Source organism: Maricaulis maris (assembly GCF_003634045.1).
Classification (GTDB): domain Bacteria; phylum Pseudomonadota; class Alphaproteobacteria; order Caulobacterales; family Maricaulaceae; genus Maricaulis; species Maricaulis maris.
In genome coordinates this window covers 397,797-453,425 of the sequence record NZ_RBIM01000001.1, presented here as the reverse complement: position 1 = coordinate 453,425, position 55,629 = coordinate 397,797, and the positions used below count along the sequence as shown (strand labels likewise).

Here is a 55,629-nt window from a genome sequence, read left to right as displayed (position 1 = left end):
ATGTCACGCCGGACGGGGCCACCATCATTGATCTCTCCGATGAGTATGTGATGCCCGGCTTCATCGACAGCCATGTCCATCTGCAATCGGAACTCGGCCCGGGCCGTCGCTTCAACGCCTTCACAATGTCGGCCCCCGATCTCGCCTTTGACGGGGCGGTCAATGCCCGCACCACACTGATGGCCGGCTTCACCACCGTGCAGGATGTGGGCGGCAATTTTGAAGCGTCTCTGGCCCTGCGCGACGCCATCGCGGCCGGTGATGTTCCCGGCCCGCGCATGCGCGTGGCTGGCTCGGCCGTCACACCGACCGGCGGCCATGCCGATATCAACGGCTTCTCGCTCGACGTGCTGCACATGTTCGCCAGCGAGAGCGCCTGCAATGGCGTGGCGCAATGCCGCGAAGCGGTGCGCACGCTGATCCGTGGCGGCGCCGACGTGATCAAGATCACCGCGACCGGCGGCGTGTTGTCCGACACCGCGGCCGGCGTCGAGCAACAATTCTTCGATGACGAACTCGCTGCCATTGTCGAGGCCGCCCACATGATGGGCCGCCGCGTCACCGCTCACGCCCACGGCGTGACCGGCATCAATTCCTTTCTCGAAGCGGGCGGCAACTCGATCGAACACGGCACCTATCTCGACCGCGAAAGCATCCGCCTGATGCGCCGCAATGGCGCTTATCTGGTGCCGACCGTGCTGGCCGGTATCACCGTCGCCGAACTGGCCGAGACAGCGGATTTCATGACCGACAATCAGCGCGCCAAGTCGCGCGAGGTCGGTCCGGTCATGCTGGAGATGGCCCGCCGGGCCCATGAGGGCGGCGTCACGATCGCCTTCGGCACCGATAGCGGCGTCTCCCGCCACGGTCTCAATGCCCGCGAATTCGAGCTCCTCGTCGAAGCTGGCCTGACCCCGATGGAAGCCATTGTCACCGCCACCATCAACGCCTCGCGCCATCTGCAGATGGACCAGGATATCGGCACCATCCAGGCGGGTCGTTTCGCCGACATCATCGCCGTCGACGGCAATCCGCTGGAGAACATTTCCGAACTCCGCGAGATGGGTTTCGTGATGAAGGGCGGCGAGGTTTACCGGGACTGATGAGCGAGATCGACGACAGTTTTTCCGGCACCAAGCCGGTTGTGGACGCGCTGGCCTTTGACGAGGCCGCGCTGGCGGCGTGGATGACGCGCCATGTCAGCGGCTTTGAGGGTCCGCTGACGGTGAGCCAGTTCAAGGGCGGCCAGTCCAACCCGACCTACAAGCTGGTGACGCCGGGCAAGGCCTATGTCCTGCGCCGCAAGCCGCCGGGCAAGCTGTTGCCATCGGCCCATGCCGTCGACCGCGAATTCCGCGTGATGAAGGCGCTGGGCGGCCAGGGGTTTCCGGCCCCGGTCATGCACGGGCTGTGCATGGATCGGGAGGTCGTCGGCACCGAATTCTACATCATGGATTTCGTCGAGGGCCGGATTTTCTGGGATCCGCTCCTGCCCGATCTCGACACATCCGAACGCGGCGCCATTTACGATGCCTCGAACGCCACGCTGGCCCATCTGCACGGCATTGATGTCGAGGCCGCAGGGCTGGGTGACTACGGCAAGCCGGGCAATTATTTCGAGCGCCAGATCGGCCGCTGGACCAAGCAATACCGCGCCGCCGAGACCACGACCGTTCCCGCGATGGGCCGGCTGATCGACTGGCTGCCGACCGCCGCGCCCGAACAGGAGCGCACCAGCGTCGTGCATGGCGATTATCGCCTCGACAACATGGTCTTCCATCCCACCGAGCCGCGCGTCATCGCTGTCCTGGACTGGGAACTCTCAACGCTTGGCGACCCGCTGGCCGACTTCACCTATCAGCTGATGGGCTGGGTCATGCCGCCGGAGATCCGCAACGGCCTCCTGGGCGTCGACATCACCGCGCTCGGCATCCCGACGATCGAGCAATACACCCAGGCCTATTGCGAGCGCACCAACCGCTCGGGCATCCCGGCGCTGGATTTCTACTTCGCCTACAACATTTTCCGCCTGACCTCGATCATACAGGGCGTCTATGCCCGCTCCCTGCAGGGCAATGCGTCCAACGCCACCGCGTCACAGATGGGCGCGGCTGTCGAACCAATGGCCGAGGCGGCGTGGGGGTTCGCGAAACAGGCGGGGGCTTGAGGGGGCAGGGAAACTATCTGCTGGTGCAGGGAGCGCCGGGCGGTTGGATGAACACGCCCCGAAAGCACTCAATCGTTACGCTCTCGGTCCCGTTTGCGACGCGCTTCCTCTGCCGTCGCCGCGAGGGTCACGACAAAAACCATCAAACCCAAAAAGGCCCATGCAGGCCAGAGCGCAATTTCTATTTCACCGATCATGACCGGCTCTCCAATCGGCCCAAGTAGAACGCACAAATCCAGCTTATCACAACCAAGGCGGCACCGGCAGCAAAACTACCGGGCCGGACAACTCCGTCACCGGTAAACAGCGACAATCCGAGCAACCCCAACCCGACCGCACGACTGGACTGTTCCCAGCTACGCCACAGCGCCTGATTGGCGGTCAAACCCGCCGGTTGCCATCGGGCCAGCCTGGCCAGCATCACGCTCAATATGAGCCGCAACTTTCCAATCCATCCAAGCAAGACCCCATTATACAAGTTCTGGTTATGTTCCACAAGCCATACACCCGCCTGCACCCGGCACTCGCCCTCGCCTCAGCCCGCGATATAGTCGCCCGATGATCGCTGCCTTCATCCTTCTCGCGACCTTCATCACCGCCTTTATTTCCGGTGTGTTCGGCATGGCGGGCGGGTTGATCCTGATGGGCGCGCTGGCGCTGGTCCTGCCGGTGGCCTCGGCCATGGTCGTGCACGGCGTGATCCAGAGCGTGTCCAATGGCTGGCGGGCCATATTGCACCTCAAATGGATCGACTGGCGCATACTGGCGATCTATCTCGCCGGCTCGGCCGGCGCCGCCGGCCTGCTCGCCTTTGCCAGTTTCGAGCTGTCCAAGCCCTGGCTGTTCATCATCCTGGGACTGGTGCCAGCGGTGATCTGGCTGCCCAAACACATCCTGCATCTCGATGCGGCCAAGCCGCACCACGCGGTGGCCTGCGGCTTTGTGGTGACCGGGTTGAATGTCGTCGCCGGCGTGTCCGGCCCGCTGCTGGACGTCTTCTTCGCCGACACGCAGAGCGACCGGCGCAGCATCGTGGCAACCAAGGCGGCGACCCAGGTCGTCAGCCATGGCGTCAAGATCGCCTATTACATCCTGCCTGCGCTCACCGCTGCCAGCCTGCCACAGGCGCAATGGCTGCTGGTCGCCGCCCCGCTCGCCATTCTCGGCACGACCGCCGGCGCACGCTTCCTGGCGCTGATGAGTGATGTGCAATTCCGCAAATGGACGAAATGGATCGTCTCGGTCATCGGCGCAATCTATGTGCTGCGCGGCGCCCTGTTGCTCATCGGAGGATCGGCATGATCATCACGCCACAGGTTCGCGAGAATGCGATTGTCCGCCTGGAACCGCTCACCGACGATCATCGCGAGGAACTCCGCCCGCTCGCCGCCGAGACAGAGCTCTGGGCGCTGACCTCGCTGCGCGGCGATGGCGAGCATTTCAACGCCTGGTTCGACCTGATGCTGTCGGGCACCAAGGCCGGCACGCAGATCTCCCACCTCATCCGCCGGCAAGAGGACGGTGTGGCGGTGGGCCATTCGGCCTATCTGACCCTCGCCCCCGAGCATAAACGCCTCGAAATCGGCTGGACCTGGTATGGCGCCATGGCACGCGGCACCAAGATCAATCCGGCCGCCAAACGCCTGCTGCTCGGCGGCGCCTTCGAGGCCGGGGCGGAACGGGTCGAGCTCAAGACCCATCATCTCAATACCCGCTCGCAAGCCGCCATGACCAAGATGGGCGCAACCCGCGAAGGCACGCTGCGCCGCCATCTCCTGTGCTGGACAGGCGAATGGCGCGATACGGTGTTCTTCTCGGTGCTGAAAGACGAATGGCCGACGGTCAAAGCCGGACTGGATGCGCGCCTGGCCTAGCCGGCGACGCAGCTATCGGTGAGACCGGCGATACGGCCACCGCGAATTTCGAGCTCGACCTGGCCGGCCAGATGTTCGTCCGTGGCATAGACGAGAAGGTCGGCTGGCGATCCGGCTGACAGGACTGCTGCCGTGCGACGGCTGGCGGCGGTCGAGGTGCGAATGAAGATCGCGCCGGCGCTCGCCGTCGGCTGCACGCCGGGGCGGACGATGGCGCCGGGCCGGCCGAGTTCGATGATGGCCTGACCGGTTTCCAGCTCGATTTCCGAACCGATGGCCGAGATACGGCCGGCCTCGATCAAGATATCCTGGTCGTCCCATTCCCCGGACGCATCGATAATGGTGACATCGCGCAGCAGGATCGGCGCATCGGCGCAAATGGCGGCCTCGGCCATGGCGGCACCAGAGCCGGCAAGCGCCAGGGCGGAAACGAGGAAAGTTTTGATCAGTGCACGACGCATCGGAGCGCTCCGCTTGGATGGCTCCTCTTCGTCCGGCGACCGATTCAACTCAAGACAAGGTTTTATGACAAGTTGGCGTTAACGCGAATTGCCGAAATAACGTAACTACTTGACGGGCAGGGTGGTGACGAAGTCGGTGGTCATTTTCGCCCAGGCCGACAGCGCCTCATCATCGAGGTCGGACGGCCCGTCCACCGTCACCCATCCCGTCATGACACGGCCGGTCAGATCCATTTCGCGGGCACCGGGTTTGGCCAGTGCGGCGACATATTGGTCAGGGCCGACGCGGACATGAAGCTCATCCCGGGACGTCCCGAAACTCATGTTTCCACCGATCATCAGGGCGATACCACCGAACATGCGGCGACGTTCCGGGCGTTGGCCCAGTGCCACCAGGGCGGCCTCCATGCGGTCGACAAGATCAGGATCATAAGCCATCGCGACGCTCCACTGCCTTCGCCTTGCGCCGGGCGCGGAAGAAATCCTTGAGCAGGGCCGCACCTTCATCGGCGAGAATGCCGGACACGACATCGGGACGCCAGTGGCAGGTCGGCTGTTCGAAAAAGCGCGTGCCGCTGATCACCGCCCCGCCCTTTTCGTCGCTGGCACCAAACACCAGCCGGCCGATGCGGGCATGGCTGATGGCGCCGGCACACATGGCGCACGGCTCGAGCGTGACATAGAGTTCCAGACCGGTGAGCCGGTAATTGCCCAGCGTCTCGGCCGCCGCGCGCAAGGCCAGTATCTCGGCATGGGCGGTCGGATCATGGCCGGCGATCGGACGGTTATGGGCCTGCGCGACAATGCTGTCCGTGGCCGGATCGACGATCAGTGCACCGATCGGTGCCTCGCCAGCCTCAGCTGCCGCTTGCGCCAGGCGTAGCGCCGCCTGCATAAAACGTGTATCGCGCGGGTTCGTCATACTGCGCGCGATAGAGCGCCGCATCGAAAGGGTCAAGCGTGACCGGAACTGCCGACACCTCAGAACGTATTGCCAAATTCCTCGCCCGCGCCGGCGTGGCCTCACGCCGCGAGGTCGAGCGCATGATCGAGGGCGGCCGCGTCAAGGTCGATGGCAAGACGCTCGACACGCCGGCCTTCAAGGTCACCGGCACGGAAATGATCGAGGTGGACGGCAAACGCGTCGAGCCGCCAGCCGCGACCAAGTTGTGGCGCTATCACAAGCCGGACGGTCTGGTGACGACCCATGCCGACCCGGAAGGGCGCGAAACCGTGTTCGACGCCATCCCCAAGGATATCGGCCGGGTGATCTCGATCGGCCGTCTCGACCTGACGTCGGAAGGCTTGCTGCTTTTGACCAATGACGGCGCCCTCGCCCGCGCCCTGGAACTGCCCTCGACCGGCTGGACGCGCCGCTATCGCGCCCGTGCCTTTGGTTCGATTTCCGAGTCAGCGCTGAAAATCCTGCGCGCCGGGGTGACGGTGGAAGGGATCAAATACGGCCCGATGGAAGTCGAGGTCGAGCGTGAGACCGGGTCGAATATCTGGCTGGAAATCGGCATTCGAGAAGGCAAGAACCGTGAAGTCCGCAAGGCGCTCGACGCGGTCGGCCTGCGCGTCAACCGCTTGATCCGCATCGCCTATGGCCCCTTCCAGCTCGGCCAGCTGGAAAAGGGCGAGATCAAGTCCGTGCCCTCGCGCGTGCTGCACGACCAGTGCGGCCATCTGATCGAGATGGGTGAGACACCGACCGGACAGGCCATCGCCAAGCCGCGCGCGCCCAGCCGCCCGCCGCGCAAGCCCGGCCAGAAGCCGGGGCAACGGCCTGCAGGGCGTGCCATGGGCGGACCGGGCCAGCCGGGTCGCCCCAAGCGCGAAATCGATGACAGCCTGCTCGAGCCAACCCAGAAAGGTCGCCCGCTCGACGCCAAGTCCACCCGCGCCCGCCGCGACAAGGATGGCAAGCCGACGGCCAAGCCGGCACCGCGTCCGAGCGGCCCCAAGGGCAGCGCCCCGAAAGGCAGCCGCAATGACGGTCCACGCGGCGGCAGCGGTCGTCCGGGTGGTCCGCGCAAGCCGGGCGGCCGGAGCTAGTCCGGCATGCGCATCGTCGGCGGAAAGTTCCGCAATCGCGCCCTCGTGGCACCGAAGGGCAAATCGACCCGGCCGACCTCGGACCGGGCGCGCGAGAACATGTTCAATGTGATCGAGCATGCCGACTGGTGCCCGCCCCTCGACGGCGCCCGTGTCGCCGACATCTATGCCGGCTCCGGCGCGCTCGGCCTGGAAGCCCTGTCGCGCGGCGCCGCCTTTTGCCTTTTCATCGAGATGGCCGCCGAGGCCCGTGGCGCCATCCGCGACAATATCGATGCGCTGCAACTGTTCGGCATCACCCGCATCCACCGCCGCGACGCCACCGCGCTGGGCGAAAAACCCTCCAATCTGGGTGAGCCCTTCACCCTCATCTTCCTCGACCCACCCTATGGTTTCGGTCTCGGCACCAAGACGCTGGAAAAACTGATCGAGGGAAACTGGGTCAGCGAGGATGCGGTCGCCGTGCTGGAAGTCGGCGCCGAGGAAGAGCCAGCGACGCCGGGGTGGGTGTGTCAGGTGGAGAAGGTCTATGGCGCCGCAAAAGTGCTGTTTCTGACGCGGGGCTAGGCCCCCTCATCCCCCCTGCGGGGACCTTCTCCCGCGAGGGGAGAAGGCGTATGAGCCGGCCTTCATCAAGAACGCCCTCTCCCCTTGCGGGTTGAGGAGCCAAAGGACAGTCCTGTGGACTGTCTGACACGACGAAAGGTGGCCCGAAGGGCCGGGTGAGGGGTCACCGCCGCCCGAACAGCCGCTCGATATCGCTCAGCTTGAGCTCGACATAGGTCGGCCGACCGTGATTGCACTGGCCTGAGTGCGGCGTGGCTTCCATTTCGCGCAGGAGGGCGTTCATTTCTTCGCCGGTGAGGCGGCGGCCTGAGCGGACACTGCCGTGGCAGGCCATGGTGCCGACGACGTCTTCCAGCTTTTCCTTCAAGGAGAGCGCCTGGTCGTACTCGGCGAGATCGTCGGCGAGGTCACGGATCAAGCCCTGGACGTCGAGTTTTTTCAGAAGCGTGGGCGTCTCGCGCACGGCGATGGCGCCCTGGCCGAAGGCTTCGATGACCAGGCCGAGTTCTTCCAGTTCCTCGGCCCGCTCGAGCAGTCGACGCGCTTCGGCTTCGTCGAGGTTGACGATTTCCGGGACCAGCAGACGCTGACGCTGGACACCGGTCTCGGCGATCATCTTTTTCATGCGCTCATAGACGAGGCGTTCATGGGCGGCGTGCTGGTCGACGATGACGATGCCGTCACCGGTCTGGGCGACGACATAGGTCTCGTGCAATTGCGCCCGGGCGACACCCAGGGGCCAGTCCGGCGGCGGGCTGGCAGGCTGTTGGGCGGTATCGAAACCCTCCGGCGCCCCCTCGCCCATGCCGGTGCCATAGCCTGATGGATCCGGTTCAACGCGCGCCGACATGCCAGGATCAAAGACCCGGTCCTGGACCGGTTCCGACGGCGGCCGCGGCGCGCCCCAGGCGGCCAGGCTGGCGGTGTGCGACTGATACCCACCCGGCGGCGGTTGCGGCGGCTGATACCCCTCGGGACGGACCCGCCCCAGCGCATAGCCGGCGACCGTGGTCGAGGCGCGGTGACCGGCCGCGGCCAGGGCATGGCGCAGGGAGCCGACAATCAGGCCGCGCACAAGCCCGGCATCGCGGAAGCGGACCTCGGCCTTGGCCGGGTGGACATTGACGTCAACCAAACCGGTCGGCAGTTCGACATTCAGCGCCACGACCGGATGGCGATCGCGGGCGAGGAAATCCTGGTAGGCGCCGCGCACAGCGCCGCCCAGCAGCTTGTCGCGGACGGGACGACCATTGACGAAGAGATATTGGTGCATCGCATTGCCGCGCGAATAGGTTGGCAGGCTGGCAAAGCCGAAAATGCGCACCTCATCGCGGGCCTGGTCGACCTCGAGGGCATTCTCGCCGAAATCGGCCCCGAGAATGGCTGACATGCGGGCGATACGCGCCTCACCCCCCTCACCGCGCTCGGCGGCGACCGATAGGCGTTTGCGACCGTCCAGGGTCAGAAAAAAGCCGACATCGGGCCGTGACATGGCCATGCGCTTGACGACATCGGTGATGCCGAGATTTTCCGAGCGTTCCGATTTGAGGAATTTCAGGCGCGCCGGCGTGGCGTAGAAAAGGTCGCGCACTTCGATCCGCGTACCGCCGCGTCCCAGTGGAGCCGCGGGAGCGATGCCATTGGTCTTGCCACCTTCCACCAGGATCGCCCAGGCGTCACCGGCGCCTTTGGCCTGGCTGGTGATCGAGAGGCGGGCGATGGAGCCGATCGACGGCAAGGCCTCGCCGCGAAACCCCATGGTGGAAATATTGAGCAGGTCATCCTGCCCGTTATCACCGACCGGCAGTTTGGACGTGGCATGGCGCTCGATGCACAGTTCCAGCTCGGCCGGGCTCATGCCCTTGCCGTCATCCTCGATCAGCAAACGGGCCAGACCACCGCCCTCGGCCGTGATGTCGATCCGCCGGGCGCCGGCATCGAGGGCGTTTTCGGCCAGTTCCTTGACGACAGAGGCCGGCCGCTCGACGACTTCGCCGGCAGCAATACGGTTCACCGTTTCCGGTGGCAGGCGTCGGATGATGGGTTGGGTCATGGCCAAAGACATGAGGCCAGCCTCTTGGCTGGCCCCGAGTCGGTCAAGTGTGTGTGCCTGCCCTCATGGACAGGACGGCCTCAAAGGCCCGGCAATTTGGGCAGCAGGCGGCGATCGCGCTCGATTTCCACATCGCCACCACCGGTGACATTCTGGATGCGCTCCTGGGCCAGGGCTTCGGCTTCGGCGTCGAGCGGGGTGGCATCACCACGCGGACGATATTCACCATCGCGCCAGAACAGGACCATGTCGGCAAAACCGCGATTCTTGCGAACAACGCTGGCCATCTCGCCGTCAATGATCGAGCGGATGAAGGGATCAGCACCACCGCCACCGGCACGCGCGACCAAAAGGGCCTCGGCGTCGGAGCCTTCAAACTCACCTTGCGAGCCGAGCAGGGCAGCACGCGCCTGCTGGTCGGGATAGATCTCGTCCGGGCGAGGCTCACCGGGACGCGGCGGGCGCAGATTATATTCCGGCGGAACCGTCAGCGGTGCGATGGTCACGGTGCGGAACTCATCCGGTGTCGAGCGCTCGGCGCCGAGCGCGCGCGAGACATTGCTGCAGCCGGAAAGGGCGATGGCCGCGGTGGTCGCGGCGAAAATAGCAGTACGCAAACGCATCTCTGTGAGACTCCGAATTTTTGTCTGCCGCAGCTTAACCCAAAGCCGGGGCATCACTCCACCCCGCATTCCACACTAGGTGTCGGATGCGGGTTTGCGGTCATTGAAGAAGACGTCGAGCAGGATGGCAGCGACGCCGAGATTGATGCCGACATCAGCGATATTGAAGACGTAAGGAAAGTAAACATCTGAGAAGTTGAGGAAATCGACGACAGCGCCATAAAGCCCGCGATCAATGGCATTGCCCAACGCACCGCCGATGATGAACCCGAAAGCGATGCCTTGCAGTCGGCGGGTCGCCCGGATCGGCCCGGCATTGAGCAGTCCCGCGATCAGGCCGGCGGCGACCAGCACGGAAAAGGCGATCAATATGGTCCGGCCGATCGGCCCGTCGGCGCCCAGAAGGCCGAAACTGACACCCTTGTTCCACACCATGGTGAGGTCGAAGACCGGCGACACTTCGATATGACCGCAGGTATTGGCCAGGGTGAGCCGCTCGGCCCCCTCGGCGCGTTGATAGTCCAGACAACCGGCCGGCGAGAAATTGAGGCCGGACAACACCCACCATTTCGAGAGCTGGTCGAGCACCAGGATCACGGCGGCAATGCCCAGACCCAGGCGCGGGACCGGCGACGCGGCAAAGCGCCGCCGGATCTCGATCGCCCACTCAGGCATGGGTGGCGTCCCACCAGGCGACCGCATCCGCATCGCGCGGGCTCAGGTCGGGATAGCGTGTGTCGGCGCCGATCTCAGTCGAATATTTCCACGAGCGAGCGCATTTGGCGCCTTCGGCCCGGCCCGGCACCACAGCGACGTCCGCGACATCGTCGAGGCGGAAGGCTTCGCCGCTCGCGTCACCATCAACCAGATAAGCCTGGCTGGTGATGCCGATCTCGGCCAGGAAGTCATCGACATCCCCGTTGGTCTCGGCAGCCAGGGCAGCCCGATAGGCCGCATCGGTCACATGAACGCGCGGCGCGGCCTCAAGGCTCGACCCGATGCGCTTCTCGCGGCGCTCGACTTCCAGGGCGCCATTCACGACGCGGCGCAAACGGCGAATGGTGCGCCAGTTCTCCGCCAAGCTACCATCCTGCCAGTCGCCCGGCGTCTTCGGGAAAGTGCGCAGATGCACGCTGTCATCCTCGGACGGGAAGCGCGACAACCAGGCTTCTTCCATGGTGAAGGGCATGATCGGCGCCAGCCAGGCGGTCAGGCGCATGAAAATCTCGTGCATCACCGAGCGGCAGGCTTTGCGGCGATCATCATCGGGCCGGTCACAATACAGGCTGTCCTTGCGGATATCGAGATAGAAGGCCGACAGATCGACGACACAGAAATTGAACAGCGCCGAATAGACCTTCTTGAAGTCATAGGCGGCATAGCCATCGCGCACGACACCATCGAGCTCATGCAGGCGATGCAGCATGAAGCGCTCGAGAGACGGCATGCGGTCATGCGGCACGTGCTCGACGGTTTCGTCAAACCCGTGCAGCGCGCCCAACAGGTAGCGCAGCGTGTTGCGCATCTTGCGATAGGCATCGACCGAGGTCTGCAGGATCTCCTCGGAGATGCGCAGATCATCGGTGAAGTCCTGGGCCGCGGCCCACAGGCGCAGGATTTCGATGCCGTATTTCTTGCCGATCTCGATCGGGGCCAGCGTATTGCCCAGCGATTTCGACATTTTCCGGCCATCGCCAGCCATCACGAAACCATGGGTCAGAACGGCGTCATAAGGCGCCCGGCCGCGGGTGCCGGCGCTTTCGAGCAGCGAGGACTGGAACCAGCCGCGATGCTGGTCCGACCCTTCCAGATAGAGGTCGGCCGGCCATTTCTGATCGGCCCGCGGCTCCAGCGCGAAAGCGTGGGTACAGCCACTGTCAAACCAGACATCGAGAATGTCGGTGACCTTCTCATAGGCGTCGGCGTCATACTCGCTGCCAAGGAAGTCGGCGGCCGGACGCTCGAACCAGGCGTCAGCACCATCGGCGACAACCGCATCGATGATGCGTTCATTGACCTTTGGGTCGTTGAGCACACGGGTGGTGCCCTTTTCCACGAACATGGTCAGCGGCACGCCCCAGGCACGCTGGCGCGAGATCAACCAGTCCGGCCGCTGCTCGACCATGGAGCGGATGCGGTTCTCGGCGATCTTCGGCGTGAAGCTGGTCTCCGAGATGCCCTTCAGGGCCTTCTCGCGCAGCGTGCCGCCGGACTTCATCGGCCGATCGATGGCGACAAACCATTGCGGTGTATTGCGGAAAATGACCGGCGCCTTGGAACGCCAGGAATGCGGATAGGAGTGCTCGAGACGGCCGCGTGCGAGCAGTTTGCCCTGCACGATCAGCTCGTCCATCACCGCCTTGTTGGCCGGCCCGTCCTGGCCCTGCTTCTTGCCGTCAAGGCGGATGATGTTCAGCCCGGCAAAGACCGGCACATGCGGATAATAGGCACCGTTCTCGTCGACCATGTGCGGGACCGGCGCGTCCTTGTCATGCCATTCCGGCGCCGACATCCAGGCCACATAGTCCTCGGCACCATGGCTGGGCGCGGTGTGCACAAAACCGGTGCCGGCCTCGTCAGTGACATGATCGCCGGCCAGCAGCGGCACCGGATAGGACCAGAAACGGTCGAGTTCGGAGAGTGGGTGCGAACACACGAAGCCGGTCGGATCGATGGAGTCAACGCGTTCCCAATTGCCGATCATCGCGGCCTTGGCCGTCTCTTCCCACAGCGCATCGGCTGCGATCAGAAGGTCGCCCGGCATGGCCCAGGGCGTGAAATCGCCGCCATCAACGCCGGTCACCTTGTAGAGGCCATAGCTGATCTCGGGCGAATAGCAGATCGCGCGATTGCCCGGGATGGTCCAGGGCGTCGTCGTCCAGATGACGACATGCGCACCGATGCAGGATTTCGGGATGGCGCTGCCGTCCTTGCGCACGCCGCGCACGGGGAAACGCACGAAAATCGTCGAGGAAACCTTGTCCTGATACTCGACCTCGGCTTCGGCCAGGGCGGTCTTTTCGACCGGCGACCACATCACCGGGGCTGAACCGCAATAGACCAGGCCCTGATCGACGAAGCTGAGGAATTCGCGCACGATCGCGGCTTCGGCCTCGAACGCCATGGTGGTGTAGGGATCATCCCACTCACCGCTGACACCCAGGCGCTGGAATTCCGACGACTGGACGCCGACCCACTCGCTGGCATAGGTCCGGCATTCGGCGCGAAATTCCTGGACCGGGATATCGTCCTTGTTGCGCCCCTTGGCACGAAAATTCTGTTCGACCTTCCACTCGATCGGCAAGCCGTGACAGTCCCAGCCCGGCCGGTAGGGCGCATCAAAGCCGGCCATCTGCTTGGAGCGGACGACCATATCCTTGAGGATCTTGTTCATGCCGGTGCCGATATGGATATGGCCGTTGGCATAGGGCGGCCCGTCATGCAGCACCCAGCGCTGCCGGCCGGCGCTTTCGGCCCGCAGGCGCTTGTACAGGTCAAGCTTGGCCCAGCGTTCCAGCCATTCCGGCTCGCGCTGCGGCAAGCCGGCGCGCATCGGGAATTCCGTGGTCGGCAGGAAAAGCGTGTTTTTGTAATCACGGGAGGTGGCGGCGGTATCTGTCGCGCCAGTCGTCGAGGGCGTGTCCGTCATCGGATCGGATCCTTGCGGTCTTTTATGGTCATGGGTTCAAGGCAGGACATGTCCCGGAACCGCCCACATCACATGCGGCGGCCCGGGCCGGTAATTCGCCCGATGGCGAGGGCAGCAGCGGGCGCTGCCGGGCGGATGAACAGGGACATTGAGACCATGCCTCGCGTGTAACAGAGCCGCTCAGGCCGGTCCAGACAGGCCGCTCAGCACCTTGCGGGCGGCGATGGCGTCCTCGGCAATCTGGGCCTTCAGCGCCTCCAGCCCGTCGAACCGCTTTTCCGAGCGCAGATGATCGAAGAACTCGACCTCCAGCTTGCGACCGTAAAGGTCACCGGACCAGTCGAGCAAATGAATTTCGAGCAGTTCCGTGACGCCATCAACCGTCGGCCGTTTGCCGATATTGGCAACGGCAGCGATGGACGGGCTGTCACCATCGACACCCACCCGGACGGCATAGACGCCATAATCGGGGCGCACATAGTCGCCCAGCGTCAGATTGGCGGTCGGAAAGCCGATGGTGCGGCCACGCTGATCGCCGCGCTGAACGATGCCCTCAACGGCCCAGGGCGTGCCCAACAGCGTCTCGGCGGCACGCATGTCGCCATCATGGATGGCCTTGCGGATACGCGTCGAGGAGACCTTGTCGGCGCCATTGCCGTGCAGTTCGGCAAAGGCCGTTGCGATGCCGTGATCCGCGCACAGGCGGGCGAGATCGTCGGTGGCGCCCGCCCGACCGGCCCCGAAACGGAAATCCTCACCGGTCACAATACCGGCAATGCCCAGCCCGTCGGCGAGCACATCGCCGACGAATTCGGCCGGAGTCATCCTTGCCATATCCATGGAGAAAGGCAGGATGTGCAATTGTTCGACGCCCAGGCTTTCCAGGATGCGGTTACGCCGGGTTTCGCTCATCAGCCGGAAGGTCGGCGCGTCCGGCGCGAAGAAACGACGCGGATGCGGGTCGAACAGGGCGGCCCCGAGCGGCGCCTTCAATGAGCCGGCCAGACCACCCGCCAGCGCAATGACGTGACGATGCCCCATATGGACACCGTCAAAATTACCCAGGGCAATGACAGCGCCACGACTATCACCCGGCAATTGATTATGACCTCGCAGGATTCTCATCCGCGATCAGTCTGTCGAGGCACGGCGTTGCTTGCGAACCATGACCTCGGCCTCCGCCTGCATGGTCAGTTTCTCGCCGACATAACAGGTACAGTCCATGACCGCCTTGCGGGATTTGAGATCGACCGATTTCACTTCAACACGGGTGCGCACCTCGTCGCCGATCCGGGTCGGATGGAAGAAGCGCATGTTGAGGCCAAGGAAGATGGCGCCCGGTCCGGGCAGCTGATTTCCGAGCACGCCGGAAATATAGGATGCGACCAGCGCGCCATGTGCAATCCGGCCGCGAAAAGGCGTCTTGCGGGCGAATTCCTCGTCCATATGCACCGGGTTATAGTCCCCGGACACCTTCGCGAACATATCCAAATCATCTTCAGTGACAGTTCTAACTGCCTCTGCGGAAAGACCAATTTCCATTTCTTCAAGGGCGATGCCGCGCACTTCCGACATGTGTGACTCCATCTTTGTATCCGCTTTAACCGATTTTTATCCGCGAATGTCTAGGGTCCTCGCTGAAGACAGCGGAACAAGCTGTCCTTGTGTAAACGCGCCGAGTGGATGGAGACTAAGCATGGCTGTCGATATGACGATGCCGATCCTGGTCGTGGATGACTACAAAACCATGATCCGCATTATTCGCAACCTGCTCAAGCAGATCGGGTTCGAAAATGTGGACGAGGCCGCCGATGGCCAGGAAGCCTACGCGAAAATGCAGGAAAACAAGTACGGTCTGGTGATCTCAGACTGGAACATGGAGCCCATGACGGGCTACGAGCTCCTGCAGAAAGTTCGTGCGGATGAAAGCATGAAGGCAACGCCCTTCATCATGGTAACCGCAGAATCCAAGACCGAAAACGTGGTCGCGGCGAAGCGGGCTGGTGTAAACAATTACATCGTGAAGCCCTTCAACGCCGGAACCCTCAAATCGAAGATGTCGGCTGTTCTCGGCGACTTCTAGTCGCTTGATGAACCGCCTCACCCTCGTTTGAGTCTGCAAAGGAAGGAGGGCCCCATGCCCGCCGCCAATGTTGCCGCGCAAGTCCGCACGTCTCTTGCTTCTTTGAAAGCGAGTGATCTGCAGGACGCCCAGATCATGGAAGTCCTGAAGCTGGCGCACCAGCTGACGGATACGATGAAGCTGTTCTTCAGCTCCCTCGACCAGTCGATCTGCCAGGAATTCAACTATATCGCGGACTATATCTCACGCACTCGCGACGAGATTGCTGCCCTGCGACCGAACGATATCAAGACGTCGCGTATCCCGTCAGCCGGTCAGGAACTTGAGGCCGTCGTCGGGGATACCGAACGGGCGACCGAGACCATCATGAGCGAGGCGGAAGCCGTGCTCTGTGACGATGAAGCCGACTATGACGCCTACCGCGCCAATGTCGAAGCCCGCATGATGACCATCATCGAGGCGTGCAGCTTCCAGGATCTCGCCGGCCAACGGGTGTCCAAAGTCGTGACATCGCTGCGCCACGTGGAAAACCGCGTGTCCCGCTTTGCCGAAGTCATGGGCGTTCGCGATGCCGACCAGGTTGTCGAGGAAACCGCCGAAGACAAGCGCAACCGTGAGCAATTGCTCAATGGCCCTGCCATCGGCGGTCCGGAAACCAGCCAGGACGACATCGACGCGATGTTCGCCGACGCGGCCCCGGCCTCGGATCTCGACCAAGGTTCGATCGACTCCCTGTTCGATTGACCGGCCACACAGCTACCAGGTGAGACGGTCCGCGACATAGCGGGACGACACACCATAATCCTTCAGCGCTGCGGCGGCTGTCTCGACATCGAGGCGGCCGCCGTTCAGCGTTTCGCCGAGAATTCCGTCGGCGATGAAGAGGCAATCGACCCCGGCCCGGCTGGCCCCTTCGACATCGGTCTCCGGACCGTCGCCAATCGCCAGCACGCGATCCAGGTCGACCTCGAAACCCTTTGCTTCCAGCGCCCGCTTCGCCAGTCGGTAGATCGGCCGGTGCGGCTTGCCCGCGACAATGCTGGCCCCGCCCAATTCGCGGTAATACCGGGCGATCGCACCGGCGCAGAAGACCAGGCGATTCCCCGATTGCACGACAATGTCCGGATTGGCGCAGACCAGGTCCAGCCCACGCTCCAGCGCCCGTCGCAACACCGCGTCGTAATCCTCCGGACGACCGTTGAAATAGTCGTCGGGGCCAGTGCAGGAAATGAAGTCTGCCTGCTCGATATCAGTGAATTCCAGATCGAGTCCGGCATACAGGCTGCCATCCCGCTCCGGTCCGATATTGAAGGCCTTGCCTGGCGTCCGCTTGACCAGCTGGCGATGGATCGCATCGCCGGAGGTCACGACCGCATCGGTTGCGGCATCCGGCAGGCCCATATCTGCGAGGAAATGCACCAGCGACGAACTGCGTCGCGGCGAGTTCGAGACCAGACAGACCCGACCGCCGCTGGCCCTGAAACGCATCAATGCATCAACGGCCGGCGGGAGAAGATCACTGCCATCACGGATAACACCCCAGACATCGCAATAGAGCGTGTCATAGCGGTCGCGGAGCGGGCCGAGTGTGGCGAATTCAGGTAACATGCCGCGCTTGAAGCAGGCGCAAGGCAAGCGGTCAATGCGGCGCGTTGGTCAAGCCGTCATCTGGATGACATTGCTGTCGGCGTCGCGCCCCGTGCCCTTGCCGCTGTCGCGGGCAGTCTCCAGCACGTCATCACGAACCGGGCGAGGTTCGCCGAACAGGTGGCCCTGACCATAGGCGACGTCCATTTCCAGCACTTCAACCACCGTCGCCTCATCCTCGATCTTGTCGACGATGAGTTCGATCCCGTGGCGACCGAACAGGCCCGCCATGTCTTCGGTGGCGATGGCACCGGCCTCATAGCCGGCAATCGACTCGTAATTATCGATCGCATCGAGCAGGCGACGGCCGCCGATCTTGGCGAAGCGGACACCGGCCCGTTCCATCTCGGTCAGGTCAAGCTCGACATGGTGGATCTGGTCAATCGAGAAGCGGAAGCCGAAATCGGCCATGCGGGCCATGTTGCGGGCCGCAATGGCGTCACGCTCTTCAAAGGCCTGCTGCGAAATCTCGAAGATCAGTGACCCGGACAGATCCTTGTTCTGGCGGATAAAGTCGAGGAATTCCGGGAAGAAGGTCTCGTCGGCCAAGGAGTTGAGCGAGACATTGCAGAAAATCGCGACCTTGCGGTCCTGACCGGTCAGGCGGCGCACGATCTGGACGCAACGGAACAAGAGGAGATTGTCGACCTCGGTCATCAGCCCGGCCTCTTCGGCGGCGGCCATGAAGGCGCCCGGCGCGAGGATGCGGCCGGTCGCATCGCGCAGGCGGGTATAGCTTTCATAAAAGGCCGTGCGGCGCTGCGGCAGGGTGACGACCGGCTGCAGGTAGAGATCGACGCGGTTGGCAGCGAGCGCTTCGCGAACCGTGTCGATGTCAGTGCGCGAGGCGGATGCGGCAGCCGTCGGCATGTCGGCCCGCGCTTGCGCGTCGGCCGGACCAACCCGGCGGACCAGGTCTTCGAGCACTTTCACTTCATGCACCAAGGCATTGTCGCGCTCGACCGATTCCGCGCGCAATTCGTCGGCGATCTCGTCAATGCGCGACTGGGCCGCCTCGAATTCCTCGGCAAGCGCCAGATTGGCCGCCTTGAGTTCATGGATCTCGGATTCCAGCGCCCGACGCTCCTGGCCACGGGCGGCGGCCGAATGGGCCATGCCGGCCACGACGAAGACGATCGCCCCCATCATCCAGGCATTGAGCGTCGGCATCAGACCGAAGAACTCGAAGCCGATCGCGGCAACGGCCGCAATAGTGATGTAGGTCAGCAGGATCAAAATGTCGGATGCGCGGGGCATGTCGGGCCTTCGAATCAGCGAAACGTCAGGTGTGCTTGAAGGTTAAACTGTGTTGGCGCGGGTTGTCGTTTGGTTAACGAAGGTAAACCCTGATCGGGTATTCACCATCTAACATATTGATCTATAATGACATGCATAAATTAAAGCGGCCCACCTTGGAGGCGGGCCGCTGGTCGTTTCCTGTGGAGAATCAGTTTGCCTACGAGGCGGCGTGCGGCCGGATCAGGATTTCAACGCGACGATTGCGCTGACGCCCGTCCGCCGTGTCATTCGAGGCGATCGGTGAACGCTCGCCCATGCCGGCGATGTAGAAACGGTCCCGCAACACGCCTTGGGCGATGAGATAATTGCCGACCGACAGGGCCCGACGCTCGGAGAGCTGCTGGTTGTAGTCCGCGGCGCCAACCGAGTCGGCATGACCAACAACATCGACATAGGTGGCCGGGTAACGGTTCAGCACCGTCGAGACATCACTGAGGATGCTATAGAACTGGCCCTGAATGTCAGCGGAGTTGGTCGCGAAGGTGACATCGCCCGGCATGATCAGGCGCAGATCATTGCCCTCGCGGCGGACACCAACGCCGGTGTCGGACAGGGCTTCGCGCATGGCCGTTTCCTGGCGGTCCATGTAATTGCCGATGGCCCCACCGGCGAGCGCGCCGATGCCGGCACCGATCAGGGCGTTGGTCCGGCCCTCTTCGCTGTCATTGGTGTTGGTGAGATAACCCAGCGCCGCACCGGCAGCTGCGCCCAGGAGAATGCCGCGCCCCGTATTGTTGGCCCGGGTCTCGCCGGTATAGGGGTCGGTCGTCGTGCAGGCTGCCATGGACAGCGCAGCGACGGTCAGAATGGTCGTGCGGAGAATGGTTGGGCGGAGTTTCATCGTGTATCCCTCTCGGTGACGCAACTAGATGCCTATCATATCGATTTATATGACAGCTATGGCAATGGCGGATTTATCTTTCCGGATATGAACGCAAGCTGACCGGCGATCCGTCGAACTCAAGCGACACAAATTGCACCGGATCTCCCTTGACGGACGAGCGGCGACAACCTATCTCCGCCGCTGTTAGCAGTCGACTGGGGTGAGTGCCAACAACCCCCACCGACCGCGATGAACCTTCAGTCCTCTGTTTGGAGAAAACCCAAGATGACTTTTCGTCCTCTGCACGACCGCGTGCTGGTGAAGCGCGTTGAAGAAGAGTCCACGTCCAAAGGCGGGATCATCATCCCCGACACGGCCAAGGAAAAGCCCCAGGAAGGCGAAGTTGTCGCCATCGGTGGCGGCGCCATCAAGGATGACGGCACTGTGCGCCCGCTCGACGTCAAGGCCGGTGATCGCATCCTGTTCGGCAAATGGTCCGGCACCGAAGTCACCGTTGACGGTGTCGAGCTGCTGATCATGAAAGAGTCCGACATTCTCGGCGTGATGGCGTAAGCCGCACACCTGATCAGAACACCCCTCTCAAGCTAGAAGAACGGAAATATTCCAATGGCTGCCAAAGACGTACTTTTCGGCTCCGACGCGCGTGAACGCATGCTGCGCGGCGTCGATATCCTCGCCAATGCTGTCAAGGTCACACTCGGTCCCAAGGGCCGCAATGTGGTCATCGAAAAATCCTTCGGCGCACCGCGCACCACCAAGGACGGCGTCTCCGTCGCGAAGGAAATCGAACTGACGGACAAGTTCGAGAACATGGGCGCACAAATGCTGCGCGAAGTGGCCTCGAAGACCAATGATGTCGCCGGCGACGGCACCACGACCGCCACGGTCCTGGCCCAGTCCATCGTCCGTGAAGGCATGAAGTCGGTTGCTGCCGGCATGAACCCGATGGACCTCAAGCGCGGCATCGACAAGGCCGTCGCCATCGTCATGGAAGACATCAAGGCGAGCTCCACCCCGGTGAAGGACTCCGCTGAAGTCGCCCAGGTCGGCACCATCTCCGCCAATGGCGCGAGCGATATCGGCGAAATGATCGCCAAGGCCATGGACAAGGTCGGCAAAGAGGGTGTCATCACCGTCGAGGAAGCCAAGTCCCTGGAAACCGAGCTGGACGTCGTCGAAGGCATGCAGTTCGACCGCGGCTACCTGTCGCCTTACTTCATCACCGACGCCGACAAGATGCAGGCCGAGCTGGAAGAGCCCTATATCCTGCTCTTCGAAAAGAAGCTGACCTCGCTGCAGCCGATGCTGCCGATCCTGGAAGCCGTGGTTCAGTCCTCGCGTCCGCTGCTGATCATTGCTGAAGACGTTGAAGGCGAAGCCCTGGCCACCCTCGTGGTCAACAAGCTGCGTGGCGGCCTGAAGATCGCCGCCGTCAAGGCGCCGGGCTTTGGTGATCGCCGCAAGGCGATGCTGGAAGACCTCGCCATCCTGACCGGTGGCCAGGTGATCTCTGAAGATCTCGGCATCAAGCTGGAAACCGTCACCCTCGACATGCTCGGCTCGGCCAAGCGCGTCACCATCACCAAGGACGACACCACGGTCGTCGACGGCGTTGGCGACAAGGCCCAGATCGAAGCCCGCGTCAGCCAGATCCGTCGCCAGTCCGAGGAAACCACCTCTGATTACGACCGTGAGAAGCTGCAGGAACGTCTGGCCAAGCTGGCCGGCGGCGTCGCGGTGATCAAGGTCGGCGGTGCCACCGAGATCGAAGTGAAAGAGAAGAAGGACCGCGTCGACGACGCCCTCAATGCCACCCGCGCTGCGGTTGAAGAAGGCATTGTCCCGGGCGGCGGCGTTGCCCTGCTGAAGGCCTCCGCCAAGCTGGCCGGCCTGAAGGGTGACAATCCGGACCAGACCCAGGGTATCGCCATCGTGGCCCGCGCCCTGCAGTCCCCGATCCGCCAAATCGCCACCAATTCAGGTGTCGAAGGCTCGATCGTGGTCGGCAAGGTCATGGAAAACGCTTCCGCGACCTTCGGCTTCAACGCCCAGACCGAAGAGTATGGCGACATGCTCGCCTTCGGTGTGATCGACCCGGCCAAGGTTGTCCGCACAGCCCTTCAGGACGCGGCCTCCGTCGCCTCCCTGCTGATCACCACGGAAGCTGCCGTGGCTGATACGCCGAAGGAAGAAGGCGCCGGTGGCGGCATGCCTGACATGGGCGGCATGGGCGGAATGGGTGGCATGGGCGGCATGATGTAATCATGCCGGTCACCTGACCGACTAAAAGAGAGGCCCGCTCCGATGGAGCGGGCCTTTTCTTTTGCCATGCCCCCATGAGTCCGCCCATCGATCAAAAGTGAGCCGTCCGGCAAGCCGGACGGCGGCGGCGGAATGGGTGGCATGGGCGGCATGATGTAACAAACATCATAAAGCCGCCCATCATCGAAAGGTGAGCAGACCGGCAAGCCGGTCTGCGGGGGCGGCATGATGTAATCATGCCGGTCACCTGACCGAACAAAGGAAAGGGCCGTCCCGATGGGGCGGCCCTTTTCTTTTGTTCTCTCGGCGCGCTTCCCTCTCCCTCGGGAGAGGGTCAAGGTGAGGGGCAAATCGCGGTGCCAACCACCCAATCCCCTCATCCGCCCCCTTTGGGGCACCTTCTCCCAAGGGAGAAGGAAGACGCGCGAAGGACTTATTCCATTTGCCTTGCGACATGGCCCCCTCTCCGCGTTATGGTCGCGCCAGCAATTTTCGAGGGGTTCGCCATGAAATACCTGATTTCCGCTTCCAGCCTGGCGCTGGCCGGCCTGCTGGCCGCCTGCCAGCCGGCCGGGACCGGCACCGAAACCGAGATCGCCGAGGCGCCCGCTGCGGCCGCTGAGGCCGTTGCCCGCTACGATGCGGCCACCTTCCACCAGACCACCAGCTTCGGCCTCGCCTCATCAGCCGGTTTTGCCTGGTCGGCAGATGACAGCCGGATCCTGATCTCCTCGGACGAGACCGGCGTGTTCAATGCCTATGCCGTCGATCCGCAAACGGGTGAGCGCGAGGCGCTGACGACATCCGACACCAATGCCACCTTCGCCCTGTCCTGGTTCCCGACCGATGACCGCGCCGTGGTGACCGCCGACAGCGGCGGCAATGAAATCTCCCACATCTTCGTGCGCGAGCTCGATGGCCGTCTCAATGACATCACCCCCGGCGAAGAAGTGCGAGCGCAATTCCTCGGCTGGTCGCCGGATGGCAATGACATGTGGCTGATGACCAATGAGCGCGACCAGAGCGCCATGGACATCTATGCCTATGACACGCTGAGCTATGAGAGCGGCTTCGTCTTCCAGAATGATGATGCGCTGGAGATCGGCGATGTCAGCCCGGACGGGCGTTGGGTCGCCCTGGTGCGCAACCGCACCTCGGCCGACAGCGACATCCTGCTGCTCGACCTGGCCTCCGGCGAGACCGAGCCCAGCGTGATCACGGCCCACGAAGGCAATATCGCGCATGGCGTCTACACTTTCACGCCAGACAGTTCGCAGCTTGTCTATGCCACGGACGAGCATGGCGAATTCAACCAGGCCTGGACCTATGACCTGTCCGACGGCACCACAGCGCCGTTGATCGAGGCCGAATGGGACGTCCAGTTCGTCATCTATTCCGACACGGGCCGATACCGCGTCTCCGGCATCAATGCCGATGCCCGCACCGAGGTGACCATTCTCGACACCATGAGTGGCGAGACCCTGACCCTGCCCGAACTGCCGGCCGGTGATATTGGCTCGGTCCGTTTCTCCCGCGACGAGGGCCGCATCGCCTTCCTGATCAATTCGGCGACCTCGCCGTCCAATCTCCATGTCGTGGACCTGGCCAGCCAGAACCATGCCCAACTGACCAATGCCCTCAATCCGGCCATCTCGGAAGACGAGATGGTGGACGCGCAGGTCGTCCGCTTTGAAAGCTTCGACGGGCTGGAAATCCCGGGCATTCTCTATCGCCCGCATGAGGCCAGCGCCGACAATCCGGTGCCGGCGCTGGTCTGGGTGCATGGCGGCCCGGGCGGGCAAAGCCGGATCGGCTATTCCGCTACCATCCAGCACCTCGTCAATCACGGCTATGCTGTCTATGCCGCCAATAACCGCGGCTCGTCAGGCTATGGGAAGACCTTCTTCCACATGGATGACCGCCGTCATGGCGAGGAAGACCTGCGCGATATTGTCGCCGCCGGTGACTGGCTGCGGTCACAGGACTGGGTCTCGGCAGACGAGGTCGGGGTGATCGGCGGATCCTATGGCGGCTTCATGACCGCCGCCGCCCTCACCTTCCACCCGGAAGCCTTCGAGGTCGGCATCAATATTTTCGGCGTCACCAATTGGGAGCGCACCCTGGCCTCGATCCCGCCCTGGTGGGAGAGCTTCCGCGAAGCGCTCTATGACGAGATGGGCGATCCGGCGACCGACGGCGAGCGTCACCACGCCATCTCCCCGCTCTTCCACGCCGAGAATGTGATCCGTCCGATGCTGGTCATCCAGGGCGCCAATGACCCGCGCGTGCTGCAGGTCGAAAGTGATGAGCTGGTCGAGGCTGTCCGCGCCAATGGCGTGCCGGTGGAATACGTGCTCTTCCCCGATGAGGGCCACGGCTTCCGCCGCCGCGAGAACCGCATCACGGCGTCGGAGGCCTATGTGAGCTTCCTGGATGAGTATCTGCGTGAGCAGGACGACGTTCCGGCCGAGTAAGTCGACGGAAGTCAAAGCCGGGACAGATGCCTTGCGCATATGTCCCGGTGACCTAGCCGGTCAGCTGGCGCAACAGATCCTGCTGGAAGCCCTGACCGGCCGAGCCGACTAAAGCCCGACTCGCGCCTTCAGCACAGCCAGTCGGGCCACCGACTGGTTGATGCGCGCCTCGGTCAGGCGGCCGTCCGAGATGGCCGCCACCACCCAGTCAACAATGCGTTGCGGGAGTTCGGGGTCCGGCGCGGCGGAGTTGGACAGCATGATCATGTCATTGCCGGCCTCGATGGCGCTGATCACGGCCTCGCGCTGATCGTAGTTGTCGCGGATGGCGCCCATGTCGAGATCATCGGTCATCACCACGCCATCAAAACCGAGCTGACCGCGCAGCAAGTCCTCAAGCACGGGTGCCGAGAAGGTCACCGGCACGCCGCTGGGGTCGAGCTGGCGATTGGTCAGGTGTCCGCCCATCATGAGGTGCGCCTTGCCGTCATTGATGAGTTCGCGGAAGGGGGCCAGCTCGGCCTCGCTCCAGCTCTCGGAGATGTCGACAAAACCGTCATGACTATCGCCGCGTGAGCGCCCATGTCCGGGGAAATGCTTGATCGCACAGGCCACGCCTGACGCTTCAAACGCATCGATGAACGCCCCGGCATAAGCGGCGATGGTCTCGCCATCCGTGCCATAGGCCCGGCCATGACGACCGATCACGGCATTCTCCGCATCATGCACGTCGGCGACGGGTGCCAGATTCATGTTGAAGCCGGCGGCCTTGAGCTCGCGGCCACCGATCGCGTAAAGCTCGCGGGCACCACTCAGCCCGCGTTCCTCGACCACCTGCATGGCGCGGGGGATCCACGTATAGCCCATGTCACGCGACAGGCGCTGGACCAGCCCGCCTTCCTGGTCGATCGCCATCCAGGCGTCCGGCCGGGTCGCGCGGAAACGGGCGGCTGATCCTTCGGCGCCCTCGCGGGTGCGGGCATTGTGGCGCAGGAAGAGCACGCCGCCGATCCGCTTTTCGGACAGATGGGCGTCGATGATGTCGGCGCCTTCCGTTTGAGCATGCGAACCGATGAATCCCAGCAACAACATCTCGCCGACCCGCTCGGCCAGCGAGCGTTCTGCCACAGCGTCCAGCAGGCTCGCGCGGGCCGCCGGCCCGGCTGCCGCCATCAGCGTGGCCGCGAGCCCCGATTGCAGTACGCGTCGTCGATCCATTGTCCTGTCCGTCACCAACTTGCCCTGTTGTGACCATGCGGACCGGTCCGCCCGCTGGCAAGCCTGCTCGCCCCTCAGGCGCAGTCACGCGCTATAGCTTGTCGATAAAGTCCAGGCGGAGCAGGTTGGGTTCGTGACAAATTATTTAGCCGCGCACAGGGGCGCCGTAAGACTGGACTGTGCAGGTTGAGCGGACATCGAAGAGGGATATGAGCGATGAGAAAATTCTTGCTGGCAGGCGCTGCGCTTGCCGTGACCGGGGCCGCCGCCTTTGCTTTGGACGATGACGACGCCCGCCAGATGCGTGTGCATGTCAGCACCGACCACCACGCCACCTTTGTCGGCGATGATGGCCAGATCGTCGAGATCCGCGGCGCCAATGGCGACCGGACCATCCACATCGACCGTGACGGCGAGCGCTCGGTGATCCGCATCGACGGCCAGGAAATCGAGATCGACGACAACATCGTGCACGTCGATGGCAACCGCGTCGAAGTCGGGCCTCGCAGCGTCATCATCATCGACGGTGACGACGTCCGCGTCGTGGAAGATGAGCACGTCCGGATGGGACGCGAACTCGACATCCACATGGCCGAGCGCGCCGAACACCTTGCCGACATGGAACATAATCTCGCCCGCATCGCGATCGATCTCGATGGCTTTGACGGCGAAAGCTTGGAGGCCACGGTGATGCACTCGCTCGAGATGGCCCTGGCCGGGCTCGACGAGGATCGCGTCGTCAGTTCGCGCGACTGGGAAGAGCTCAGCGACGAGGAAAAGGCCGAAGTTCGCGCCGAACTCCGGGAAGCGCGCCAGGAAATGCGCGAAGCCATGGAAGAGGCGCGCCGTGAGTTGCGCGAGGCCGGCATCGAGATGGAGGCCGAACGCCGTCATGCGCGGATCGAGGTCGAGCGCGCCGTCCGTGACATGGCCCGCGCCGAACGCGACATCGCCCGCGCCCGTGTGGAGGTCCTGCGCGCCGACGACGAGATGCGCCGGGCCCGGGTCGAAGTCCTGCGGGCGGATGACTCCCGACGCGCCGACATCGAACGTCTGCATCAAGTGATGGGCCGCGATGATGTCAACGACATCCGGATCGAAGAGACCGATGGCCGCCAGCGTGTCTGGATCGACGGCGAAGAACAGACCGGCGATGATCTGGTCGATTGGCTCAATCGCCTGGAAGTCGATCGCCTGGCCGGCGCCGACCGTGAGGGTCGCCGTGAAAGCCGCGACGCCCGCCGCCAAATGCGGATCGAACGCGTCCAGCGGGCCGATAATCGCCGCGTTATCGAGCTGGATGGCGGCGATCGCGTCGTCATCATGGAAATCGAGACCGGCGAGGATGACGAGGAGTAACCGCGCGCCAACGCCGGTCATGAAACGGGGCGGACCAGCACGGGCGGGTCCGCCCTTTTTCTGGCCGGATACGGACAAAAAAAGGGGCTGGCAAAGGCCAGCCCCGAGATAACGGTTGGTCGATAAAGGGCGTCTCCTCCCCGAAACGCCAAAGGACAGAGCGGTCAGGCCCAGTCCGATATCGACGTTGACGTAGCGCATTCACTACGTCAACCCCAATATTCCCGGCACATGGGGATAAGCCTCACCGCTCATTCGACTTTTTGCCACTATTTGTTGCGTTGCACGACCGCTGCGACGGCACTGATCCAGGTCTCGCGGGATACAGTCTCCTGCGCCGGCTGTTCCTCGCGCCATTGCTTGTTGTCGCTGATATCTGCCGCCAGGCGGGCGCCGAGCTTGAGGTCCTTGATCGTGACCAGGCCCTGCTCCCTTTCGTCGGAACCGATGATGACCGCCGCCACCGCACCGCGGCGATCGGCATATTTCATCTGCTTGCCCATATTCCCCGAGCCCACAAAGGCCTCGGCCCGGAAACCGGCGGCCCGCAGCTCGCGCGCCATGGCGAGATAGTCGGCCGAACGATCCTTCTCGCTGGCAACGACCAGCACCAGGGGTTTCTCCTCGACCGCACCGGTCAGGCCCAGCGCCGACAGGGCCGCGGCAAAGCGGCTGACGCCGAAGGAAAAACCGGTCGCCGGCACCGCTTGGCCCGTGAAACGTGACACCAGGTCATCATAACGACCACCGCCGCCGACCGAGCCGAACTGGATCGGCGCCCCGTCGTCATAAGTGGCCTGGGCCAGCAATTCGGCCTCGAAAACCGGACCGGTGTAATAGCCCAGCCCGCGCACGACGGACGGGTCGAACAGGGCCCGGTCGACATCAACGCCGATGGCGGTGAGGACGGCATCGATCTCGGCCAGGGCAGCAAGGCCGGCCTTGCCGGTTTGCGACGTGCCGATCAATGGCTCGAGACGGGCGATGACATCGCCGCGGCTGCCACCGCCGGCATCAAGGAAACCCAGCACGGTATCGATCCCGGCGGCATCCAGCTTGGCGCCTTCGGTAAAGTCGCCGGACTCATCCTTGCGGCCCTCGCCGAGCAGCAAGGCGACACCCTCGCGACCCAGTCGGTCGAGCTTGTCGGCCGCGCGCAGCACACGCATGCGCCGCTCCGGATCTGCCGCGCCAATGGTTTCCAGCACGCCATCAAGAATGCGCCGGTCATTGACCCGCACCACGTAATCGCCGTCGGCCAGGCCGACCGCGCGCATGACATCGGCGGCCAGGGCGATCATCTCAGCATCGGCGGACGGGCTGCTGGCCCCGACCGTATCGGCATCGCACTGGACGAATTGGCGGAAACGGCCCGGCCCCGGCTTTTCATTGCGCCAGACATCGCCCGCCTGATAGCGCCGGTAGGGCTTGTTCAGATCCTGATAATTCTCGGCCACGAAACGCGCCAGCGGCGCGGTGTGGTCATAGCGCAGCGACAACCATTGCCCGTCATCATCCTCGAGCGCAAACACGCCCTCATTGGGACGCTCCTCATCGGGCAGGAATTTGCCGAGCGCGTCGGCATATTCAAAGGCCGAGGTCTGCAGCGGCTCGAAGCCCCAATCATCATAGATGCGGCTGGCGGTTTCGACGAGATGGCGCTCGACCCGGAGGACAGACCCGCTGCGGTCTTCAAAGCCGCGCGGACGGCGGGCCTTGGGTCGGAAGGGTTTCTTGGCGCTCATCACGATCTCCGGTTTGCCGGTCGCCCTGCCCTGCATGGCAACCTTTATCAGGCGGTGTTTTCCACGAGCCGGCACGCGCTGTGAACCCACGTGCGCAGACTGACAGGGGAGATGCCGGTCGATTCACCGGAAATCAAGGCGTTACTGCTAGGACAATCTGAGACATCACGGGAGACAGAGATGAAAACCGCGCTCCATGCCGCCCTCGCCGCGCTCATTCTGACCGGCAGCGCTGCTCCGGCCGGACCGGGCAGCGATTTCGCCGCCTTCGCCGCCGCGATCGGCGCGACGGCGCGTGAGCGCGCCCGTGAAGCCGCCGCTCGCCCCGCAGCACCGGCCTTGCCGTTGGACATCGAGGATCCGCTTTCCTTCGAGCTGGAGCAGTTTTCCGTCGAGGCCCTGCTGATGAGCCGCCGCATCGACGAAGCCGGTGGCCCGATCGACCTGCGCTGCATCTTCCGCGGCATGTCAGCCGATGCAACGGCCCGGCTCGACGCGCTCAATGCCGCCGAGACCGCCGCCCAGCAAGCGCATATCTACACGGATCTGGCGGCCCTGATGGCCGATGCCAGCGAGATCGCGCCCGCGGTCGATGACGAAGCCGCGCTGGACGGCGTCGAACTGCCGGCCAGCTGTCCGGCCCTGTCCGGCGGTCAGAACTGACGCCTTAGCTATTGGCAGCCCATTCCAGGGCGTCGACAAATCCGCCCGTTGTCAGAACCGTCGGCAGCACGCGCGGTTCCCCGCCGGATGCCGGATAGAGCAGGTAGAGCGGAACGCCCGCCTGGCCGTGCTCGGCGATCAGGTTGGCAATGGTCTCGTTGCGATTGGTCCAGTCAGCCCGCAGGCTGACCACACCCAGCGTGTCGAACGCATCTTCCACTGCCGCGCTGTCGAGCACGGTCAGCTTGTTGATCTGGCAGGTCACGCACCAGGCCGCGGTGACATCGACAAAGACCGGCTGTCCCATCGCCTGCAACTCGGCAACGCGCTCACGCGACCACGCCTCTTCGCGCGCCGACAGGGTCTGTGTGCTGGTCGAGGCCGGCAGGCGGGCGATGGCGACAAGACTGGTCACACCCAGCAGCAGCGCGAAAACGGCCGTGACGGACCAGATGCGATGACCCAGCCCGTGCGCCCAGACTGCGAAGGCGAGTGCCAGCATCGCGGCGCCCAGCAAGAGCAGGCCGGTCGGGCCGGACTGGATCGCCAATACCCAGCCAAGCCAGACGACCGAGGCGAACATCGGGAAGGCGAGGAATTGCCGGAAGGTCACCATCCACGCGCCCGGCTTGGGCAGGAAACGCAACAGGCCGGGTGATTGCGAGAAGACCACGAACGGCGCTGCCAGGCCGAGTCCCATCGCCGCAGCAACCAGCAACACCACAGGCGCAGGCTGGGTCAGTGCCAGTCCCAGCGCACCCGCTGCGAGCGGGCCGACACAGGGCGCCGCGACCACAACGGCCAGAACGCCGGTGAAGAAGGCGCCCTTCCAGCCAGGCCGGTCAGCCAAGCCGGCGCCGAGCCCCATCAGCCGCGTTCCGACCTCAAATGCGCCCAGCAGATTGAGGCCAATGGCAAACAGCAACAGTGCCAGCACCGCGACCACGATCGGCATTTGCAGCTGGAAGCCCCAGCCGACCGGCAGGCCGACCTCGCGCAGGACCACCAGCACCGCAGCCAGCCCGACAAAACTCAGCAACACGCCGGCCAGGAAAAAACCGCCCTGGCGCCGCACCGCGCCGGTATTGGCATGGGCGGCTTGCACGAATTTGAGCACCTTGATCGAGAGGACCGGGAAGACGCACGGCATCAGGTTGAGGATGAGACCGCCACCAAAGGCCAGCAGGACCAGTCCGAACAGGCCGACAGGCGCGCTCCCGGCCGCCTCCGTCGCAGCGCGGCGCGGCGCCAGGCCATAACCGCCCGGTCCCGGCTCCGCCGAGATCACGACGGCATGCTCGCCATCGGCATCACGCCAGGTCACGACGCCATCCTGAGCCTCGCGGATCGCCGACTGAACCGCATAGCCCGGCTCCATCGCCACCAGCGTGCTACCCTCACCGGCCGACAGGACTTGCTCGCCGGCATTGCGGATGACGCCGGTCTCGTAGGGGAAGAAGCGCAGCGCCCGGATGGCGGCAGCATCGGCGAAAGCCGGCCCGTCCAGTTCGAGAATGACCTGCCCCCCTTCTACCGCCAGACGGGCGGAGATGGCGGGGTCGGCTTGCGGCTCGCTGTCGAGCGCGCCCTGGATATACCAATACCCTGCCTCGTCGCGCTCGCTTGTCGCGCCAACCGGCAGGGTCAATGACAGCGTTCGCTCTTCTGGCACACAGATATCATCGCAGACCAGCCAGGTCGCATCGGCGCGCAATTCGATGGCAGTGCCGGCATAGGACGGGTCGACCGTGACCGGCATCGGCAGGACGAGCTCGCCCTTGTAGCCATAGTCCATGATCACATCGGTCAGCGGCAATTCGATCGGGGTCGGCCAGACGATCTCGCCGATCTCGACACCGGCCGGCAGGGTCCAGTCGATCTCGACCGGCAGGCCGTTGTCGCCCGGATTGCGCCAATAAGTGTGCCAACCCTCCGGCATGATCTGGTGCAGGCCGATATGAAACGCCTCGCCCGGTGCGACGACCGCCCTGTCAGAGACCAGTTGTGCCTCGATGATTTCCTGACCACTTGACCAACCGGATTGGGCGCGTCCCGGCGCGGACATGACAAGACCGGGCAGGCCGGCCAGCAGGATCAGGGATATCAGTCCTCTCAGGACACGCATTCAACTACCTCTCGGAGCCACGGGTTCGACGCATGTGCGGAGGATATAGTCGCTTTTTCGCGCGGGTCGAACCGACTTCGCGCAACCGTGATCACAAATGCAAACGGCCGCACCCAAGGGCACGGCCGTTCACGGATCGGATCAGTCAGGCAATCAGGCCTGAGCCGGTGCCTGGGTGTTGGCGACGTTCGATGTGCGGCGCAGGATACGTTCCCAGCGCTGCAGCGAGATCATGTGCGAAATGATCGCAACGAGGTCGCCATTGCTGTTCATTTCTTTCAGCTTTTCAGCCGGCAGGGCGTTGAACTTTTCGGCCGACACGCCGAAATACTCGGCCACGGTGACCGGGTTTTCCGGGTCCTGCGGGTTGGAAACCTTGACGTCTTTTTTCTCGAGCAGGTCAAGCGCGATCAAACGCTCGACGAAGGCTTCCGTGGTTCGCGCATCATTCTCGAAGGCGGACACGAAGTCGATGGCCTGACGGGTGTAATCGGTCGGCTCGCCGTCGGCGTCGAAGAAGGGACGCTCCGGATTTTCGGTGACGACAAACTCGGCATCCAGATCAACACAGACCGTCGACGGCTGGTCGTTCGGGTTGGCGGCGCTCACGAAGGGGTAGCGACGGACATAGGCCGGAATGTAGTGCTCGCTGTCGAACTGGCCTTCCTCGGTCACGAAGACGTTGGAACCCTGACGCAGCCCCATCACCAGGATCGGCATCTTCTTCTCACCGAGGAAGATGATCGGAAAGCTGCCGCAAGCGAAAGAGAATTCCGCGCTGATGGCCGGCACGAAATGCCAATCCTTCAGGAAGTTGAACGGCTGCGACACCGTGTTCACACCGTATTTGGCATGCTTTTGACGATTGAGCGGCTCCACATTCTTGTAGAGCGGAACAGTCCCGGTAAGGCGCGGCTCGGTTGCGGCAGCGTCGACCATGATAGAAACCCCTTTAAGTTCTTTGCGCACTGGATAGCGGATATGCCCTGCCCCGGCAACGGACCGGCGCAGGGCTGTGCAGTGTGTCCACGCAAGAAAAATGCCGCGTTTGCCGGGACGCTGAAAGGGACTTGATTTCAAACCTGAATTGCCCTCCGCCGGAACGGCGCGCGGAGCGGTTTCAGCGCCGCTCCGCGCCGGGCAGTCCTAGAAGTCGAGCACCAAGGCGGCGCGGAAGTTGCGGCCCGGCAGCGGCACCTGATCCTTCAGAAAAGACGTGTGCAGGCGCGCTTCGGCGTCAGTCAGGTTGCGCGCTTCCAGGATCACCCGCATGTCGCGGCTTTCGACCGGCTCGAAGGACCAGCGGGCGTTGAAAAGCACGTAAGACTGGCTCTTGAGTTCGAACGGCGCCGTATTGTCCTGGACGTCGGCCCATTCCGCTTCCAGGTGCAGGTCATGCCCCGCCCGCGACGCGGAAACGCCGGCGGTGACGGAGAGCGGCGGCAGGCGCGGCAGATCGCCACCGGCATCAAGGCTCGCCTCGACATACTCACCGGTCAGCTCGCCATCAAAATCCCATCCGCCCCAGGCACCGAGCGGCCCTTCCAGGCGCCCCTCGAAGCCGGACAGGACGACATCATCCTGGCTGTAGGCATAGACCGGAAAGCCGTGATCTTCCGCGCCGGTGGCATAGGCGGCGATGAAGCCGTCATAATCGGCCCGGAAAACCGACGCTTCCAGCGCCCAATCGGCGAAGCGGGTCCGCGCCGTCAGCTCGGCAGACACCGCGCGTTCGACGCCCAGGTCCGGATCACCCAGCTCGAATGTGCTGCTGGCGACATGCGGCCCGTCGGCAAACAGCTCGACATCAGTCGGTGCGCGTTCGCTGGATGACAGGGTGAAGGCGAGGAAGGTATCTCGCGCCGGCCGCACAAAGACCGAGCCGGAGATACTGGCCGTGTCGAAACTCCGGCTGTCGGTGGCGGTATCAAGGTCGCGGCTTTCAAAACGGAGCCCGCCTTCCAGGCCCCAGCTTTCAGCGTCCCAGCGCTCCACAAAGAAGACACCCCAATCGGCCGTTTCCGACGGCGGGACATAGGCTTCTTCACCGATCGCAGCAAAGTCGCGATTGAAGGCCTGGATGCCGGCGGCGCCTTCCCAGCTGCCACCCCACAGGGCGATCGGCGTGTGCCGGGCCTCGACCCGGCCTTCCCAGCCATCATTGGTGAACAGGGTACCGATCTCGTCGCCTTCCAGTTCGACATGCTCATAGCTGCCGGTCCCGAAGGAAAATTTCACGCGTTCGATATGCGCGCCCAGATTCCGCCACTCACCACGCAGGTCGAAACGGGTCTGTTCCAGATCGATGCGGACGCTCTCATCATGCCCATGTTCCTCATCGTGGTCTTCGTGGTCATCATCATGGTCGTCGTCGTGATCTTCATCGTGATCTTCGTCGTGCTCTTCTTCACCATGCGCATGGCCACCCGGGATCCCATAGAGCGCGTTCGACTGTTTGATCGCCACCCCGATGAAGCCGTTTGAGCCGACCCAGGAAATGCCCGCCGAGGCCGAGCGGAAATCGAGGCCCGAATTTTCGACCGAGCCATACGGATGCTCGTCCTCATGCTCGTCCTCATGGTCTTCGTCGTGATCATCGTCGTCGTGATGCTCTTCCTCGGCCTCTTCGAACAGGCGGAAGGCCTCCGACTCGGCATAGCCGGGAATGTCATAGGGCTGCGCGGTCCGCATCAGACCTTCCAGGCTGACGACAAATTGCCCGGCGTTGAAGCGGACACGGCCGGCGGCGGTCTCGCCGTCGTCGACCGAGGTCATCGAGCCGTAGAAGCGGCCTTCCAGCCCGTCCTCGACACGGGCTTCAGGAATGCGTCCGTCAATGACATTGACCACGCCGCCAATGGCCCCGCCACCATAGGCGATCGCCGCCGGGCCGCGCAGGATTTCGACGCTCTCGGCCTCGAGTGCTTCCGAGGCAACGGCGTGGTCAGGGGAATTCGTGGAGGCGTCGATCAGGCCGACACCATTGACCAGGACGCGGACCCGGTCGGCGCCGAGGCCGCGGATCACCGGACGGCTGGCGGCCGGACCAAAATAGGTCGTGGACACGCCGGGCTCGTGGGCAATCGTGTCGGCCAGCGAGCCGGACAGATTGTCCTCGAGGTGGCGCCGGTCGACGATTTCGACCGCACCGGCGACCTCATCCGCACCGACTCCCAGTGCCGAGGAGGTGACGAGGATCACGTCCTCGTCCCGGTCCGTTTCCTGGGCGGAAACGGTGCCGCCCAAGCCGGCTCCGGCGAGCAGGGCAATACAGGCAGTGGAGGTGGTCAGACGCGCGAACATGGCTTCCCCGATATGTAATAACAATACAGACTTTGAGGCGTGATATTATAACATTCGGATTATCGCAATGCCGAAGCACTGGGAAATGCGGCAAAGCGTGATTAAATATCGGCAAGATGACCACTGATTCCCTGACCAAGGCGCTGGACGCCGCAGAAGCCCATTGCGTGGAACGGGGGGAGAAACTCACCCCGGTGCGCAAGCGCGTGCTTGAACTCGTGCTCGAAGCCGACGGGCCGGTGAAAGCCTATGACTTGCTCGAAGCGCTCAAACCCGGCCCCGGCTCGGCCAAGCCGCCCACCGTTTATCGCGCCCTCGATTTCCTGATGACCGCCGGCCTGGTGCACAAGGTCGAGGCGCTCAACGCCTTTGTTGGCTGCAGTCACACCCATGACCATGACGAGCATGGCGGCGGCGCCGAGCTGTTCATCTGCTCGGATTGCGGCGCGGTCGAGGAACGCCATGGCGCGCCCCTGCCCATGAATGCGCCGGCCGGCTTCACGATCCAGCGCTCGGTCGTCGAGCATTTCGGCCAGTGCGCCAATTGCCATCCGGGCTGATGGAGTGAGGCCATGATCGAGCTCTGGCGCGGCTGTGTGAATGCCTGGGAATGTGACGAGCTCGGCCATTACAATGTCCGCTTCTACCTCGCCCGGGCCAGCGAGGCCTTGGCCAACCTGGCCGAAGCCGCCGGTCTCAACCCGATCCAGCGCGCCGATGCGCTCGCCACCCTGATCCCGCAGACCCTGCACATCCGCTTCCTGGCCGAGGCCCGTCCCGGTGCACCGCTTTACATCGAGGGCGGCATTGTCGGCTTTGCCACCGCCACCGCCGACATCGTGCTGGTCATGCGCCATTCCGGAACCGGCAAGCCGGCGGCCAGCTTCAGTATGCGCGTCGGCCATGCCGCCCCCGCCAGTGCCGAAGCTTTCCCCTGGCCGAAACGTTTCGCGACGACCGTCGAGGCCCTGACTGTCGACAAGCCGGACTTCGCGGCACCGCGCGGCCTGGCCACCGGGACGGGCGGCCGACGCGCCTCGATGAGCGCCGCCGACGCGCTCGACCTGCCGGTGATCGGGCGCGGCCGTTTCGGCCCGCACGAGATGGATGCTTTCGGCTGGATGCGGGCGGAGTTCCTGCTCGGCCGCGTGTCCGACAGCGTCACCAATTTCGCCGCCGCCTTCCCCGAAGAATGGGACATGCATGCCGGCGAACCGTCAGCCCGCATCGGCTCGGCACTGCTGGAATGCTGCATCCATGTCCACCGCTGGCCGCGCGCCGGCGAGGGGTTCGTCATCCGCTCCGGTCTCAAATCCGCCGGCCCCAAGGTCCGCAATATCGTCCATTGGGTGCTCGAGCCGGCCAGCGGCAAACCCTGGTGGACCATGGAAGGCGTCGCCGCGCCGATGGACCTCGACCAGCGCAAGCTGGCGGCGATCGATCCGGAGACGCAGGCAAAACTGGACGCGGCAGCGGTGCCGGGGATCGAGGCTTAGGATGCGGGCATGCGCCCTAGCCTGCCTGCTCATTGCCCTGGCGCCAGGACTCGCGACCAGTCAGCTCAACGCCTATCCAAGGCCAGAGGACCCGGTCCGGCAGGACGCTGATCCCGGCCTGCCCTTTGTCGTGCGTTTGGGGTCGCTTGGATGTGATGGACTGTGCCCGATCTACGACATCATGGTGCGCATCGACGGCGCCTACTGGATCAGCGACACATTCCCCGGTGCTTATCTGGATTATCCGCGGGATGTGCACAGACCGGCGCCCCATCCGACACGACGGACATCGCCGACCGCACGCGATCGCGGGACAATGATGGCCGGACTCGCCAATCAACTGACCTTCGATCGAGTCAGTGCCGCGATGCGTCCCTTCGAGGAAGGCCGGTGTACCGAATTGCTGAGCGCGCAGAACCACGCCTTCGTGCGGATCGAATACCCGGACGGCACCCGGTTCAGCTTTTATCATTCGCCGGGGTGGGATGAGTGTTCCGACCTGGATTCCATCACAACCGCGATCCAATCGGCATTCCAAACGCTCATTGGCTCGCGCACAGCGGGCGCCGGGCCCACATCTGTGCGTTACTATTCATCAGGCTGTTACGGGCCCTGCCCGCAGTTCGATTTCGAATTGCGGGACAGTGGCGAGTTCTGGCTGGCACCCCGCTTTCCCCGACCGCGATTTGGCGGACCATCCGGCCGAATTGGGTCTGAGGTATTTTCCGGTGTCGCAACTCACGTCGAGCGCCGGCGCGTAGAATCAGCAATCCTCGCAGGATCCGGCCAGCAATGTGTTGAGACAACCGGCGACGGGATGCGGGTCGGTGTGATGATCACCTATTCCGATTCAACATCGCTTTCCTTCGATGTCTCACCTCAATGGCGCAACTGCCGAGCTTTGCAAGACGTTGCCGAAGACGTCGACGACGCGATGACCCCACTGATGCGCGCCATATCGCGAGAAATCGCCGACTGAGCCTTTCAGCACCCAATGCCCAGATTTGAGACTTGAAAAGATCCTCGCCCGGACGAGGCGTGGGGATGCCGGAATGTTGGCGCGTCTGACCGGCCCGCCGCGCCGCACGCGAAAATTTAAGTGTTTCCCGTCAGGCTTGGCCGTCCAACAGATCAGACCCGGGGGACGGACCATGATGAAAACGGTAATTGGTACAATCGCGGCCATCATGATGGCCGGCGCTCCGGCGCTGGCGATCCAGGATGATGTCACAACACCGACTGGGCGGACTTATTCCGTGGCCGGCGGAGGGCTCGCTGGCAGCGCCACCATCCGCTTTTCCGACGAAGGCGAATTCCGTCCCGATGGCGCGGGTGGCCGGGATGCCTCCGGCAGCGGCTATTACAGCCTCGATGAGACCTTCTGCACGGCCCATGTCGAGATAAGCTGGCGGATCCATGTCAACAGTGACGGCACGGCGATGACCACGCTGGAAACCTCCGAAAATGCCTGCGCGCGCGCGCAGGGCATGGAGGAAGTCCTGCGATTTGGATACGGGGCGTGTGAGCATGGCTGGGACGATTTGCAGCCGGGGGAAACCGGTTCGGTCTGCTGGGCCGGTGTTGAGGTGACACGGGAGAATTAGGCCCCGGACCGGCTGCCGCACCCGCCGCTGCTTATCGCCGCTTCCGGCCCTTCCACACTGTCGCTAGTGTGCCGGTGCAGGCGGATGGAGAGCGCGGCGCCATGATCATCCAGGCGACATCGGGTCGGGCGGAGTTTCCGCGCCGTGGCGAGCGGGCCCTGTGGCTGGCCGGCCTGCTTGTCTACATCATCGGCCAGGTCCTGCTGCGGCAGGGCCAGGACTTTGTCGAGGCGCAGCGGCCGATCGATTTTGCCCATTGGGCCCTGCTGGTGGGCGGGGTGATGCTTCTGCCCTTTGCCGGTCGCCTTCCCTGGCGGAATATCCACTGGCTGACCATCCCGCTGCTCTATGCCGGCATCACCGCGCTGATCGGCATGTGCGTTCTGGATTTCGTGTTCTGGGCCCTGCCCAATGGCGAGATGGAGAATACGGTCGCACGCCAGCTGATCGCCACACCGGCCGTCTGGTCGCCCTTTATCACCTTCGGCCCCAATTATGTCTTCGTCACAGCCGTCGTGCTGCCCTGCCTGTCCTACCTGTCGGTGTCACGCATCGGCGCGGCGGTGGTTGTGACCGGCTCGCTGGTCATGTTGTTCGGCACGCAATGGTACAATGTTGCCGGCTGGGTGATGATCCTGATCGGTTATGCCCTGTGTTTCGACGGGCTGCGGAGCCGGCGGCTGCCCGGCTAGGCCAGTTCGTACCGGCAGGCCCGGGACCAGGCCGGTCACGGTCCCGCTGGTCCGCCCTGAGCGGCCAGACGAAGATGCGGGCCTTTCAGTCGGAGTCCCGCCATGTCTGCCATCCTTGCCGCCCTCATCCTAGTCGCCCAACCGGCCAGTGACGCCACGCTGCATGACACCATCTCGGCACTCGATGCTGCCATGTTCGAGGCCTTCAACAGCTGTGACGGCGAAGAATTCGGTACCTTTATCGCCGAGGACATCGAATTCTATCACGACCTGGACGGCCTCAATCGGGATCGCGACAGCCTGATCCAGGCCGTGAATACCTCGATCTGCGGCAATTTCCGGCGCCAGCTGACGCCCGGTTCGATCGAAGTCTGGCCGCTGCCCGGCTATGGCGCCATCGAGAGCGGTTGGCATGCCTTCATCAATTATGGCGCCGACGAGCCGCACGGCCAGGGCCGCTTCCTGCACATCTGGCGGCAGGACGAGGATGGCTGGAAGATCACCCGCATCGTCAGCTATGACCACGGCCCGTTTGATGGCGCGGGGCGCTAGCCGGCGCGGCCCCGCCTCGATCGTCTCGATGGACGCCTGGAGTGAACGCCCGGCCTGCCGCAGCGGGCCGGACTATCCGGTTGGCGCGAATATCGAGTCCGTTGGCGGCGACTGCGAAGCGACGGGCCTGTGCCGGCTCGGCCCGGACGGTGGCCAGCTCGACTGGGAGATAACGCGCATCGAATAGGGGCTCGGATGAGGTCAGGGCCAATCGCCTGACCGTGTGAGCGGTGACAGCGGGGGCGGCCTGTTGCGACGCCCGTCCACCGCGCCCTTGCAGGCGCGGTGCGGCGTGTCGCTATTTGCGGCGGCGGTCGAGCACGCCATTCACGCTGCCCGGGGCGACAGCGGGGGCCGGGGCCTTCTTTTCGGCCTTGGGTTTCTTGGTTTCCTTGTTGGAACGTTTCTGGCCTTTGGCCATGGTGTGCTCCTTCGCACGGGGGCCGCATCCGGCGGATGCGCGCGCCCTATCCTACGCTGCACCGCGACAGCAGGATACGGGATTGGCAGCACCCCATCCGACGAGCCGTGCGGGAAGCGCAACCCACGAAATCTTAAGCTTGATTGGCTAGAACCGCGCCGTTCACAGGCCGATCTGCGGTCGCTGCCAGCAGAAGACTTTCGATGCGCAACCCGATCCCCGCCATTCTTGCCAGTATTTTTGTTGTCGCAACGACGGCGACCGGCCCGGCGTTTGCCGACCTGCCGCAAGCTTATCAGGCCCTGCTCAACGAAGCCGCGGACCGGCAGGACGATGATGCCCGCTTCCTCGAGACGGCCGACATGGTCGCCGTCCTCGTCGAGGGCGGCCGGGGCGAGGTGCATGCCTATATCAATACGCATTTGCCGCAGCGGTCCGGCGCCGTGGCCGATTGGCCTCTGCCCGCGCCGGCACCGGATACCGCGCCGGCGGCCACACCGGAGCACACGCCCGCACCGACCCCGGCCGAGCACCCGGAACACCGCAGCCTTGGCGGCGCACCGATTGACCTCACAGAAGCGCCCGACGGGTCCGGTGGCTGGCTGGCCGGTTCGATCCGTGCCCTGGCCGATGACAGTTGGGCCGGGCATATCCGCGCCGGCGTCCAGCTCGAGCGTGGCAATTCCGAGTTGACCGATTTCACCTTCGCCTTCGAGCTCGACCGGGAGCTGGAGCACGGCTGGCGCATCGACAGCCAGTTCGAATATTTCCTGTCCGAAAGCGCGACCCGCACGACACGCGACAACTGGCTGGTTGAGTTGCGCACCACGCGCGAGCTCGACAGCGGCATCGGCTATTACGCCGGCGGCTCTTATGAGCGTGACCTGATCGGGATCTACGCACGCTCAGCCTTCCTCACCGCAGGCGGAATCTGGCATGCGGTGGAAAATCCCAAGGCCGATTGGGTGCTTCGAGCCGGTGTCGGCCAGCGCTTGCGGGAGGACGGCCTGACCGGCGACACCCTGACGGACTGGGTTGCCGAGGCGGGGTCGAGTTTCCACTACCAGATTTCCGACACCGCCAGCTTCGGATCGGAAACCACAGGCTTTGCCGGTGGCGGTTCACGGATTGACCAGCGCTTCACGCTCACCAACCGCCTGTTCGGGGACTGGGCCGTACAGACCGGTCTGCGCATCGAGCACGAGTTCGAGGACCGGCCCGGTTTCGACCCGACCGATATCCGCCTCGACGTGTCGCTGCTGTACGCCTTCGACTGACCGCAATTTTTTCCGCCACGACGGAACCGGTTTCACAATCGCGCGTTATCCCCGCAAGACAGACCAGTGGGGAGACGTCATGCGGTCGCGTATCAAACTGTATTTTTACCTCGCCGCCTTCTTGAGCGGTTCCCTGGTTTTGTTGTTCGGCGGGCCTTCGGCCACGCTGTAACCGGATCGGGAGGCGGGTGTCCCGGTGCCCCCCAACGTCCCCAAGCGCCACTTGGTTCGTCCGCCTCCCGATACCCCACACAACCCGCCGCCCCCCCCGGGCCCTGCGCGCGACCATTGCACGCTTTGTTAAGGCGTGATCGGTCAAGCTTGACGCCTGATACCGCAGGGAGGTGTCGTCATGGGCAAGATCATTGCGTCCAGCTATCGCCGGGTTTCGGATCATTTCGAGCCCGACCTGGTCGAGGACCCGGCCGAACAGCGCAAGCGGCGCGGCCATCTCGAGCAGATTGATTACACGGTGTTCGCGGCCAATCAGGCGGTGATCGCCAAGACCATCCATCATGTCGGCATTGAGGATTTCCAGAATCTCGCCCTGTCGGCCTCCAAAGCCCGCTCGGCCTGGGTGGATGCGGCGATGTCGGCCGCCCGTTCGCGCTCGCCGCTCTCGGCCGAGGAAGTCTCCCGCCTGCAATTGCTTCGCACCGCCTATGAGGAACTCTCCGAGGCGTATGAAGCCATGCGGCGCATGGTCGAACGCGGCTATCTGCAATTCCACAAGGGCGCGGAAAAACCCGGTCCGGGTTAGAGCGGCGGATACCAGGCGAGGAGTTCAGCGCGGTCGCCGGCGGACAAGCCGGTGGGGGCCGGAATTTTCTTGTCTTTCCAGTCCGCCGGCGCGGCAATCAACCCAGGCGCCACGCCATAGTGCATGATCGACTCCGGGTCCCAGGGATGGGGACTCTTGCGGGCCATGTCGTGGCGGTGGATCACATTGCGCCGGGTGTAATCGGCGGACCATCCGGACATCGACTTGTAGTGCGCAATCACCGCGTCCTCGCGCCAACGCAGCGGCGTGTCCGGTGTCTGGTGTTCATGGCGAAAGCCGAACATGTGCCCGACCTCGTGCAGTGCGGCGAGCAGGCCGTCCGTGCTGTCGAGATGGGAGTCGAAATTCATGGTCGGCTCCTTGCTGTTGGTGATATCCAGCGCCTCGGCGCCCAGCATCGACCATCGCCCGCGTGCATGATTGAACATGACCCGGATTTCGGCCTTGTCCGGGTCGGCCTCTTCGATCAGCCGCAGTCCGCAGCCGCCGCTCGTCCACAGGCCGAGGACCTCATCAAATATCGTCCGGTCACGGGCATTCGCTGCGCGCGATGATGGCCGTTTGTAGAGATGGTAGCGCAAGGTCGATCCGTTCGCCCACTTGACGCTGTGGGCGCCGTCCAGTCCACAAGCCCGGGCCTTCGTCATGGTGCGACCATCCCCGCGCTCAGCCCGAGGCCAGGGCCTGGCACTGGCCGAGGCGGGCCAGTGCTGCCGGATAGCGTGTCTGGTCGAGGAAGGTCCGCGCCTGGGAGATCATGTCGGAAATCTCCCGCTGGATGATGGCGGCCGTCCGGTTTGACGGGGCAGACACAGCGTTCGGCGGTGGCGCCGCGCCACTGCTCGACCCGCCGCCACTGCCTGTCGGATTGGCCAGCGCCTGCGCCGCTTCGACAAGGGAGGCGATGTTGGGCGCTTGGTTGCGCAAGCGGACGAGCGTCGCATCGTCCGCATCGCGCCAGCTGCGGCCGAGCGCGCCCGGGAACCGGTTCAGCGCCGCGCGACTGGCCCGCAGATCGGTGATGACGGTACTGGCGGTCGCCATGGCCTGCCGAAGCGCCGATTTGGCCTCGTCGGAATCGGGAGCGGCCGCTTGATTTTCGAGCCGACCATGCCCTTGCCCGACCAAGCCTGAGAGATCGTTGATATAGGCTTCCAGCTCAGTATCGTGGTCGAGCCGCAGTCCGCGATAGACCTGCTGGCCCGGGGCCGCGTAACAGCCCATGGCACTCGCGCCGTCGGCATAGGCGTCCATCAATTCGGACTGGTTGAGACCATTGCGCAGGACGGTCAGGCCGCCCAGCGACAGGGCTGCTGCACTGACATTGTCGTCATGCGCATCAAAGGCTGCGAAGCCAGCGCCGAGCAAGGCTGAGCCGATACTGCCGAAATTGATCGCGCGTTGTTCACCGGCGATGGCCAAATAGCGCTGATTGTAGAGCGTTTGCCGGGCCAGGACTTCGCTGAGCTGGCAGTCAAGATCGTCGGCGAGAGCCGCTTCCGGGTCAGAAAAATCTCGGGCGCGGACGGAAAAGGCATAGCCGGCTGACGGGTTCGCCGCATCGACCGGCCCCGATACGGCCAAGCAATAGCTGGCACCGTTCAAGGGCGCCGGCGGCGGTGGCGGGGTGAGCGTGTTGCAGCCGGCCAAGCCGCTCAGGGCAAGCGCCGCCATGCTGGCAATGATCCGAGAAACCTGCATGCTTCCCCCCTTCAGTTCGGCAATCATAGTTCACAATCGGGCAATTGGCAATGTCAGGTCGATTTTCGGACGTTCGCAGTCGGAGCGTGCGTGCCTTGTCGTGACGTGCCGATTGAACCCTTTCCCGGCGCGTGCACACCTTGTTTCCGAAGCGCTGCATTCGTTGCGGTGCGGTGGGAGACGGCATGCAACGAGATCGCAAACGCGTCCTGTCGGAATTCCTGATCGTGTCGGCTCATGCCGGCGACCGGCGCGCGCTCGACCGGCTCTGCCAACTCTGGCACGGCGACCTTTTGCGCCATGCCGCACGTCTGATCGGCGAGGCCGAGGCGGCGCGTGACATCATGCAGGAGGCCTGGTGCGATATTCTGCGCGGACTGCGCCGATTGCGCGAGCCGGCGGCCTTCCCGGCCTGGGCCTACCGCATCGTCGCCCGCAAGTGCGCCGCGGAAATCCGCGGCCGGCAAACGGACCGACGTACCGCCGACGGGCTGCGGGCGGAACTCGCCGGCGCCGCAATTGACGGGATTGCCGACGCCGAACGCCAGGCCGACCAGGGCGCCATCCGCCTCGCCATGGCGGACTTGCCCGCCGAGCAGCATCTGGCTCTGGCGCTCTACCATCAGGACGGACTCTCCGTCGCCGAGATCGCCGTCATTACGGATACCGCGGCGGGCACGGTCAAAACCCGCCTCATGCATGCCCGGCGCAAACTCGCCGCGGCCCTCAATCCTGAGCCAACCGCATCATGATCATGAAAAGGAGATCGCGATGACCAACCGGACTGAAGACCTCGACCGTCTCATCCTGGAATCCCTCGACGCCGACGATCGTGCCATTCTCGGCGAACTCAGCGAGGAGCCCGGCTATTTCGCCCAGGCCTTCGGCCTGTTCCGGGGCAAGCTCGCCTGGGTGATGTGGATTGCCTACATCGTCAATATCATCGGAGCCGGCCTGGCCATCTTCGCCGCCTGGAAAATGTTCCAGACCACCGACCCGGTCATGACCATCCGCTGGGGTGTGGGCGTCGTCGTGGCCGTCAATGTCGGCCTGTTCATGAAAGGCGGGCTGGGCCTGCAGATGCAGAACAACCGCATCCTGCGCGAGCTCAAACGCGTCGAACTCCAGCTCGCGCGTGGCCAGGCGCGGGCAAGCGTGTAGGGTCAGCTGATACGCGTTTCGGGGTGTAGGGTGTTGATGGTGTTCTGGAAGATCCTGATGGGACTGGCTGGGGTCGTCGCCATGGCGATGCCGGCGTCCGCACAGACGGTGCGCGAGGCGGTGGATGCGTTGAGGGAACAAGCCGCAGACGAGCGCACGGCGTTTGAATACGAACTTGTCGGAGAGGCAATCGAGACTGTTCCTGGCGATCTGGGGGCACTGGAAGACCCACCGGGCCGGGACGCCTTGATCGCACTCATTGATCGTGAATGGGATGAGCGGATTTCATTGCTTGAAAGCGATGGCCCCGGGCCCGCGCTCGAGCTGATTGTGGGCGTCCTGCCGCCCCTTGTACCGGTGATCGAGCCGGACAGGCTGCAGGTCTGGGTCGATCGGTATATTGCGCTCGCGGAGCCGGTTGCGACGCGTGACTATATGGATTGGCATGACGTTCCGCCGTTTTCCCGGCAGCTTCGGGCTGCGGGCGCAGAGGCGGCGGCCGGTCAGGTCGCCGCGGCTCATGTCGCCTGGCTCGAATTGGTGATCGAGTCGACAGAACCAGATACGCGCGGCGAAGCGATTGCGGTTGCGTATGAGGAAGCCCTCAATCTCGAGGATGATGCGGCGATCGGGCGGTTTCGTGCCCTGCTCATCACTGAAGCCGTGACCACCGGGGTGTGGAAGTCTGATGAGCCTGCCCTTTCCTGGGATGGGGGTTGGGATTTCGAAGCGCGCACTCTGGCGCGTGACCTGTTGGATAGCTTGCCGGACCGACTGCTGAGCCATGCTTTTGACGCCTGGGGGGACAATCCCCGGGATATAATCGAAACACGACTTTCGGTGCTGATTGGCGAGCGGTCAGCGTCCATGGTCATCGAGGCATATCTTTCGGGGCATTGGGACCTGCGCGACGACCATTTCCGGGAAGCGCGCGACATGCTTTCGGCTTTTGTCCGTGATCGCGCTGCGTCGGGCGAGATTGAGGCCGCAACGGAGCTTCTCATTTCCTATCAGAACGTGCTCTTGGCCGAGGCGTCGCCGCGCCTGGCCGAGTTGTGGTTCGCACTTGAGGATTGTCCACGCGCGAAGGCCGCCGCACGCCTGACCATGCATAGGATCGATGAGCCTGCCATGGAAGGCGTCCGTCTCGATAGCGGTGATGAAGGCGTCAGATCCGCTCACGAGGATTCCGTGATCACTCACGCGGATGTGTCACGCAGCCAGGCAATGCGGCGCCCTGGCGGCATCCGGGCGCGCATCGCCACCGTGCTCCTGGAATGCGGTGCGGCGCGCGAGGCCCTGGATGTGCAGGCCGGTCAGTCGATGAGAATGCTCCCTGTCAGCCTTGCGCAGATCGAAATCGATCTTCTGGCGTTGTGGCAGACGCTGCAGGCACCGGCGTCGCGTGCCGACATGGAGGCCGCCATCTGGAACCGCTGGCCGATGCCGACTTACGAGTTCGAACGCTCCCTGATTCCGCTGATCGCGCTCATGCCGCACCGACGGGCAACGGATCATCGCCGTCTGGACGAGCTGATCTTGATGACATTGATGGTCCGCGGAATGCCGGAAAGGGCTCGGGATATCTGGGCGCCAATCTATCGGGCCGTGGTGTGGCGCGATACCCAGGCAGAGTTGACGCTGGACCGGCTCGTCATCCTGGCGCACCTCGCCGCCACAATGCCCGACTGACCCGCTCAACCATTCACGAATGACACCCATGCACATCACAGGCATGTGAGGGGGTTACATTTCGTAAGTCGGGTCCCCAAATAGGTCTCGGACGAGGCGCCGGGGACGTGCAAATGTCGCATGTCGACTGGCACCTCGATGGGATAGGATACGTGTCATGGCCAATGCAGTTTCAATGACGCTCTCGCCCGAACAAGGGCTGTCGAGCTACCTCTCTGAGATCCGTCGTTTTCCGATGCTGGAGAAGGACGAGGAATTCATGCTGGGCAAGCGCTGGCGTGAGCATGAGGACAGCGGCGCCGCTGAAAAGCTGGTCACCTCGCATTTGCGCCTCGTCGCCAAGATTGCCATGGGCTATCGCGGCTATGGCCTGCCGATCGCCGAAGTGATTTCCGAGGGCAATGTCGGCCTGATGCAGGCGGTCAAGAAATTCGACCCGGACAAGGGCTTCCGCCTGGCCACCTATGCCATGTGGTGGATCCGCGCCTCGATCCAGGAATATATCCTGCGCTCCTGGTCGCTGGTGAAAATGGGTACGACCGCAGCGCAGAAGAAGCTCTTCTTCAACCTGCGCCGGATGAAAAGCCAGATGCAGGCCCTGGACGAGGGTGATCTCAAGCCCGACCAGGTCGAGGCGATCGCCACCAAGCTCGGCGTCACCAATGACGAGGTGATGTCGATGAATGGCCGCCTGTCCGGTCCCGACGCCTCGCTCAACGCGCCGCTGCGCGGCACGGAAGGCGAAGGCCAATGGCAGGACTGGCTGTCGGACGACAATGCCGAGAGCCAGGAAGACGAGCTGGCCGAAAGCGACGAGTTCGACACCCGCATGCAGCTCCTGCAATCGGCCATGGGCGAGCTCAATGAGCGCGAACAGCACATCCTGCAGGAACGTCGCCTGTCGGATGAGCCCAAGACGCTTGAGGATCTGGCCGAGCATTATGGTGTCAGCCGTGAGCGTATCCGCCAGATCGAGGTGCGCGCTTTCGAAAAGCTGCAAAAGGCCATGAAGTCCATGGCAGCTGACCAGGGCCTTCTCAACTAGCGTCAAGATTACGGAAACCTGCATGGGGCATGACTGGACTTGCGCGCGTGTCGTTGCCACGATGGTGCGCAAGTTGAGGACTGCCCATGCGTTATCTGATTGCCCTGCTGATCGCGGCGGCGAGCGGCCTGTTTCCGGTCGCCCACGCCGATCTGTCTGAAGATTACCGGACGCTGATCCGGGCCGCCGACAGGCAGCAGAGTGACGGGGATTTCCGCAAGACGGTCGAGCTGATCGCCGATGTCGCCGAGGGCGGGGAAGCCGAGGTGCTGGCCGCTATTGCCGATATTGCACCCCGTCGCGAAGCCCTGCTGGCCGATTGGCGTGAGCCGGTGCCGGATGCGGCCATGACGCAAGCCAGCGCCGCCATGGCGCCCCCCCTGTCAGATGATGCCGTCATCAGGCTCGATCCCGCCCCGGCTGAGCCGGGACCGGAAGGCTGGTCTCCTGTCGGGAAACTGGCCGAAGCGATGGCCTGGATCGAGCCTGAGGAATGGTCTGGCCGCGCCCGCTTCGGCGTCACCATCGACAGCGGCAATACCGAACAGACCGACTATAATTTCGCCGTCGAACTGGATCGCGAGCTGGAGGGCGGCTGGGGTCTCGACAGCAAGTTCGCCTATCATTTCACCCGGAACGGTGAGGCCGTGACCCGCGACAACTGGCTGGTCGAAATGCGTGGCGAGCGCAATGTGATCGACGCCTGGGGCTATTATGTCGGCGGCACCTACGAACAGGACCGCCTGTCCGGCTACCAGCACGTCGCCTTCGCCACCGCCGGCGCGCTGCACCAGCCCTTCGACAGCGACGGGCTGGCTTGGGATTTGCGGGCCGGACCCGGCATGCGCTATCGCCAACCTGATGACGGGGATGCCGAGACCGACTGGATTTTCGAGATGGGCTCAATCCTCAATTTTGCCCTCAGCGAGGCGACAGACTTCGCATCTGAAACCACCATGCTCGCCGGCCCGGCTTCACGCGCCGACCAGCGTTTCGCCCTGACCACGGCCATCGCCGGGGATTGGGGCATGGAGCTGGCCTACCGCATCAAACACGAATTCGAACCGCAGCCCGGCAGCGAGGCAACCGACAGCCACCTCAACGTCTCCATCGTCCGCGATTTCTGAGCCGGACCAGGCAGGCTACCAACCCAGACGAACACCCGCCTGCGCGCCAACCTCGCCAGTCCTGCCGCCGAAACCAACGCCGAAATTGGCCAACACGCTCTCGTCGATCCGCGCCGCCCGACCGCAGGGCCGTCATGTCACTGTCAGTATTGGCGATCACGGTTGCGCTCCAACTGATCCCGGCGCGCATTGACGACAATGTTGGTCGCGAAAAGCGTCTAGGCTTCGGGGGCGGCGCGCGCCAGCCCCAGCGCGATCCCGGCCTGGCCGAGATAGTAGCAGACCCAGACCACCGGTCCGGCCCAGTCGAGTTCGCCGGCAAACAGGCGCACGGCGAGGACGCTGTCGGAGACCACGAAGAGGAGTGCGCCGATCATCGCCAGCATTGGGGAGCGGCCGAGCACGGCGAGCACGGCCATTACCAGGATGATGCCGTTATAGACCGAGGCGAAGACGCGCATCTCGCCGAAATGCGGTTGCAGCCAGTTCAGCATGACGAGGCCGAAGACGGCGAGGACCAAGGCCGCGATCCGGCTCATGCCGCCGCGCGGTCCGGCCTTGATACGCCATTGGGCGAACAGCCAGATATAGACCAGATGACCGAGGCCAAAGGCGGCGATACCGAGTGGCAGCACGCTTTCGTCGAGTGCGAGGAAAACATCACCCGCCGCGCCGAGGGCCAGGCCGACGGCGAGAACGAGATGGCGTTGGCGCAGGGCATACACCGCCAGCAACACAATTCCGGCGGCCTTGATCACGACATTGACCGGGAAAGGTGCCGCAAGGCCAAACCCGTCCAACAGATAGGCCAGGCCGAAAATGGCCGAGGCGATCAGGATCAGGCGCGAGATGCGCTCGTCCGGCCATGCGTCCTTGAACAATGTCATCGGCTCTCCCCTCGTGCCACCAAGCCACGCTAGACTGCCCGCATGGACGCGCAAAGGGGCGAGGGCAGAGCGGCGATGCGGACGGGGATTGCAGGTCTTCTGGTCGTGTCGCTTGCGCTCGCGGCAACAGTGTCGCGCGTCGGTGCCCAGACACCGACCCCGGATAGCTCGCCGCTCGTCATGGCCATCGAGACCATGCTGGTCGAGCGGCCGCATGCCCGCGACGAAGCCTGGCGCACGCTGGCCCAACCGCGCCTGCCGCGCCGCACGCCGGACCCGGACGATCCCGAGCGGACCCTGGTCACCTTCGCCTGGCGGGGGGGACCCCAGACGCGCAGCGTGCGGCTGGACAGTGTCGTCAACGCCGCCCATGCCCGCCAGCCGGTGACCGACTACATCGCCGACTTTACTCTGCCGCTGCGCCGTGTCGAGGGCGCCGATATCTGGACGCTGACCCTGTCGCTGCCGCGCGATGTCGAGGCGGTTTATTCCTTCCTGGTCGAGGACGATAGCGGCCTGCGGCGCTGGTCCGACCCGGCCAATCCGGCCCGCCTCGGCGGGGCGGACGGGGAAAGCCTGTTGCGTCTCGACCGCGCCGCGCCGGCCGATATCCACCGCCCGCTCGCCTTTGATGAAGTGATTGAGGCGCAACAGCTGGACATCGACAGTGCGGCGCTCGGGCGCCGGGTCCGGACCCAGGTCCATCGCATGCCCGGCGCGCCCGATGATGCGCCGCTGCTGATCCTCTATGATGCCTTCCTGTGGGGACAGCGCGCGCCGGCCAGCGACCTGCTGGTCCGGCTCGCAGAACGCAGCGCCATCCCGTCGACGCATCTGGTGCTGATCGACCAACTCGACGCCGCCAGCGCCGGTCACGCCTATGCCGACCAGGCCGTCTTCATCGCCGATGAACTCCTGCCGGCGCTCGCCCGCGAGGTCGGCCTGGCGCCGCGCCGCGAGACGACGCTGCTGGCCGGCGCCTCGCGCCGCGGATTGTCAGCCAGCCTGACCGCGCTGGCCCGGCCCGACCGGATCGGTGGGGTGATTTCGCTATCGGGCTCATTCTATTGGGCGCCGGATGGGGAAGCCCCGCAATGGGCGGCAAGGCAGCTCGGCGATGCGCCGGTCGATGCCCCGCGCTTCCACCTCGCAGCCGGGCGCCTCGAGACCGTCGCGACCTCGACCAATCAGGGCCATGTCATGCTGGACACCAATACCGCCATGACCGATGCACTCCTCGCCCACGGCTATCCGGCCGAACTGGCGGTTTATCCCGGCGGCCACGACATCGCCGGCTGGCGCAATGCGCTCGCGGAGGGGTTGGTGGTGTTGTTGGGAGAGCGGTAAGCGAGCCTCGAAATGTGCTCGCGGCCCGCGCGATCTGAACCCTAAATCACTTGTCAGCCAGCGGGCCGTATCCGCTTCTTCGGGTCAAGGGGCCTGCCCGCGGAGCGGCGGCTGCGCCGCCCTTGACCCGAAGAAGCGGATACGGCGATCTCTCGGCAAGTGGTTTAAGGTGGGCTACAGGCGCGTCAAAACATAATTTGTATGAATGTTCACCAGCTCAGGAAAAGTATAAATCACTCGCTTTTTCTAGAATTTCACTTCGCACTCTCTTATCGTTGTTATTCTGACTCTTTTTCACAAATCCTTTATCTTGGAGTTTTGCCGTGCGGCGACCCACTAATTGATAGGTCACGTCAATAAGTGACGAAATTTCCCCAGCGGCCATCGGTCGATTTTCAACCTGTAGCGTATTCAAAATCTCAAGCTCAACTGGTTCGAGTTGTAAATCTTGTTTGATTTCGTCAATTTCTGCAGAAAAATCATCCGCGATATTCACAATGGAACAAACACCATCGGCGCACTCTGGGCACTTCCACTTGTAAAGCTCTAAACTAGCACGCGTTTCAAGGGGAAAGCTGGTTTTGCATCCGTTGCAACGTATAGTTTGCTTGCTGGACAAAAATGATTGAATTGACGTCGTAAGGTCGAAGCACCTCTGTACGAAATAGTTCCGATACTCTCGTCCCTCTGGGTATCCCCAAGCAATACGTTCCAATTCCGTTAATCCGTAGTAAAGTGCAAAAACCGTAACGGAGCGTCCATCTTTATCTCGCGTGTCTTTATACCTCGAAACTAAAAAGTTGGCTTCAAGAGCGTTGAATATATCGCTAAAAGAAGAGCTGACATAAAAATGGCTTACAGGTTGTACGCTCAGTTTATTGAAGTACGATCCGCCGACAGTGCCATCTGCAATTTTTTTTCTTATATTACGCATCTCTCCTACTACAAACTCTAAGAGCTTTTTTTGATTGTGGCGGTCGAGTTTGTTGTCAAATGGTTCTAATGCAAATTTGTTCAGCATGTCGAAGTATGTATTCAGTGTGGATTCGTAGTATTTACGAGCCGCCAATCGAAGTGAAGATGGGGTTATTTTTTGATTTTTTGAAATTCTATCCAGATAGCAATATTGCAGAAGCGACCCCATTAGTCGTGGTACATTGAATGTTGTTTGAAATAAGGTGCGCATGTGCTCGCTTATTGGAGTTCCCGAGTCAAAGTAATCTTCTATTTCCGCATCGAACGCCGAAAATCTAGTTTTTATAAGTCTGGTTGTGTAATCAATCGCGGCGCTTTCCATTGACTGCACGTCGGTGGTCTCATATAGACTCGAAAAGTCTAAATTCACCCGATCAATTTTTGTTGGATCTATAGATCCATAATAAACACGACCTGGGTATCCGGCCACTTTTAGTTTTATTAGTTCGTTGCTTGAATTATTTAGTGGAGACAAAATTATATCAACAAAAAGCCTTTGGTCTAAAAAGCTTAGCTCTGAAAAATCATCGAAGAAAATAATAAGCCTCCTTAGAGAGCTTTCATCCAAAAGGCTTTTAATCTCCGATATAATATCCTCATAAGGAAAAGTGCTCAAAACTATACGGGAGTATTCATCATATATTTCCCTGTCATCCAGCGTTCTCTCAAAATCTTTGGTGTCGGCTTGAGCTTCGGCGCGGGGGAAAGTCGGCGATGCTACAATTTTTGCTGAGGCGGAAGTTTCTGTAGTCTGCTCGTCGGTGGTTTGGGCCCGCCAGCGTGTCTGAATGCGCTGTAATATTGGCAGTTCTTGATTTTCCAGTTTTGCATTCTTGACGGATTTTTCGATCCTTGTCAGACGCTCCTCCAGTTCATCAATAGACCGTTGGCGGCCCGCCCAGCGATCCCATAGCGACATATCCTGGCTGGCGGCTTTTAGCTCCTTAATAACCTGTGACAGGACGCTCCCAAGGAACGCTTTTCGGAGTAGGTGTGTACGATAGATGCCATGGTTCAAATTTACTTCATCGCTGGATGAAATATCTGCAGGTTTTGTGAGATCATGCAGACTTTTAACGTCGATATAGCAGGAAATAAGATCATCTTGTTTTCTAATGTCAGACTGCGCCTTGGCAAAGACGGTGCTTTTTCCGGTGCCCTTTCGGCCTAGAATAAAGGTCGTGTTGCCGGATTTTACAGTTGAAACTATAGCATTGCTTGGTAACGGGTCGACGTACAATTGGTCGATCGGTTGGCCAGATACATCTTCGCCAAAATCTTTGAGTTCGGCCCGGCGATACTGGCGAAGAGACTCGGCAATTCGCGAAAACTTTTGAGCGTCCATAGCGCTATAAACTCCCCGATAGTTCGTCGTTGTATGTGACTAGATCAAAGGAGCGGGCAGAAATCAAACTATGCGAGCTTTGTGCGGAGGTGCAATTTTGGATGCACGAGGGGCAAGCGACGTGACGTCTGCATTCGCACGCCTATTTCGGCGGTTTCACCCCGCTCGTCGGGCGCGAGGCGGCGGCTGCGCTGCGACGGCCTGACGCAAACTCCTCCAGATAGGGGATCCAGCGGTCCGAGCGGGCAGCGATATAGATCATCGGGCCGTTCGGGTTGGAGCGGAAATTACTGTCCGTCGCGACCACGAAATACGCGTCACCCTCGCGCACCATGAAGGGCGAGCCGCTGTCGCCGCGCGTGGTGTCGCAATCATGCGCCATGGTGTTGTCGTTGAAGATTTCCACCATGTGGCAGCCGATATTGCCGGACAGATGGGCGCCGGTATCCCAGCTATAGCCGCCCTGGTAGAGCTCGGCGCGCAGCGCGTCGCGGCGGCTGCCGCTGTCGACCAGGGCGCGCACGCCGACATGGCCGAGTTCGGCTCCGAGCGGTCGGTCAATGCGCAGGAGGGCCCAGTCGGTCCCGTCGATCTCGTCGCCGGAGGAAAAGCGCTGCGAATTCCAGTCCGGATCGATCATGTGATCGATCACCCGCGCCGACAGCGCCCCACCGGGACGACCATAGGCGGTGTGGAAGGTGCCGCGTGAATTGGGACGGCCATTATCGTCGATGCAATGCGAGGCGGTGATCAATATGTCATCACCGATCAGGGTCGCGGTGCAGGCGCCGCCCGTGTCGAAATCGACCTGGCCGACCACCGACCACGGGAAGGTGGCGGTGTCATGGAAGACGCGGTCGTCACGGCCAAAATAATGATCATTGATGGTCAGCGGGCGTTCACGGCCGAAACAATCGGCGCGGTCGGTGCGCTCGGCACAGGCGCCATCGCCGATACCCGGTTCGTTGCAGACGCCGTCAAAGGCGGTCTCGCAACTGTCATTGCGGAAGCGCAGATGGATGATGTCGCCGCAATCGGCGAGATCGGTGGCCTGGGTGCAGGCGCCGGTGCCGAAACCCGGCTCGTCGCACTCGCCATCATTGGCCCAGCGGCAGGTATTGTCCTCGACACCTTCGACCAGGCGCCAGCAATCGGAATAGTCGGTGCCAACCTGGCAGGCGCCGGTGCCGATGCCGGGATCATCGCACTCGCCATCATTGGCCCATTGGCAGCTGTCATTGCCGGTATAGCGGGTCGAGGCCGGAGAGGTGCCGCCGCCGGGCTTGGGCGGTTTGACGTCGATCTGGCGCAGCCAGCGGCCGATCTCGCGGCTGGAGAGACGGTCGGCTTCAAGCTGCGTATCCGGCCCGCCTGCGAGCTCGGGAGCATCGCCCTGTGCCGGGGCGGGCGTCGACAGTGCCAATGCCAGTATCGATGCCATTACCCATGCCGGTGCAAGTGCCGACGCGCGGACCGATGCGAGGTTCCCGATGATGTGGCGCATGATGATTTCCCCTCCCCGTGGGCCGACCGCCCGGTCATCAGACCTCAGCAAAGCCGAGATTGCCCCCTGAATCCAGCGCCATGCATTTAATGTTCATCGCGATGACTGGAAGCTGAACGGCCGCTTCAAGCGCCAGTCAGGCGCATTCTGGCTCACTGCTCCCATCATATCCCGGCTGCCCCCGCCGGATCCATGAAGGAGACCCCAATGAAGACCGCAAAAACCCGTATCGGCATTGCCCTTCTCGCCCTGTTCGGATCGGTCGCTGCGACCGGTGCGGCCAGTGCCGGAACCTGGCATCTCAATGCCGCCGCCTGCCCCGATCTGCGCGAAGACCGGATCGATGCCCGCCGCACCGATAGCCGGTTCGACCGCCGCGAGGACATTCGCGACCGCAGCGTCATCGAATGTCCGCCCCGGGCCTGGTCCTACCAGCCGGACCGGTATGAGCGCGACCGTCGCTATATCGGCATTGCCGCCCAGCCGGCCAGCCCGGGCGTGGTCTATGTCGCCCGCAATGGCGCCTATTATGTGCGCGGTTATCGCGGCGAGACGCGCTGGATCGATGTCGCCATCCATTATCCGCGCGAATACCGCGGACGCCGTTTCGGGCCGGACCGTTTCGACCATCCGCGCGACCGACGTGACCCCCGGCGCGGCAGCGCTCTGCGTCACTGATCCAGCCGCCGCCGTCGTGGTCGCTCAGACCGTGATCCGGCCTTCAAGATAGCGCGGCGCGTGGCCATACAAGGTCACGCGCTCGCCTTTGGGCGCGACGTCCAGCGCCCCCGGACGCGGACCGATCTGACGCGCCGACAGGCGCAGCTTGTCGAGCCGCTCGCCCCAATAAGGCGCCAGCGTGCAATGTGCCGACCCGGTCACCGGGTCCTCGTCAACGCCGGAGGCCGGGGCGAAGAAGCGGGACACGAAATCGCAGTGCTCGCCTGGCGCGGTCAGGATGATATTGGTGTCCAGCGAACGTAACTTGCCATGGTCCGGCTCGGCCAAGCGTACCGCAGCCTCATCCGCCATCACCCACATCTGGTAGCGCGCGCCGTGGATGCGGGTAACGTTGAACACCGCTTCCGGTGACGTATCGAGACCGAGCGCAGCCTCCAGCGCGGTCGCGCGGCCGGTCGTTTCAAAGCCGATGGCCGGCAGGTCCATGGCAAAGCCGTCACCCTTATTGTCGCGGCTCACGGCCAGCCGGCCCGAACGGGTGTCAAAACTGGCGGTCCGGCCCGACACCATCCCCTGTTCCAGCACCACGGCACCGGCCGCAAAAGTCGCATGGCCGCACAGATCGACCTCGATGGCCGGCGTGAACCAGCGCAGATGCCAGCAATCTGTCCCGCGCGGGACCAGGAAGGCGGTTTCGGAGAGATTGTTGGAATTGGCGATGCCCAACAACTCGCTGTCGGACAGGAAATCATCCATCAGTACAACACCAGCCGGATTGCCGCTGTGGGGCCGGCCCGGCACGGCGAAACTGTGGAGCTCGTAATAGGGAAAGCTGCGCGTCATGACCGGCCGTGATCCTTACCAGGTGTC

At 63.2% G+C, this 55,629-nt stretch carries 55 protein-coding genes (2 of these 55 running past the window's edge); 29 read left to right on the top strand and 26 right to left on the bottom strand.

Annotated elements, in window-relative coordinates:
• Together C7435_RS02190 and C7435_RS02185 are read left to right on the top strand one after the other, a co-directional pair.
• Positions 1–1,103 carry the 3' portion of a metal-dependent hydrolase family protein gene (locus tag C7435_RS02190; protein WP_121209847.1) on the top strand. The gene continues 196 nt to the left of window position 1, outside the view, so the window shows 1,103 of its 1,299 coding nt (coding positions 197–1,299); its start codon lies beyond the left edge, outside the window; the stop codon is at positions 1,101–1,103.
• Positions 1,103–2,167 carry a phosphotransferase gene (locus tag C7435_RS02185; protein ID WP_121209846.1) on the top strand — a complete coding sequence of 355 codons (1,065 nt, stop codon included), beginning with the start codon at positions 1,103–1,105 and terminating at the stop codon, positions 2,165–2,167. The genes C7435_RS02190 and C7435_RS02185 overlap by 1 nt, the downstream gene beginning before the upstream one ends.
• Positions 2,168–2,235: 68 nt before the next feature.
• Here C7435_RS02185 and C7435_RS17310 read toward each other — a convergent pair whose 3' ends face one another.
• Positions 2,236–2,364, bottom strand: coding sequence for a hypothetical protein (locus tag C7435_RS17310; protein ID WP_267896421.1), 129 nt, complete (start codon positions 2,362–2,364; stop codon positions 2,236–2,238).
• A 361-nt stretch (positions 2,365–2,725) separates the two neighbouring features.
• Here C7435_RS17310 and C7435_RS02180 point away from each other — a divergent pair, with 361 nt between their 5' ends.
• Together C7435_RS02180 and C7435_RS02175 are read left to right on the top strand one after the other, a co-directional pair.
• A complete protein-coding gene (locus C7435_RS02180; RefSeq protein WP_121209845.1) occupies positions 2,726–3,469 on the top strand; it encodes a sulfite exporter TauE/SafE family protein in 744 nt (247 codons plus the stop codon).
• Positions 3,466–4,041, top strand: coding sequence for a GNAT family N-acetyltransferase (locus C7435_RS02175; RefSeq protein ID WP_121209844.1), 576 nt, complete (start codon positions 3,466–3,468; stop codon positions 4,039–4,041). Before C7435_RS02180 ends, C7435_RS02175 begins: the two co-directional genes overlap by 4 nt.
• Here C7435_RS02175 and C7435_RS02170 read toward each other — a convergent pair.
• The 3 genes from C7435_RS02170 to tadA form a co-directional block, all read right to left on the bottom strand.
• Entirely contained in the window at positions 4,038–4,502 is a 465-nt protein-coding gene (locus C7435_RS02170) for a hypothetical protein (RefSeq protein ID WP_121209843.1), read from the bottom strand. The two genes, C7435_RS02175 and C7435_RS02170, sit on opposite strands and share 4 nt — an antisense overlap.
• A gap of 105 nt (positions 4,503–4,607) precedes the next feature.
• On the bottom strand, positions 4,608–4,940 hold the full coding sequence (locus C7435_RS02165; protein ID WP_075188879.1) for a TfoX/Sxy family protein: 333 nt from the start codon (positions 4,938–4,940) through the stop codon (positions 4,608–4,610).
• Positions 4,930–5,424 (bottom strand): tRNA adenosine(34) deaminase TadA, encoded by a 495-nt coding sequence (gene tadA / locus C7435_RS02160; protein ID WP_233350656.1) that lies wholly within the window; start codon positions 5,422–5,424, stop codon positions 4,930–4,932. Before tadA ends, C7435_RS02165 begins: the two co-directional genes overlap by 11 nt.
• A 38-nt stretch (positions 5,425–5,462) precedes the next feature.
• On the opposite strand from tadA, the gene C7435_RS02155 reads away from it, so the two are divergent.
• Positions 5,463–6,557 (top strand): pseudouridine synthase, encoded by a 1,095-nt coding sequence (locus tag C7435_RS02155; protein ID WP_121209842.1) that lies wholly within the window; start codon positions 5,463–5,465, stop codon positions 6,555–6,557.
• 6 nt (positions 6,558–6,563) lie between these two features.
• The gene (gene rsmD, locus C7435_RS02150; RefSeq protein WP_121209841.1) at positions 6,564–7,124 is read left to right on the top strand and encodes a 16S rRNA (guanine(966)-N(2))-methyltransferase RsmD; all 561 of its coding nucleotides are present in this window, start codon (positions 6,564–6,566) and stop codon (positions 7,122–7,124) included.
• A gap of 163 nt (positions 7,125–7,287) precedes the next feature.
• Here rsmD and mutL read toward each other — a convergent pair whose 3' ends face one another.
• The 6 genes from mutL to C7435_RS02120 all read right to left on the bottom strand — a co-directional run bounded on the left by mutL (position 7,288) and on the right by C7435_RS02120 (position 15,036).
• Positions 7,288–9,177, bottom strand: coding sequence for a DNA mismatch repair endonuclease MutL (gene mutL / locus C7435_RS02145; RefSeq protein ID WP_233350655.1), 1,890 nt, complete (start codon positions 9,175–9,177; stop codon positions 7,288–7,290).
• Between the two features lie 80 nt (positions 9,178–9,257).
• The gene (locus tag C7435_RS02140; RefSeq protein ID WP_075188876.1) at positions 9,258–9,800 is read right to left on the bottom strand and encodes a DUF3035 domain-containing protein; all 543 of its coding nucleotides are present in this window, start codon (positions 9,798–9,800) and stop codon (positions 9,258–9,260) included.
• Between the two features lie 75 nt (positions 9,801–9,875).
• On the bottom strand, positions 9,876–10,475 hold the full coding sequence (gene lspA, locus C7435_RS02135; protein WP_075188875.1) for a signal peptidase II: 600 nt from the start codon (positions 10,473–10,475) through the stop codon (positions 9,876–9,878).
• Complete coding sequence (gene ileS / locus C7435_RS02130; RefSeq protein WP_121209839.1) at positions 10,468–13,449, bottom strand: isoleucine--tRNA ligase; 2,982 nt, start codon at positions 13,447–13,449, stop codon at positions 10,468–10,470. Before ileS ends, lspA begins: the two co-directional genes overlap by 8 nt.
• 180 nt (positions 13,450–13,629) lie before the next feature.
• Complete coding sequence (locus tag C7435_RS02125; protein ID WP_121209838.1) at positions 13,630–14,574, bottom strand: bifunctional riboflavin kinase/FAD synthetase; 945 nt, start codon at positions 14,572–14,574, stop codon at positions 13,630–13,632.
• A gap of 6 nt (positions 14,575–14,580) precedes the next feature.
• Complete coding sequence (locus C7435_RS02120) at positions 14,581–15,036, bottom strand: MaoC family dehydratase (RefSeq protein ID WP_233128237.1); 456 nt, start codon at positions 15,034–15,036, stop codon at positions 14,581–14,583.
• Between the two features lie 109 nt (positions 15,037–15,145).
• Here C7435_RS02120 and C7435_RS02115 point away from each other — a divergent pair, with 109 nt between their 5' ends.
• Positions 15,146–15,532, top strand: coding sequence for a response regulator (locus C7435_RS02115; protein ID WP_075188872.1), 387 nt, complete (start codon positions 15,146–15,148; stop codon positions 15,530–15,532).
• A gap of 54 nt (positions 15,533–15,586) precedes the next feature.
• Positions 15,587–16,276, top strand: coding sequence for a protein phosphatase CheZ (locus C7435_RS02110; protein WP_075188871.1), 690 nt, complete (start codon positions 15,587–15,589; stop codon positions 16,274–16,276).
• A 12-nt stretch (positions 16,277–16,288) separates the two neighbouring features.
• On the opposite strand, the gene C7435_RS02105 is transcribed toward C7435_RS02110, so the two are convergent.
• From C7435_RS02105 to C7435_RS02095, 3 genes are all read right to left on the bottom strand, one after another.
• Positions 16,289–17,140, bottom strand: a complete 852-nt coding sequence (locus tag C7435_RS02105) for a TIGR01459 family HAD-type hydrolase (RefSeq protein ID WP_121209837.1) — start codon at positions 17,138–17,140, stop codon at positions 16,289–16,291.
• A gap of 48 nt (positions 17,141–17,188) precedes the next feature.
• Positions 17,189–18,436, bottom strand: coding sequence for an EAL domain-containing protein (locus tag C7435_RS02100; protein ID WP_121209836.1), 1,248 nt, complete (start codon positions 18,434–18,436; stop codon positions 17,189–17,191).
• A 199-nt stretch (positions 18,437–18,635) separates the two neighbouring features.
• Complete coding sequence (locus C7435_RS02095; RefSeq protein WP_075188868.1) at positions 18,636–19,319, bottom strand: YiaD family glycine zipper/OmpA-like lipoprotein; 684 nt, start codon at positions 19,317–19,319, stop codon at positions 18,636–18,638.
• Between the two features lie 267 nt (positions 19,320–19,586).
• Between C7435_RS02095 and C7435_RS02090 the strand changes: the two genes are divergently transcribed.
• From C7435_RS02090 to C7435_RS02080, 3 genes are all read left to right on the top strand, one after another.
• Positions 19,587–19,874, top strand: coding sequence for a co-chaperone GroES (locus C7435_RS02090; protein ID WP_075188867.1), 288 nt, complete (start codon positions 19,587–19,589; stop codon positions 19,872–19,874).
• A gap of 54 nt (positions 19,875–19,928) precedes the next feature.
• A complete protein-coding gene (gene groL / locus C7435_RS02085; protein ID WP_121209835.1) occupies positions 19,929–21,584 on the top strand; it encodes a chaperonin GroEL in 1,656 nt (551 codons plus the stop codon).
• 506 nt (positions 21,585–22,090) lie between these two features.
• The gene (locus C7435_RS02080; protein ID WP_121209998.1) at positions 22,091–24,058 is read left to right on the top strand and encodes a S9 family peptidase; all 1,968 of its coding nucleotides are present in this window, start codon (positions 22,091–22,093) and stop codon (positions 24,056–24,058) included.
• A gap of 108 nt (positions 24,059–24,166) precedes the next feature.
• Here the strand turns inward: C7435_RS02080 and C7435_RS02075 are convergent, their stop codons facing one another.
• Complete coding sequence (locus tag C7435_RS02075; protein ID WP_121209834.1) at positions 24,167–25,276, bottom strand: glycoside hydrolase family 3 protein; 1,110 nt, start codon at positions 25,274–25,276, stop codon at positions 24,167–24,169.
• Between the two features lie 216 nt (positions 25,277–25,492).
• On the opposite strand from C7435_RS02075, the gene C7435_RS02070 reads away from it, so the two are divergent.
• Entirely contained in the window at positions 25,493–26,635 is a 1,143-nt protein-coding gene (locus tag C7435_RS02070; RefSeq protein ID WP_121209833.1) for a hypothetical protein, read from the top strand.
• 269 nt (positions 26,636–26,904) lie between these two features.
• Here C7435_RS02070 and hisS read toward each other — a convergent pair whose 3' ends face one another.
• The gene (hisS, locus tag C7435_RS02065) at positions 26,905–28,380 is read right to left on the bottom strand and encodes a histidine--tRNA ligase (protein WP_121209997.1); all 1,476 of its coding nucleotides are present in this window, start codon (positions 28,378–28,380) and stop codon (positions 26,905–26,907) included.
• Between the two features lie 180 nt (positions 28,381–28,560).
• Between hisS and C7435_RS02060 the strand changes: the two genes are divergently transcribed.
• A complete protein-coding gene (locus C7435_RS02060; protein ID WP_121209832.1) occupies positions 28,561–29,043 on the top strand; it encodes a hypothetical protein in 483 nt (160 codons plus the stop codon).
• A 4-nt stretch (positions 29,044–29,047) separates the two neighbouring features.
• Here the strand turns inward: C7435_RS02060 and C7435_RS02055 are convergent, their stop codons facing one another.
• From C7435_RS02055 to C7435_RS02045, 3 genes are all read right to left on the bottom strand, one after another.
• Complete coding sequence (locus tag C7435_RS02055) at positions 29,048–31,168, bottom strand: protein-disulfide reductase DsbD family protein (RefSeq protein ID WP_121209831.1); 2,121 nt, start codon at positions 31,166–31,168, stop codon at positions 29,048–29,050.
• Between the two features lie 153 nt (positions 31,169–31,321).
• Positions 31,322–32,107 carry a SapC family protein gene (locus C7435_RS02050; RefSeq protein WP_075188860.1) on the bottom strand — a complete coding sequence of 262 codons (786 nt, stop codon included), beginning with the start codon at positions 32,105–32,107 and terminating at the stop codon, positions 31,322–31,324.
• A 207-nt stretch (positions 32,108–32,314) separates the two neighbouring features.
• Positions 32,315–34,471 carry a TonB-dependent receptor gene (locus C7435_RS02045; protein WP_121209830.1) on the bottom strand — a complete coding sequence of 719 codons (2,157 nt, stop codon included), beginning with the start codon at positions 34,469–34,471 and terminating at the stop codon, positions 32,315–32,317.
• Positions 34,472–34,587: 116 nt separating this feature from the next.
• On the opposite strand from C7435_RS02045, the gene C7435_RS02040 reads away from it, so the two are divergent.
• The 7 genes from C7435_RS02040 to C7435_RS02010 all read left to right on the top strand — a co-directional run bounded on the left by C7435_RS02040 (position 34,588) and on the right by C7435_RS02010 (position 39,002).
• A complete protein-coding gene (locus tag C7435_RS02040; RefSeq protein ID WP_075188858.1) occupies positions 34,588–35,031 on the top strand; it encodes a transcriptional repressor in 444 nt (147 codons plus the stop codon).
• A 12-nt stretch (positions 35,032–35,043) separates the two neighbouring features.
• Positions 35,044–35,967: a thioesterase family protein gene (locus C7435_RS02035; RefSeq protein ID WP_121209829.1), complete on the top strand. Its 924-nt coding sequence runs from the start codon at positions 35,044–35,046 to the stop codon at positions 35,965–35,967.
• 181 nt (positions 35,968–36,148) lie between these two features.
• Complete coding sequence (locus C7435_RS02030) at positions 36,149–36,946, top strand: hypothetical protein (RefSeq protein WP_121209828.1); 798 nt, start codon at positions 36,149–36,151, stop codon at positions 36,944–36,946.
• Positions 36,947–37,118: 172 nt separating this feature from the next.
• The gene (locus C7435_RS02025) at positions 37,119–37,571 is read left to right on the top strand and encodes a hypothetical protein (protein WP_121209827.1); all 453 of its coding nucleotides are present in this window, start codon (positions 37,119–37,121) and stop codon (positions 37,569–37,571) included.
• Between the two features lie 101 nt (positions 37,572–37,672).
• Positions 37,673–38,263: a hypothetical protein gene (locus C7435_RS02020; protein WP_143742881.1), complete on the top strand. Its 591-nt coding sequence runs from the start codon at positions 37,673–37,675 to the stop codon at positions 38,261–38,263.
• Positions 38,264–38,365: 102 nt separating this feature from the next.
• The gene (locus tag C7435_RS02015) at positions 38,366–38,815 is read left to right on the top strand and encodes a nuclear transport factor 2 family protein (protein WP_121209826.1); all 450 of its coding nucleotides are present in this window, start codon (positions 38,366–38,368) and stop codon (positions 38,813–38,815) included.
• Positions 38,799–39,002 (top strand): hypothetical protein, encoded by a 204-nt coding sequence (locus tag C7435_RS02010; RefSeq protein ID WP_121209825.1) that lies wholly within the window; start codon positions 38,799–38,801, stop codon positions 39,000–39,002. Before C7435_RS02015 ends, C7435_RS02010 begins: the two co-directional genes overlap by 17 nt.
• A gap of 111 nt (positions 39,003–39,113) precedes the next feature.
• Here C7435_RS02010 and C7435_RS17305 read toward each other — a convergent pair whose 3' ends face one another.
• Complete coding sequence (locus C7435_RS17305) at positions 39,114–39,236, bottom strand: hypothetical protein (protein ID WP_255371583.1); 123 nt, start codon at positions 39,234–39,236, stop codon at positions 39,114–39,116.
• Between the two features lie 203 nt (positions 39,237–39,439).
• Between C7435_RS17305 and C7435_RS02005 the strand changes: the two genes are divergently transcribed.
• Together C7435_RS02005 and C7435_RS02000 are read left to right on the top strand one after the other, a co-directional pair.
• Positions 39,440–40,513, top strand: coding sequence for a DUF481 domain-containing protein (locus C7435_RS02005; RefSeq protein ID WP_121209824.1), 1,074 nt, complete (start codon positions 39,440–39,442; stop codon positions 40,511–40,513).
• Between the two features lie 352 nt (positions 40,514–40,865).
• Positions 40,866–41,273 carry a hypothetical protein gene (locus C7435_RS02000; protein ID WP_075188850.1) on the top strand — a complete coding sequence of 136 codons (408 nt, stop codon included), beginning with the start codon at positions 40,866–40,868 and terminating at the stop codon, positions 41,271–41,273.
• Here the strand turns inward: C7435_RS02000 and C7435_RS01995 are convergent.
• Positions 41,270–41,941 (bottom strand): M12 family metallopeptidase, encoded by a 672-nt coding sequence (locus C7435_RS01995; protein WP_121209823.1) that lies wholly within the window; start codon positions 41,939–41,941, stop codon positions 41,270–41,272. The two genes, C7435_RS02000 and C7435_RS01995, sit on opposite strands and share 4 nt — an antisense overlap.
• A 19-nt stretch (positions 41,942–41,960) precedes the next feature.
• On the bottom strand, positions 41,961–42,995 hold the full coding sequence (locus C7435_RS01990) for a hypothetical protein (RefSeq protein WP_147422605.1): 1,035 nt from the start codon (positions 42,993–42,995) through the stop codon (positions 41,961–41,963).
• Positions 42,996–43,180: 185 nt separating this feature from the next.
• Between C7435_RS01990 and C7435_RS01985 the strand changes: the two genes are divergently transcribed.
• The 5 genes from C7435_RS01985 (at position 43,181) to C7435_RS01965 (ending at position 48,020) form a co-directional block, all read left to right on the top strand.
• Positions 43,181–43,747, top strand: coding sequence for an RNA polymerase sigma factor (locus C7435_RS01985; RefSeq protein WP_121209821.1), 567 nt, complete (start codon positions 43,181–43,183; stop codon positions 43,745–43,747).
• 19 nt (positions 43,748–43,766) lie between these two features.
• The gene (locus tag C7435_RS01980; protein ID WP_121209820.1) at positions 43,767–44,156 is read left to right on the top strand and encodes a DUF6768 family protein; all 390 of its coding nucleotides are present in this window, start codon (positions 43,767–43,769) and stop codon (positions 44,154–44,156) included.
• Positions 44,157–44,192: 36 nt separating this feature from the next.
• Positions 44,193–45,848, top strand: coding sequence for a hypothetical protein (locus tag C7435_RS01975; RefSeq protein ID WP_121209819.1), 1,656 nt, complete (start codon positions 44,193–44,195; stop codon positions 45,846–45,848).
• Positions 45,849–46,005: 157 nt separating this feature from the next.
• Positions 46,006–46,893: an RNA polymerase sigma factor RpoH gene (rpoH, locus tag C7435_RS01970; protein WP_075188844.1), complete on the top strand. Its 888-nt coding sequence runs from the start codon at positions 46,006–46,008 to the stop codon at positions 46,891–46,893.
• Between the two features lie 86 nt (positions 46,894–46,979).
• Complete coding sequence (locus C7435_RS01965) at positions 46,980–48,020, top strand: DUF481 domain-containing protein (protein WP_121209818.1); 1,041 nt, start codon at positions 46,980–46,982, stop codon at positions 48,018–48,020.
• Positions 48,021–48,238: 218 nt separating this feature from the next.
• On the opposite strand, the gene C7435_RS17075 is transcribed toward C7435_RS01965, so the two are convergent.
• A complete protein-coding gene (locus C7435_RS17075; RefSeq protein ID WP_170150311.1) occupies positions 48,239–48,907 on the bottom strand; it encodes a lysoplasmalogenase in 669 nt (222 codons plus the stop codon).
• Between the two features lie 75 nt (positions 48,908–48,982).
• Between C7435_RS17075 and C7435_RS01955 the strand changes: the two genes are divergently transcribed.
• The gene (locus C7435_RS01955; RefSeq protein WP_233350654.1) at positions 48,983–50,254 is read left to right on the top strand and encodes an alpha/beta hydrolase; all 1,272 of its coding nucleotides are present in this window, start codon (positions 48,983–48,985) and stop codon (positions 50,252–50,254) included.
• Positions 50,255–50,471: 217 nt separating this feature from the next.
• Here the strand turns inward: C7435_RS01955 and C7435_RS01950 are convergent, their stop codons facing one another.
• Positions 50,472–52,574, bottom strand: coding sequence for a MarR family transcriptional regulator (locus tag C7435_RS01950; RefSeq protein ID WP_121209816.1), 2,103 nt, complete (start codon positions 52,572–52,574; stop codon positions 50,472–50,474).
• A gap of 142 nt (positions 52,575–52,716) precedes the next feature.
• On the bottom strand, positions 52,717–54,078 hold the full coding sequence (locus C7435_RS01945; RefSeq protein ID WP_121209815.1) for a trypsin-like serine peptidase: 1,362 nt from the start codon (positions 54,076–54,078) through the stop codon (positions 52,717–52,719).
• 207 nt (positions 54,079–54,285) lie between these two features.
• Between C7435_RS01945 and C7435_RS01940 the strand changes: the two genes are divergently transcribed.
• Entirely contained in the window at positions 54,286–54,756 is a 471-nt protein-coding gene (locus C7435_RS01940; protein WP_147422603.1) for a hypothetical protein, read from the top strand.
• A 24-nt stretch (positions 54,757–54,780) separates the two neighbouring features.
• Here the strand turns inward: C7435_RS01940 and C7435_RS01935 are convergent, their stop codons facing one another.
• Positions 54,781–55,602, bottom strand: coding sequence for a PhzF family protein (locus tag C7435_RS01935; protein WP_121209813.1), 822 nt, complete (start codon positions 55,600–55,602; stop codon positions 54,781–54,783).
• A gap of 15 nt (positions 55,603–55,617) precedes the next feature.
• Positions 55,618–55,629: the 3' end of a protein disulfide isomerase family protein gene (locus C7435_RS01930; RefSeq protein WP_170150310.1), read on the bottom strand. Its footprint extends 825 nt past the window's final position; the window shows 12 of its 837 coding nt (coding positions 826–837); the start codon falls outside the window, past its right edge; the stop codon is at positions 55,618–55,620.

Coding starts and splice junctions, on each gene's coding strand:
- C7435_RS02185 (WP_121209846.1), top strand. CDS start 1,103: ATGAGCGAGATCGACGACAGTTTTTCCGGCACCAAGCCGGTTGTGGAC.
- C7435_RS17310 (WP_267896421.1), bottom strand. CDS start 2,364: ATGATCGGTGAAATAGAAATTGCGCTCTGGCCTGCATGGGCCTTTTTG.
- C7435_RS02180 (WP_121209845.1), top strand. CDS start 2,726: ATGATCGCTGCCTTCATCCTTCTCGCGACCTTCATCACCGCCTTTATT.
- C7435_RS02175 (WP_121209844.1), top strand. CDS start 3,466: ATGATCATCACGCCACAGGTTCGCGAGAATGCGATTGTCCGCCTGGAA.
- C7435_RS02170 (WP_121209843.1), bottom strand. CDS start 4,502: ATGCGTCGTGCACTGATCAAAACTTTCCTCGTTTCCGCCCTGGCGCTT.
- C7435_RS02165 (WP_075188879.1), bottom strand. CDS start 4,940: ATGGCTTATGATCCTGATCTTGTCGACCGCATGGAGGCCGCCCTGGTG.
- tadA (WP_233350656.1), bottom strand. CDS start 5,424: ATGACGAACCCGCGCGATACACGTTTTATGCAGGCGGCGCTACGCCTG.
- rsmD (WP_121209841.1), top strand. CDS start 6,564: ATGCGCATCGTCGGCGGAAAGTTCCGCAATCGCGCCCTCGTGGCACCG.
- mutL (WP_233350655.1), bottom strand. CDS start 9,177: ATGACCCAACCCATCATCCGACGCCTGCCACCGGAAACGGTGAACCGT.
- C7435_RS02140 (WP_075188876.1), bottom strand. CDS start 9,800: ATGCGTTTGCGTACTGCTATTTTCGCCGCGACCACCGCGGCCATCGCC.
- lspA (WP_075188875.1), bottom strand. CDS start 10,475: ATGCCTGAGTGGGCGATCGAGATCCGGCGGCGCTTTGCCGCGTCGCCG.
- ileS (WP_121209839.1), bottom strand. CDS start 13,449: ATGACGGACACGCCCTCGACGACTGGCGCGACAGATACCGCCGCCACC.
- C7435_RS02125 (WP_121209838.1), bottom strand. CDS start 14,574: ATGAGAATCCTGCGAGGTCATAATCAATTGCCGGGTGATAGTCGTGGC.
- C7435_RS02120 (WP_233128237.1), bottom strand. CDS start 15,036: ATGGAGTCACACATGTCGGAAGTGCGCGGCATCGCCCTTGAAGAAATG.
- C7435_RS02115 (WP_075188872.1), top strand. CDS start 15,146: ATGGCTGTCGATATGACGATGCCGATCCTGGTCGTGGATGACTACAAA.
- C7435_RS02110 (WP_075188871.1), top strand. CDS start 15,587: ATGCCCGCCGCCAATGTTGCCGCGCAAGTCCGCACGTCTCTTGCTTCT.
- C7435_RS02105 (WP_121209837.1), bottom strand. CDS start 17,140: ATGTTACCTGAATTCGCCACACTCGGCCCGCTCCGCGACCGCTATGAC.
- C7435_RS02100 (WP_121209836.1), bottom strand. CDS start 18,436: ATGCCCCGCGCATCCGACATTTTGATCCTGCTGACCTACATCACTATT.
- C7435_RS02095 (WP_075188868.1), bottom strand. CDS start 19,319: ATGAAACTCCGCCCAACCATTCTCCGCACGACCATTCTGACCGTCGCT.
- C7435_RS02090 (WP_075188867.1), top strand. CDS start 19,587: ATGACTTTTCGTCCTCTGCACGACCGCGTGCTGGTGAAGCGCGTTGAA.
- groL (WP_121209835.1), top strand. CDS start 19,929: ATGGCTGCCAAAGACGTACTTTTCGGCTCCGACGCGCGTGAACGCATG.
- C7435_RS02080 (WP_121209998.1), top strand. CDS start 22,091: ATGAAATACCTGATTTCCGCTTCCAGCCTGGCGCTGGCCGGCCTGCTG.
- C7435_RS02075 (WP_121209834.1), bottom strand. CDS start 25,276: ATGGATCGACGACGCGTACTGCAATCGGGGCTCGCGGCCACGCTGATG.
- C7435_RS02070 (WP_121209833.1), top strand. CDS start 25,493: ATGAGAAAATTCTTGCTGGCAGGCGCTGCGCTTGCCGTGACCGGGGCC.
- hisS (WP_121209997.1), bottom strand. CDS start 28,380: ATGAGCGCCAAGAAACCCTTCCGACCCAAGGCCCGCCGTCCGCGCGGC.
- C7435_RS02060 (WP_121209832.1), top strand. CDS start 28,561: ATGAAAACCGCGCTCCATGCCGCCCTCGCCGCGCTCATTCTGACCGGC.
- C7435_RS02055 (WP_121209831.1), bottom strand. CDS start 31,168: ATGCGTGTCCTGAGAGGACTGATATCCCTGATCCTGCTGGCCGGCCTG.
- C7435_RS02050 (WP_075188860.1), bottom strand. CDS start 32,107: ATGGTCGACGCTGCCGCAACCGAGCCGCGCCTTACCGGGACTGTTCCG.
- C7435_RS02045 (WP_121209830.1), bottom strand. CDS start 34,471: ATGTTCGCGCGTCTGACCACCTCCACTGCCTGTATTGCCCTGCTCGCC.
- C7435_RS02040 (WP_075188858.1), top strand. CDS start 34,588: ATGACCACTGATTCCCTGACCAAGGCGCTGGACGCCGCAGAAGCCCAT.
- C7435_RS02035 (WP_121209829.1), top strand. CDS start 35,044: ATGATCGAGCTCTGGCGCGGCTGTGTGAATGCCTGGGAATGTGACGAG.
- C7435_RS02030 (WP_121209828.1), top strand. CDS start 36,149: ATGGTGCGCATCGACGGCGCCTACTGGATCAGCGACACATTCCCCGGT.
- C7435_RS02025 (WP_121209827.1), top strand. CDS start 37,119: ATGATGAAAACGGTAATTGGTACAATCGCGGCCATCATGATGGCCGGC.
- C7435_RS02020 (WP_143742881.1), top strand. CDS start 37,673: ATGATCATCCAGGCGACATCGGGTCGGGCGGAGTTTCCGCGCCGTGGC.
- C7435_RS02015 (WP_121209826.1), top strand. CDS start 38,366: ATGTCTGCCATCCTTGCCGCCCTCATCCTAGTCGCCCAACCGGCCAGT.
- C7435_RS02010 (WP_121209825.1), top strand. CDS start 38,799: ATGGCGCGGGGCGCTAGCCGGCGCGGCCCCGCCTCGATCGTCTCGATG.
- C7435_RS17305 (WP_255371583.1), bottom strand. CDS start 39,236: ATGGCCAAAGGCCAGAAACGTTCCAACAAGGAAACCAAGAAACCCAAG.
- C7435_RS02005 (WP_121209824.1), top strand. CDS start 39,440: ATGCGCAACCCGATCCCCGCCATTCTTGCCAGTATTTTTGTTGTCGCA.
- C7435_RS02000 (WP_075188850.1), top strand. CDS start 40,866: ATGGGCAAGATCATTGCGTCCAGCTATCGCCGGGTTTCGGATCATTTC.
- C7435_RS01995 (WP_121209823.1), bottom strand. CDS start 41,941: ATGACGAAGGCCCGGGCTTGTGGACTGGACGGCGCCCACAGCGTCAAG.
- C7435_RS01990 (WP_147422605.1), bottom strand. CDS start 42,995: ATGCAGGTTTCTCGGATCATTGCCAGCATGGCGGCGCTTGCCCTGAGC.
- C7435_RS01985 (WP_121209821.1), top strand. CDS start 43,181: ATGCAACGAGATCGCAAACGCGTCCTGTCGGAATTCCTGATCGTGTCG.
- C7435_RS01980 (WP_121209820.1), top strand. CDS start 43,767: ATGACCAACCGGACTGAAGACCTCGACCGTCTCATCCTGGAATCCCTC.
- C7435_RS01975 (WP_121209819.1), top strand. CDS start 44,193: ATGGTGTTCTGGAAGATCCTGATGGGACTGGCTGGGGTCGTCGCCATG.
- rpoH (WP_075188844.1), top strand. CDS start 46,006: ATGGCCAATGCAGTTTCAATGACGCTCTCGCCCGAACAAGGGCTGTCG.
- C7435_RS01965 (WP_121209818.1), top strand. CDS start 46,980: ATGCGTTATCTGATTGCCCTGCTGATCGCGGCGGCGAGCGGCCTGTTT.
- C7435_RS17075 (WP_170150311.1), bottom strand. CDS start 48,907: ATGACATTGTTCAAGGACGCATGGCCGGACGAGCGCATCTCGCGCCTG.
- C7435_RS01955 (WP_233350654.1), top strand. CDS start 48,983: ATGCGGACGGGGATTGCAGGTCTTCTGGTCGTGTCGCTTGCGCTCGCG.
- C7435_RS01950 (WP_121209816.1), bottom strand. CDS start 52,574: ATGGACGCTCAAAAGTTTTCGCGAATTGCCGAGTCTCTTCGCCAGTAT.
- C7435_RS01945 (WP_121209815.1), bottom strand. CDS start 54,078: ATGCGCCACATCATCGGGAACCTCGCATCGGTCCGCGCGTCGGCACTT.
- C7435_RS01940 (WP_147422603.1), top strand. CDS start 54,286: ATGAAGACCGCAAAAACCCGTATCGGCATTGCCCTTCTCGCCCTGTTC.
- C7435_RS01935 (WP_121209813.1), bottom strand. CDS start 55,602: ATGACGCGCAGCTTTCCCTATTACGAGCTCCACAGTTTCGCCGTGCCG.